This window comes from Nocardia sp. NPDC057663, from assembly GCF_042799895.1.
Classification (GTDB): domain Bacteria; phylum Actinomycetota; class Actinomycetes; order Mycobacteriales; family Mycobacteriaceae; genus Nocardia.
Map to the genome: position 1 here is coordinate 167,953 of NZ_JBHVHX010000002.1, position 57,671 is coordinate 225,623.

The following is a 57,671-nucleotide window of genomic DNA, read 5'->3' on the forward strand; positions in this document are numbered from 1 at the left end:
GCGCTCACCCGGCTGCTCACGGCAGGCCCGCGCACCAGCGCAGCGGCAGCCGCCGGGGTGGTCATCCTGTTCGTCGTCCTCGCGCGTCCCGACCCCAGTGTGCTGCGCGCGGCAGCCATGGGCTCGGTGACGGTGCTCGCGCTGCTCACCGGTCGGCGCAAACAGGCGCTGCCTGCGCTCGGTGCCGCGGTCATCGGATTGCTCGGTGTGGCACCGCAATTGGCGGTGAGTGCGGGATTCGCGTTGTCGGTCCTCGCCACCGCGGGGCTGATCCTGCTCGCTCCCAGCTGGGCGGATTGGCTGCGGGCGCGCGGATGGTGGCGTGCGCCCGCGGAGATCGTCGCGGTGTCCGCCGGGGCCTTCGTCGTGACGCTGCCACTCATGGTCGCCCTGTCCGGGCGGGTGAGTCTGGTGGCGATCATCGCGAACGCACTGGTCGCGCCAGTGGTCGGGCTCATCACGGTGATCGGGGCGGTGGGCGCGGTCCTCGCGTGCGTGTGGGACGACGCGGCGGTGTGGGTGCTGTGGTGCGCACGCCCACCGATGTGGTGGTTGCTCTCGGTGGCCGACCGCACGGCCGCGGTTCCCGGCGCCACCGTCACGGTGCAGTCGGGCCTGACCGGAGGGCTGGTCGCAGCGGCGATCGTCGTCATCATCGTGGCGGCCTTGCGCTGGTCGAAGACCCGTCGGCTGCTCGCTGCCGGAGCCCTGGGTGTCTCCGTGGTGCTCGTCCCGGTGCGGCTCTGGCAGCCCGGTTGGCCGCCCGACGGCTGGGTACTGGCCATGTGCGACGTGGGCCAGGGAGACGGGCTCGCTCTCTCGGTCGGACCCGGCGCGGCGGTGGTCATCGACACAGGCCCCGACCCTCGCCCGATCCGCCGCTGCCTCGACCGGCTGCGCATCACCCACATCCGGCTCCTGGTACTCACCCATCCGCACGCCGACCACATCGACGGCCTGTCCGGCGCACTCCGCGGCCGCACCGTCGACGCCATCCCAACGGCCCCGGGCGAGATCCGCGGCGGCACCGTCGACGCCATAGCCATGGCCACAGGAGCACTCCGTGGCGGCACCGTTGACGGCACAGCCGCCGCGCAGCGACATTCGCCTGGGCACGGCACCGATTCCGGTGGTGTCGAGCGGGTCGTCGAGATCGCGAAGTCTGCCCGAATCCCGCTGATGGAACTCCATGCGGGGCATGTGCTGACCTTCGGGGCAGTGGAATTGGCGGTGTTCGCACCGAGCCGGGAGGTTCCGTCCTCAGTGGGGTTGGACGAAGCCAACGATCGGTCCCTCGTGCTGAAGGCACACACCGCAGTGGGCACGATCCTGTTCACCGGCGACATCGAGACCGCCGCACAGTCCCGCGTCCTGCGCGACAACGACATCCGCGCCGACATCCTCAAAGTGCCACATCACGGATCCCGCACCACCACACCGGAATTCCTCCGCGCAGTCCGGCCCCGCCTGGCCTTGATCAGTGCCGGAACCGACAACACGTTCGGCCATCCACACCCCACGATCACTGCCGCCTTGGACACACTCGGCGCCACCATCGCCCGGACCGATCGCCACGGTGATGTCATCGTCCTCGGCACCAGCGCCGACCTGCGGACGGTGACCTCCCGCCGCCAGACCGGCGCAGGTCCATAAGGCTCGCCGAATGGCACCAGTGCGCAGGCGCGGTGACCTCCGGCCGAGGGGCCCCGCGGCGGTCCCGTACGACCGGAGGACCGCGGGCGATCCGCCTGTCGGTGCCCGAACGTAGGATCGCCTGGTGAGCGAACGCCCTGCCGCGGTACATCTGGTTCTCGGTGACGAGGAGCTGCTGGTCGAACGCGCCGTGGCGCAGGTGACCGGCCAGGTGCGGGCGGGTGCGCCCGATCCGGAATCGGTGCCGGTCGACCGGTTGCGGGCCGGCGACGCGAGTACCGCCGAACTGGCGGAACTGCTGAGCCCGTCGCTGTTCGCCGAGGATCGCGTGATCGTGCTCGAGTCGGCGGCCGAGGCGGGCAAGGACGCGGTCGCGGTGATCACCGACGCCGCGGCCGACCCGCCCGCCGGCGTGGTGCTGATGGTGTTGCACTCGGGCGGTGGCCGTGCCAAAGCGCTGGCGCCCGCGCTCCAGAAGCAGGGCGCGGTGGTGCACGAATGCGCCAAGCTCACCAAGGCCTCCGAGCGGATGGAGTTCGTGCGCGGCGAGTTCCGGGCGGCCGGTGTCCGGGTGGCCGCCGACGTGGTGCAGGTGCTGATCGAGTCCGTCGGCTCCGAACTGCGCGAACTCGCCGCCGCCTGTTCACAATTGGTTGCCGACACCGGCGGCAAGGTCGACGTGAACGCGGTCCGCCGCTACTATTCCGGGCGCGCCGAAGTGACCGGCTTCGACGTCGCCGAACTCGCCGTCGCGGGCGATCGTCCCGCCGCGATGGAAGCCCTGCGCTGGGCCACCGACCGCGGCGTCCCGCACGTCCTGCTGGCCGACGCCCTCGCCGACTCCGTGCACACCATCGCCCGCGTCGGCTCCGCGGGCCGCGGCGACCCGTTCAAACTCGCCCAGCAACTCGGCATGCCCCCGTGGAAGGTCAAGAAGGCCCAAGCCCAGTCCCGCGGCTGGAACCCTGCCACTATCGGCACCGCACTCCAGGTGGTCGCCACCCTCAACGCCGACGTCAAGGGCGGTGCCGCCGACGCCACCTACGCCCTCGAACACGCCCTCTCCCGCATCCTCGACCTCCGCGCCGCAGGCTGAGGCGGCTCGGTACTCTCGCTCGCTGAGCCGACACGCCGGGCCGCCGGGTAATCGGGACCGAATCGCGATGTCTGTGCGCTATCAGAGCTGGCACAGTTGATCATGACATGGATGACCCGACGGTTGACCGGACCGGGGAGCGCGGGCTAGGTCGACGCGCTCTGGGTTCGGCGGGTTGGTGGGCCAGGGGCGTGGTCAAGGGGATGGCGGCGGCTCTGTCGGCGGTGGTGGTCGCGGTCACCGCGTACGGGTGGTCCACCGCCGGCAGCTTCGATGCGGGGTTTCTGCGGTCGCAGGCCATCGAAGAGGACGCGCCGCATTCGCTCGGTGGGGATCTCAACATACTGTTGATCGGGCTGGATACCCGGCGTGATCAGAACGGCAACGAGCTGCCGCGCGAGGTGCTCGACCAGCTGCATGCGGGTGATGGGGACGAGGGCGGGTACAACGCCAATACGCTGATCCTGGTGCATATTCCGGCCGCGATGGACAAGATCGTCGCGGTGTCCATCCCGCGCGACAACTACGTGCCGGTCAGCGGCATCCCCGGCTACACCCACGCCAAGATCAAGGAGGCGTACGGGTTGAAGAAGGCCGCGGTGCAGGACCAGCTGATCGCGCGGGGCGTCACCGATCAGCGGCGGCTGGAACAGGCGGGACGGGAGGCGGGGCGGGCCTCGATCGTCAAGGCCGTGCGTGATCTGACCGGTGTGCCGATCGACCGGTTCGCCGAGGTCACCCTCGCCGGCTTCTACGATCTGGCCGCCGCGCTCGGTGGGGTGGAGGTGTGCCTGAATCACCCGGTGCGCGACCTCGAGTTCTCGGGCGCCGACTTCCCGGCAGGCCGCCAGCATCTCGATCCGGCGCAGGCGCTGGCCTTCGTGCGGCAGCGGCACGGTCTGGAGAACGGCGACCTGGACCGGACGCACCGCCAGCAGGCCTTCCTCACCTCGGTGGCCCGGCAGTTGCACCGCACGGGCACCCTCACCGATCCGGGCAAGCTGGGGCAGCTGATGGAGGTGGCGCACCGCAATATCGTCCTGTCGGACGGCTGGAGCATGACCGAGTTCGTACGCACCCTCGGCACCGCGGAGAACCCGCAGGTCGAATTCCGCACGCTGCCGGTCCTGCGCTACGACGTCATCAACGGCCAGGACGTGAACATCGTGGACAGGCAGGCGATCCGCCGCGAGATCGCCGCCGCGTTCGGGATCGCCGTCCCGACCGCGACGACGACCCGGCGCACGGTGGCGCGGACGGAACCGCCCGCCGCGTGGCCGGCTGAAACGTCCACGCGCGCCAGGCGGACCAGCACGACCACGCCGGTGTCGGGGACACCCGACGCGGGCAAGCCGGTCCGCAGCGACATCACCTCGGGACGGATCCCCTGTGTGAACTGAGCCCGATCAGTCGCCGACGACGGCGAGCTGCTCCTCGTCGTCCTCGAGGTCCTCGTAGCGACCCTCCCACTCGTCGTAGAGCGGGACCTCGTCCTCCCTGGTGACGATCCACGCGGCCGCGAAGCCGCCGTCCTCGTCGGGCACCATCACATTCTCGATCTTGAGACCGATCCCCAGGATCTCCGCGGCGCGGATCACCTCGGCCAGGTCGTCGCCTCGTACCACCGTCTGATTCGCGTACACCGTCAACATGCGCGGAATGGTAGCCGACGACAAAAGCCGCCGTGGTCATCGAGGCCACGGCGGCTGCGTCTTGCGAAGTATTGCTGAGCGGGTACCAGGCCCGCTCCGATCAGATCTTGTTCAGAGCCAGCGCGAGCGCGGACTTCTTGTTGGCCGCCTGGTTGGCGTGGATGACGCCCTTGGAAGCGGCCTTGTCGAGCTTGCGGCTCGCGAACTGCAGCTGCTCGGCAGCCTTATCCTTGTCACCGCTCGCGGCAGCTTCACGGAAGTTGCGGATCGCGGTGCGCAGCGCGGACTTGACCGACTGGTTGCGCTTGCGCGCCGCCTCGTTGGTACGGATCCGCTTCATCTGGGACTTGATGTTGGCCACGCCTGTATCCTCTGGTTTCCTGTCGCTGGGTGGTATGCCTTGAAAGCTCGTCGGGCGCGCGCCCACGATGCAGCAGATGGTGCTGAACTACGGGTAACACCGCGCCGAAGATCGAGGTTACCAGCTCGGCACCGCCCGGCGAAATCGGGCATCGAGCGCGCGGTCGTGCGCCCTACCGGATTTCACCCATTTCAGGTGATGCAAGAAATTTACCTGTGTCTCACACGGCCTCGCTGCCGGGTGATGCACAGTTTTTCTCATGACCTCCACCACAGCGCCGAGTACCGCTCGATCCGCATCACCGGCGTTGGTGCGAGCGAACGGGCATCCGGTATCACCGCACACCGGTTTGTTCGAGGGGTACGGTCCGGGCCGCTTCGCCGATGCCTTCGACGAGATGTTCGACGCGGCGGGGCGGGTGCGGGCGCCGTACAAGGGCATCCACGCCGCGATGGCGGCCAACGACGTCGACGATCTGGCCAAACGCTCCGACGCGCTGGACCGGGCGTTCATCGATCAGGGCATCACCTTCTCGCTGTCCGGGCAGGAGCGGCCGTTCCCGCTGGATCTGGTGCCGCGGGTGATCGCGGCCGCGGAGTGGGCCAAGCTCGAACGCGGCATCAAGCAGCGGGTCACCGCGCTGGAGTTGTTCCTGGCCGACGTCTACGGCGAGCAGAACATCCTGCGCGATCAGGTGATCCCCAGGCGGCTGGTCACCTCATGCGAGCACTTCCATCGCGAGGCCGCGGGCCTGGTCCCGCCGAACGGGGTGCGCATCCACGTCTCCGGGATCGACCTGGTGCGCGACGAGCGCGGCGACTTCCGCGTGCTGGAGGACAACCTGCGCTCGCCGTCGGGGGTGTCCTATGTGATGGAGAACCGGCGCACGATGGCCAGGGTCTTCCCCGATCTGTTCTCCTCGCACCGGGTGCGGGCGGTCGGCGACTATCCCGCCCACCTACTACGGGCGCTGCGGGCCTCCGCGGCGCCGAACGAGGCCGACCCGACCGTGGTCGTGCTCACCCCCGGTGTGCACAACTCCGCCTATTTCGAGCATTCGCTGCTGGCCAGGCAGATGGGCGTGGAACTGGTCGAGGGCCGCGATCTGTTCTGCCGCGACAACGTCGTCTACATGCGGACGACGGCGGGCGAGCGTCAGGTCGACGTGATCTACCGGCGCATCGACGACACCTTCCTCGACCCCATGCACTTCCGGCCGGACTCGGTGCTCGGCGTCGCGGGCGTCCTCAATGCCGCCCGCGCGGGCAATGTGGTGATCTCCAGCGCGGTCGGCAACGGGGTCGGCGACGACAAACTCATCTACACCTACGTGCCGACGATCATCGAGTACTACCTCGGCGAGAAGCCGATCCTGCCCAACGTCGACACCTTCCGCTGCTGGCTCGACGGCGAACGCGAGGAGGTGCTCGACCGGGTCGGCGAGCTGGTGGTCAAGCCGGTCGAGGGGTCGGGCGGCTACGGCATCGTCATCGGGCCGGACGCGACGCCGCGCGAGCTGGAGGCGATCAAGCGCAAGATCAAGGCCGATCCCCGCGGCTGGATCGCCCAGCCGGTGGTGCAGCTGTCCACGGTGCCGACCAAGATCGGAAACGACCTGGCGCCCCGGCACGTGGACCTGCGCCCGTTCGCGGTCAACGACGGCGAGGACATCTGGGTGCTGCCCGGCGGGCTCACCCGGGTCGCGCTGCCCGCGGGCTCGCTGGTGGTGAATTCGAGCCAGGGCGGCGGCAGCAAGGACACCTGGGTGCTGGCGGGCCGCTCCGGCCCGGTCGACCGGGAGCTGGCGGGCCCGGAACTGGTGAGTGATCCGCCGCAGGCCGATTCGTTCGAGATCGGCCGCGAGCTCAGCGCGCCGCAGGCCAATCAGCAACAGCAGCAACAACAACAGACGCAGCGGCTGATCGGGGAATAACACACATGCTTGCTCGCAACGCCGAATCCCTGTACTGGATCGGCCGATACGTCGAGCGCGCCGACGACACCGCGCGCATCCTCGACGTCGCCGTGCACCAACTGCTCGAAGACGCCACCGTCGACGCCGACCGCACCTCCCGCGTGCTGCTGAAGGTGCTCGGCATCGAACCGCCCGACGGACTGCGCCTGGACGTGTGGTCGGTCACCGACCTCGTCGCGTTCAGCCACGACCACGGCGTCTCGATCAGCGACTCGATCGGCAAGGCTCGCGAAAACGCCCGTGGCGCACGCGAAGTCACCTCCAGCGAGATGTGGGAATGCCTCAACGCCACCTACAACGGGCTGGCCGCGGCGGAGAAGGCGGCGCGCGGTCTCGGCCCGCACGAGTTCTTCTCCTACATCAAGGACCGGGCCGCGATGTTCACCGGACTGACCGACTCGACGCTCTCGCGCGACGACGGCTACCGGTTCCTGCTCCTGGGCCGGTCCGTCGAACGGGTGGACATGATGGTGCGTCTACTGCTCTCGCGCGCGGGCGACCGGACCTCCTCGCCCGCCTGGGTGACGGTGCTGCGCTCGGCGGGCGCCCACGACACCTATCTGCGCACCCATCGCGGCGCGCTCGACGCGGCCAGGGTCGCCGAATTCATCCTGATCGACCGGCTCTTCCCGCGCTCGGTGTTCCACACGCTGCGCGTCGCCGAGGCCTGCCTGACCGAGCTCGACCAGCGGCCGGGCAGTCGCGTCGGCGCGCGGCACGAGGCGCAGCGCGTCCTCGGCCGGGCCCGCAGCGAACTCGAATTCCTGCCGCCCGGTGTGCTGCTGGAGGACTTGCAGAGCAGGCTGCTCGCGCTGCAGAAATCGTGCCGCGAGGTGAGCGAGGCCGTGTCACGCCAGTACTTCCATGCCGCACCGTGGGTGGCCTGGACCGATGTGCGCAGCAGCTCCGACGGGCGCGTGCAGGTGGAGGGGGAGCTGTGAACGAGCGTCAGCGAGTGAACCGACAGCACAGCGCGCAGCAGCGCACGACGGAGCCGAGCGCCAGCGAGGTGGAGTCGTGAGCTGGCGGATCAGGGTGGTGCACACCACCGGTTATGTCTACGCCGCGCCGGTGACGCGGTCGTTCAACGAGGCCAGGCTGACCCCGCGCGCGGACAGCAGGCAGAACGTGATCCTCAATCGCGTCGAAACCGTGCCCGCCACCAGGTCGTATCGCTACACCGACTACTGGGGCACCGCGGTCACCGCGTTCGATCTGCACGCGCCGCACACCGAACTGGAGGTGACCGGGTCGTCGGTGGTGGAGACCGAGCCGTTCGCCGAACCGACCGAGGAACTGACCTGGGATGAACTGCGCGGCGGGCGGATCGTCGATCGCTTCGACGAAATGCTCAGTCCCACCGCCTATGTGCCGCGTGACCGCAAGCTCGCGACCGTCGCCCGCCAGCTCTCCCGCGGGGAGGAACCCGCCAAGGCGGTGGTGCGCGCCGCCGAGTGGGTGCACAAGGAGATGGACTACATCGCGGGCACGACCTCGGTGCACACCTCGGCGGTGGAGGCCTTCGCCGAGCGGCGTGGTGTCTGCCAGGACTACGCGCATCTGACGCTGGTGTTGTTGCGCAGCATGGGAATTCCCAGCCGGTACGTCTCCGGCTATCTGCATCCCAAGCCGGGCGCCGGGATCGGCGCGACGGTGGCGGGTCAGTCCCATGCCTGGGTGGAGGCATGGACCGGACAGTGGTGGGGCTACGACCCGACCAACAACCTGGCCGTCAACGAGCAGCACGTATCGGTCGGCGTCGGACGGGATTACGCGGATGTGCCGCCGCTGAAAGGGGTTTTCTCCGGCGGCGGCTCGACCGATCTCGAGGTCGTTGTGGAGGTCACCCGCCTGGCGTAATGTCCACTTCGCTCGTGCGGACCCCGCTCGCCGCGGGGATGATTCCTCCCGGAGAGGTGGTGGCCGATGCCCACTGCACAGGAACTCGTCGAACCCGAGGTCGTATCCGAGCCGAAGAAGTGGGCCGCCGAAGGACTCGGCACCTTCATCCTGGTGATCTGCGGTGTCGGCACCCTGGTGCTGGCCGGCGACCGGGTCGGTTCACTCGGCGTCGCCTTCGCGTTCGGCCTGTCGCTGATGTTCCTGGTCTACGCGATCGGGCCCATCTCGGGATGCCACGTCAACCCGGCGGTCACGCTCGGACAGCTGCTGCTCGGCCGGATCTCGGCCGTCGGCGCCGCCGGGTATGTGATCGCCCAGTTGATCGGCGGCTTCCTGGCCGGGCTCGTGCTGTTCGCCCTGGCCAAGAACCTGCCCGCCTACGACCGCTCGGTCGACGGGCTCGGCGCCAACGGCTGGGGCCCGCACAGCCCCTCGGCGGTCCGCGGTCCGCTCGGTGAGGTCGTCGTCCAGAACGGCTACGGCCTCGCGGCGACCATCATCATCGAGGTGATGCTGACCGCGCTGCTGGTGTTCGTGGTGCTGGCCTCCACCGACCAGATCTCCGATGTCCCGCTGGCCGGTCTGTCGATCGGTGTCACGCTCACGGTGATCTATCTGGTCTCGCTGCCGATCGACAACACCTCGGTGAACCCGGTGCGCAGTCTGGCCGTGGCGCCCTATCAGGACGGGGCGATGGGCCAGGTGTGGGCGTTCGTCGTGTTCCCGCTGGCCGGTGGCGCGCTGGGCGCGCTGATCTACGGCTTGATCTTCGGGCGGTCCAGGGACGTGCTGAGCTAGCTCGAGCCGTGTCGGATTCAGCTCCAGCTGTATTCGGCGACCAGCCGGTGTGCGACCAGGTCGAAGGTCTTGCGCTCGACGATCGCGCCCTCCCGGCGGATACCGTCCTCGGGCACGTCGAGCACCCGGTCCAACCGCACCCAGCTGGGGCGTCCGTCGTGGTCCCACGGGCCGGAGCCGATCCCGACCCAGTTGCGGTCGTGCGCGCGTTCGGCTTTGGACGACAGCATCAGCCCGAGCAGGGTCTTGCGATCGCGCCCGACGACCAGCACCGGCCGGTCCTTGCCGTTCGTGGGGTCCTCCTCGTAGGGCACCCAGGTCCACACGATCTCACCCGGATCGGCGCGCCCGTCGAGCTGCGGGCAGTAGACGATCTGCCGGGCGCGGTGGGCGGTGGGTACCGGAGTGGATGCGGTCGGGCGCACCGCGACGGCGGGTCCCGGCTTGCTCGCCAGCGCCCCCATCAGCTTCTCGAGCAGCCGCGGGCCCTGTTTGCGCACGATCTTCGGCCCCTGCTCCTTGGCGATGACGCCGAGTTGCTTGCCGAGTGTGTTCCAACTGCTGGCCATCCCTGAAATATAACGGTGACTCGCGCTTCGGTGCACCGGTGACAGGGGCGAGATTCGGCGCATGGGACGATAGACCCAGTTCGCCGATACCCCTCGAGGAGTGGAGTGGCTTCCAGTTTTGCCGATACGACGTTCACCGATCCGTCCCGGATCCGGAACTTCTGCATCATCGCGCACATCGACCACGGCAAGTCGACCCTGGCCGATCGGATGCTGCAGCTCACCGGTGTGGTCGAGGAGCGGGCGATGCGCGCCCAGTACCTCGACCGGATGGACATCGAGCGTGAGCGCGGCATCACGATCAAGGCGCAGAACGTGCGCCTGCCGTGGCAGGTCGACGGCGAGGACTATGTCCTGCACATGATCGACACCCCGGGCCACGTCGACTTCACCTACGAGGTGTCGCGCGCGCTCGAGGCCTGTGAGGGCGCGATCCTGCTGGTCGACGCCGCCCAGGGCATCGAGGCGCAGACGCTGGCGAATCTGTACCTGGCGCTGGAGAAGGATCTGACGATCATCCCGGTGCTCAACAAGATCGACCTGCCCGCCGCCGACCCGGACCGCTACGCCGCCGAGATCGCCCACATCGTGGGGTGCGAGCCCGACGACGTGCTGCGGGTGTCGGGCAAGACCGGCGTCGGTGTGGCCGAGCTGCTGAACAAGGTGATCGCCGAGGTGCCGCCACCGGTCGGTGACGCCGACGCCCCGGCCCGCGCGCTGATCTTCGACTCGGTCTACGACACCTACCGCGGCGTGGTGACCTACGTGCGTGTGGTCGACGGCAAGCTCACCCCGCGCCAGAAGATCAAGATGATGTCCACCGGCGCGCAGCACGAGCTGCTCGAGATCGGCATCGTCTCGCCCGAGCCCAAGGCGACCCAGGGCCTCGGTGTCGGCGAGGTGGGTTACCTGATCACCGGTGTGAAGGACGTGCGTCAGTCCAAAGTCGGTGACACCGTGACCACCGCGCGCGACGGCGCCGCCTCGGCACTGGCCGGCTACCAGGAACCGCGCCCGATGGTCTACTCGGGCCTGTACCCGGTCGACGGCTCCGACTACCCGGATCTGCGTGATGCGCTGGACAAGCTGCAGCTCAACGACGCGGCGCTGACCTACGTGCCGGAGACCTCGGTGGCGCTGGGCTTCGGTTTCCGCTGCGGCTTCCTCGGTCTGCTGCACATGGAGATCACCCGCGAGCGCCTGCAGCGCGAGTTCGGCCTCGACCTGATCTCCACCGCGCCCAACGTGATCTACCGGGTCGAGATGGAAGACAGCACCGAGCACATCGTCACCAACCCGTCGTACTGGCCCGAGGGCAAGGTGCGCAATACGTTCGAGCCGGTCACCAAGTGCACCGTGATCGCACCGAGCGAGTTCGTCGGCACCATCATGGAGCTGTGCCAGAGCCGCCGCGGCGAGCTGCTCGGCATGGACTACCTGTCGGAGACGCGCGTGGAAATGCGCTACACGCTGCCGATGGCCGAGATCATCTTCGACTTCTTCGACTCGCTCAAGTCGCGTACTCGCGGTTACGCGTCCCTCGATTACGAGGAGTCGGGCGAGCAGTCGTCGGATCTGGTGAAGGTCGACATCCTGCTGCAAGGCGAGGCTGTCGACGCGTTCAGCGCCATCGTGCACAAGGACGCCGCTCAGGCCTACGGCAACAAGATGACCACCAAGCTGCGCGAACTCATCCCGCGTCAGCAGTTCGAGGTGCCCATCCAGGCCGCGATCGGCTCGCGGATCATCGCGCGCGAGAACATCCGCGCGATCCGCAAGGACGTGCTCGCCAAGTGCTACGGCGGTGACATCAGCCGTAAGCGCAAGCTGCTCGAGAAGCAGAAGGAAGGCAAGAAGCGCATGAAGACCATCGGCCGGGTCGACGTGCCGCAGGAGGCCTTCGTGGCCGCGCTGTCCTCGGACGCGGCCTCGGACAAGCCCAAGGGCAAGTAACCCTCACCCCGGCTCGGCGGTGACGCGCACCAGCAGGCGCGTCCCGCCGAGCGGGCTGTGGGTGAGTTCGGCGGTGCCGCCGTGTAATTCGGCCTGTTGCCGGACCAGGGCCAGGCCCAGACCCGAACCGGGGGAGCCGGGGCGCTTGGCGAAGCGGTCGAAGGCGGTGCGGGACAGGTGTTCCGGTATCCCCGCGCCGTTGTCGTCGATGGTGATCTCGATCCCGTCGGCGCCCGTGCTTGCCGCCACCGCGATCTCGGTGGCGTTCCCGTGCGCGACCGCGTTGGCGACCGCATTGGTGACGATCAGCATGATGCCGCCGGGCAGGCCGGTCAGCGGGACCGGTTCGCAGGCGGTCAGCGTGATGTCGACGCCGGGTTGCGCGCGCCGGGCGTTCTGCACGGCGCGATCGAGGGTTTCGCACAGTTCGAACGGTTCGAACGCGTCCGCGTCGGTCAGCTCGCCGACGGCGAGACGTTCGAGATCGGTGAGCGTGCGCTCGATCTGGCGTTCGGCGGCCAGCACGTCGGCGAGAACGGCGCCGCGCTGGTCGGCGGGTAGTTCGTCACCGGCGAGGACCTGCAGGTCGGTACGCATCGCCGTGAGCGGGGTGCGCAGTTCGTGCGCGCAGACCGCGGCGAAATCGCGGGCGCCTGCCAGCGCCTGCCTGGTCTCGCCGTGCGCGGTCTCGAGCCGCGCCAGCATCCGGGTGATCGCGTCGGAGAGTTCCTCGGCTTCCCTGGCGCCGCGACCGGACAGCGGTGGCAGTTCGTCCAGGGTGTCGATCTCGTGGGTGGCGGTGGCCAGCCTGCGCAACGGTCGCGCGGCGAAACCGGCCAGCACCCAACCCAATCCGGCGGCCACGAGCACACCGGCGACACCGATGCCGAGGCCGATCAGCTGGCTGCGGGTGATCGCGGCGTCGACCAGTTCGCGATCGGGATTCAGCCGGACCAGCAGACCGGGCGCGCCCTGCACCTGAGCCAGCGCGGGGTCGGGCGGCGTGCCGGGCGCCACGACCATCGGCGGGCCGGGCAGCGCGGTGGCATCGGGGAACGGGCGCACGTCCGTCGGCACCGGAATCGGCAGGGCGGGAACACCGTCGAGCCGCTCGGCGACCTGGACGTGCATCGTCGACACCGTCTGATCCAGCTGCCGGGTGCCCGCCACCTTCAACAGCGCCGCGTAGGTGAGCCCGAGGGTGATCGCCACCAGCGCGGCCACCACCGCCGACACCACGGCCACCCGCATCCGCAGCGACCACGACCCGGTCCTCACGGGCGCTCGCGCAGGACGAATCCGACGCCGCGCACCGTGTGCACGACCCGCGCGACGCCGTCGGTCTCGAGCTTGCGCCGCAGATACGAGACGAACACGTCGACCACGTTCGTATCGGTGGCGAAGTCGTAACCCCAGACGGCGGACAGGATCTGCTCGCGCCCGAGCACGATGCCGACGTTGTCGGCGAGCATCGCCAGCAGCTCGAACTCGCGTTTGGTGAGCTCGACCTGCTGCCCGCCCGCGTGCACCCGGTGGCCTGCCAGATCGATCACCACCTCGCCCACCCGCACCGTCTTGCCCTGCGGCACAGCGGTTGCGGCACTGCGCCGCAGCAGCGCGCGCAGCCGGGCGACCAGCTCGCCCAGGTCGAACGGCTTGGTGAGGTAGTCGTCGGCGCCGCGCTCGAGCGCCGCGATCCGATCGCTCACCGCGCTACGGGCACTGAGCACGCAGATGGGGATGTCGTTGCCCATCGCCCGCAGGGCGGTGACCACGCCGACGCCGTCGAGTTCGGGCATGTTCACGTCGAGGACCATGGCGTCGGGTGCGGCGGAGCGCACCAGGGTGAGCGCTCGCGCGCCGTCACCGGCGGTGACGACGTCGAAGCCCGAGAGTTCGAGGCCACGGCGCAGCGACGCCAGCACCCTGACCTCGTCGTCGACGACCAAGATCTGCTGTCCGGTCATCTGCCCACCCTAGTGCGATCCATTGTTTCTGCTGGTCAGCGCACATGCGGCGGGCGGATCACCACGACGCCGCCCGGAGCATCGCCGGGGACGGCGTGCCGGCAGTCGCCCGGCATCTCGACGTTCGGTTCGCCCGGCCGCGCGGGCAGTGCGGGCAGCGGTGTGGCGGGCTCGCCCTCGAAGTGCTCGAGGTGGATGCGCGGTCCCGGCGCTGCCCCGTTCGGCAGCAGCGGCAGGGCGGGTGCGCCGGGCGCGGAGCAGATGATCAGCGTCTGCTCGGGCCCGATCTCCCTGGTCACGGCGGGATCGGCGGTCGCGGCGCCGGCGACGCCCGCGATGGTGCCGGTCAGCAGCGCGAAGCCGCCGACGAGGGCGACGGCGCGGGCACGGCGGCGTGGGGTGATGACGGTCATGGTCGGGACTCCTCCGGTGGGGGTTCGGCCGATCGGCTCGACCGGCGAAACCGACGCTAAGCAGCCGATCTTCACGCTCCGTTGAGCAATCGTTAGAGTTCTCTTGGGATCGTGACCCCCCGATTCCACTGGGTCGCCGAAATACGTTGCTCGCCATAAGGTGGTACCAACCGTTCTGGTCGAAACGACAGTTCGGTGTTCCGGTAATAGTGTTGGATGATCTTCACTTCGCCTCGACCGTGGTGGGGGGCTGACAGTGATGCGAGTGTTGGAGCATTGATGACGCGTGATCAGGGTTTCGATGACGGCGCCGTGCGCGCAGAAGGGGCCGATACCGCCTACCGCGTCGCCAACGGCGTCGCCCGGGTAGCCCGAGCAGGCGCCTACGTCACCGGTGGCGCCCTGGTCGCCGCGAACGGCACCGACACCAGCAACGCCGACAGCAATGCCGACAGCCGCTACGCCGGCTGGTCTTCGCAGGTCTCTTCCGATCCCAGCCCGGACGCGCCGAGCCCGGTGATGACCTTCCCCGACCTCGCGGATCTGCCCGCGCCCGCGCCCGTGGCGCCGCACACCCCGTTCGCCGCGCACCCGCCTGCCGGGCCCGACGTCTCGATGGTCGCGCGATCCACCGAATCCGAGTGGCGCCCTGAGATTCCCGGCTCCGAGGGCGACAACGACATCCGCATCCCCGGTGCAGGCGACAACTCCTCCGGCTTCGGCCTCCCTGGCTACGCGCCCGCACCGTCCAGCCCTGGCCTCGGCTTCGGCGACGACGAGGACAACCAGTTCGGCCTGCCGACCTCGCCCGGCTTCGGCCTGCCCGGCCATGGCATCGGCATCCCCGGCTTCGACGGCCTGCCCGGCAACGGTGTCGGTATCCCCGGCTTCGACGGCATCGGCCTGCCCGGCGCGGCAGGCCCGGCCGGATCGCTGCCCGCCGACGGACCGTTCGACGGCATCGGCGACATGTTCGACGGTTTCGGCGCCATGGTGAACACCGAATGGCAGGTCGACGCGCACGTCGGCCTCGACGGTGTGTGGTTCACCTCGCAGATGAAGGTCACCGGTCAGGTCGGCCAGGTCGGCGATCAGCTCGACGACTACGGCAAGTGGCTCGGCGACGGCCTGAAGGTCCCCGGCGACACCACCGGCGGCGCCACGGGCGGCGGCATGACCTCGCCCACCGGACCCACCCTGCCCGGTTCCTCGTCCTCCGGTGTCGGCCTGCCCGGCACGACCACCGCGCCGTCGGGCGTGGCACCCGCGCCCGCCCCGGCGGCCCCGCTGGCCCACACCCCCGTGAGTGCACCGGCTCCCGCGCCCGCACCCGCGCCGATCGCGCCCGCCCCGGCTCCGGTCGCGCCCGCCGCACCCGCGCCGGTCGCCACCAGCCCGGTGGTCAGCACGCCGCTGCAGACGACCATCCAGCCCGATGCCGCGTCGACTCCGATCGCCAACGTCTTCGGCGGTGCGGGCGCCGCGTCGCCGCTGACCGCGCCCGCCGCCTCGGTGCCCGCGCTGTTCGCGCCCACCAAACCCGTTGTGGTGCCGGATGTCACCGGTGGCAGCACCCCGTCGACGGTCCCGGTGACGGTGCCGTCCAAGCAGCCGACGGTCGACCTCGACACCCCGACGACGGTGAAGCTGCCCGATCTGCCCAAGCCGACGACGGCACCCACGATGCCGGAGATCACCAAGCAGCCCCAGGTCACCGTGCCGCCGACGGCGGGGACCGGTGGCACCAAGCCGACCGTCCCGGACGACGGCATCGGCACCACGCCGGGCACCACCGGCGGCGTCACGGCGCCCTCGACCAACCCGAGCACGCCGACCGTCGACGTGCCCGACCCCACCGCCTCGCAGCCGACCGCGACGGTGCCCACCCAGCAGCCGACCGCGCCGACCCAGCAGCCGACGATGCCGACCAAGCAGCCGACCGTCGACATCGATCCGCCGAGTGTCGTCACCCCGCCGCCGGTGGTGACCGTGCAGCCGACCGTGGCTCCGGTGAAGCCGCCGGTGATCGACACCAAGCCGATCGCCGCCGAGTTCGATCATCAGCCGGACAGCTACCATGGCGTGTCGGCCGGACTGTTCGATTCCGGGGTGGGCGGCGCCGATCTTTCGGGTGCCGTGTTTCCCGTCGAACACCATGGGTATGACTTCGTCATCTGACGACCAGGTCGTCTGACCAAATGACGTAGTCCCAGCGCCTCGGCCGGGCTCCTGCAACGAGAGTGAGGAACAGGTTGTCTGCCGCTGCCGGACTGCAGGCCGCGACGGTGAAACATCCGGATGTGATGGCTCCGGTCGTGTCCCTTGTCGACGAACTGCGGGAACTGGTCCGCACCGGCGGCCGGGACGACCTCGACGCGCGGCTCGGAATGGTACGAGCCAGGCTCAGCGACACCAGGGTCCGCCTGGTCGTCGTCGGTGAACCGCAGGCCGGGATGAGCACGCTGGTCAACAGCATGGTCGGCACCCCGGTCAGCGCGACCGACGGCAAGCCGAGCGTCCCGGTGATCGTCGAGTACGGACCCGCGCCGGCCGCGACGCTGGTGAAGTCGGCCCAGCGTGGCCGCGTCGAGCGGGTGCCCGTCGATCCGCTGAACCCCGGTCCCGCGCTGACCGCGCTCGGCGTGCTGCGCGCGGAATTCGCCGAGCCCAGCCCGCTGCTGGCCGACGGCCTGGTCGTGATGGACGCCCCTGGCGCCGCCACCCACGAGAGCGCGGCCTGGTCGATGATCGCCGCCGCCGATGTGGTGCTCTACGCCACCGATGCCGCCGCCGAACTGACCGAGGCGCAACTGGACTACCTGCGCCGGGTCGAGCAGGTGTGCCCGTCGGTGGTGTGCGTGCTCACCAAGATCGACCGCAACCCGCACTGGTCGCTGACCCAGCGGCGCAACCGCGCGCTGCTCGACGGCGCCGGACTGAACTTCGCGGTCGCCCCGGTCTCGGCGCTGCTGCACCGGCAGGCCGGGGAGATCGGCGACCAGCAGCGCGACATCGAGTCCGGGGTGCCCCAGCTCATCGATCACCTGCACGATTACGTCGTCGCCCAGGCTGATTCGGTCGCCGTGGCCGCCGCGGTGCGCGATATCGGCCTGGTCACCGAGCAGCTCGGCGTCACTTTGCGTGCCGAGGCCGACACCCTGCGCGATCCGCGCAGGCGGGCCGAGATCACCCAGCGACTCGCGGCCGCCCGCGCCGAGGCCGATCAGCTGCGTCAGCGCACGGCCAGCTGGCAGGTCACCCTCGTCGACGGCAGCTCCGAGCTGAGCGCCGACATCGAACACGATCTGCGGCACCGGCTGCGCACCCTGGTCCGGGAGGCCGAGGCCGAGATCGCCCGCACCGATCCGGCGCGCAAGTGGTCCGATTTCGCGACCGAGCTCGACGCGCGGATCTGCGAGGCCGTCGAGGAGAACTTCGTGATGGCGCACTACCGCGCCGTCGAACTCGCCGAGCAGGTGGCCGCGAAGTTCCCGCCGGACAACCGCACCCCGCCGCTGCCCGAGCTGCGCCTGACCAACCCCGGCGACGTGCTCGATCCGGTGCAGCCGCTGGAGACCCTCGAAAGCGCGAAATCCAGTGTCGGACAGCAGGCGCTCTCGGCGCTGCGCGGTTCCTACGGTGGCATCCTGATGGTCGGTCTGGCCACCAGCCTGCTCGGGATGTCGCTGGTCAACTGGTATTCCGCGGGCGCAGGCGTGCTGCTGGGCGTGAACGCGCTGTGGGACGACCGCCGCAACCGCAAGCAGCGCAGGCAGTCCGAGGCCAAGGTGGCCGTCGCCCGGCTGGCCGACGACGTGATCTTCCAGGTGGGCAAGGAATCCCGCAACCGCCTGCGCACCCTGCAGCGGGTGCTGCGCGATCACTACACCGAGATCGCCGCCGAGGTGGGCCGCACCGCCGACGAGGCGCTGCGCGCCGCCGAGGAGACCGGCCTGCGCTACGGCGATCACCGCGAACTGCGCATCACCGAGATCGACGTGGGCCTGCGCACGCTGGCCGGGCTCAGGGAACGCGCCGAGCGCCTCGCGTACTGACGCTCAGTTCGGCCGGTGCGACGGCGTGTGCGCCGGCTGGAACTGACCAGCCTGGCGGGAGTCCTCCGCCCTGATCACGTGGGTCACCGCGTTGATCAGCGCCAGGTGGGTGAACGCCTGCGGGAAGTTGCCCAGGTGCCTGCCGGTGTGCGGGTCGATCTCCTCGGCGTAGAGGCGCAGCGGGCTGGCCAGGCCGAGCAGCCGCTCGCACAGCTGGGTGGCGCGTTCGAGTTCGCCGATCTCCACCAGCGCCGACACCAGCCAGAACGAGCAGATGGTGAAGGTGCCCTCCTCGCCGGTGAGCCCGTCGTCGGTGGTGTCGGTGTCGTAGCGCAGCACCAGGCCGTGCACGGTGAGCCGGTCGGCGATGGCGAGCACGGTCGCCTTCACCCGGTGATCGTCCGGCGGCAGGAACCGGGTCAGCACCACCAGCAGCAGCGACGCGTCGAGGGTGCGGCTGCCGTAGGTCTGGGTGAACACGCCGTCCTCGTCGACGCCGTTGGCGAGGACGTCCTCGCGGATCTCCTCGGCGATGTCGAACCACTCGTAGGCCCGTTCGAACTGGCCGTGTAGCTGGGCCAGCCGGGCGCCGCGGTCGAGGGCGACCCAGCACATCACCTTCGACGAGGTGAACTGCTGTGGCTCGCCGCGCACCTCCCAGATGCCGCGATCGGGTTCGCGCCAGCGCGAGATCGCGGCGTTCACGGTACGTTCCAGCATCGGCCAGAGTGATTCCGGCACCTGCTGACGGGATTTCACGTGCAGGTACACCGCATCGAGCATGGTGCCCCAGATGTCGTGCTGGTCCTGGTTGTAGGCGGCATTGCCGATACGCACCGGTCGCGAGTTGTCGTAGCCGGACAGGTCGGGCAGGATCTCCTCGGTGATCCGGCGTTCGCCGCCGATGCCGTAGAGCACCTGCAGGGGCAGCGCGTCACCGTTGTCGTCGGTGGTCACGTCGTTGAGGAAGTTGAAGAAGTCGTTGGCCTCGCGGTCGAGGCCAAGGGTGTACAGACCCCACAGCGCGAAACTGGAGTCGCGCACCCAGGTGTAGCGGTAGTCCCAGTTACGTTCTCCGCCGGGGGTTTCCGGCAGCGAGGTGGTGGCGGCGGCCAGCAGCGCGCCGGTCGGCGCGTAGGTGAGGCCCTTCAGTGTCAGCGCGCTGCGCTGCAGATAGCTGCGCCACGGATGGTCGGGGAAATCGCCGAGAGTGATCCAGCGGCGCCAGCATTCGGCGGTCGTCCACATCTTCTTGGCCGCCTCGTCGAAGGTGGCGGGGGCGGGCAGGTCCGACCAGGACAGCGCGACGAACACCGAATCGCCCTCGCTCATCCGCGTGCGCGCCCGCGCTTCCCGTCCCTCCAGACCGAGTCGCAGGTCGGTGGTGAGCATCAGCGACGGTCCGGCGTCGGGATTGTTCACGGCGACCGCGGTCGCCTCCTCATAGACGTTGCCGGTGTACTCCCAGCGCGCGCCGCGGCGGTGATAGTCGAACGAGGGCTGGCAGCTCATCTCCAATTCGACTGTGCCGCTGACACATTTCACCGTCCGCAACAGCATGTGCTCGGCGTCCCAGTCCATCGGGGTGCGGCGATGGGTCCTGGAGCGGGCCATATTGTTGTGCCAGGGGCCGAGTACCAGCGCATCGCGCACGATCAGCCAGCCGGTCTCGGTCTGCCAGGTCGTCTCGAGGATCATCCCGCCCGGCAGGTACCGCCGCGCGGCGGGCACGTGCTTGCCGTAGGGCCCGATCCGGAAGTGCCCGGCGCTGCGGTCCAGGATGGCGCCGAACACGCTGGGGGAGTCGGGCCGGGGAACGCACATCCACTCGACCGAGCCGCTGCTGGCGATCAGGCAGCTCGTCTCGCAATCGGACAGGAAGGCGTAGTCGTCGATCGGCGGGAAGGCGCCGCGACGGCCGCTGGAGGAGACCGGACTCAGAATCGGCAGGCTGTCGGCGCTGGAAGACTCCATACCCCATCATCAGCGCGTTGCCCGCTATCGTCCACCGACGCCCCACGGACACTGCTGTTCCGCCGGTCACGGCGACGGAAATTCGCCCGTTCACGGTCACCGACTAGGCTGGTCGGCGTGCAACGCATCGCAGGTTGGTGGGACGGCTTCGAACTCTGGGTAGCCGGGCTGCCCTTCATCCCCCAGTTCCTCGTCGTGCTGGTCGGCATGGTCCCGATCAGCTTCGCCATCGCCTTCCTGCTCGACCGCGCCCTGCGCGCGATCTTCCGCCTTCTCGGCCGTGAGGATCGCATCGAGCCGTCGATTCCGGCTGCCGTGCCGGTCGCGGCGGTACCCGTCGCCGCCGCGCCCGCGCGCCCGACCGTCGGCAGCGGTGCCCGCTGATGCCACGTTCCCGCGTTCAGCTCGCCCTGGTTGCCCTGCTCGTCCTCGTCGTCATCGCCTGGTTCTTCACGCGGTGATATCGGAGCGGCCGGGGGGGGCCCGGCCCCCCCCCGCCCCCCCCCGGCCCCCCCCCCCCCGGGACACAAGGGGCAGCGAACTCGAGCGCGCCGGCGCTCCGATATCTACTGCTGTGCGGTCTGGCCCTTGTTGATCTGCGGTGCCTGGGCGGGCTGCTGCTTGGCCGAATCGATCGCCTGTGCGTTGTTGCCGGTGGGCAGCGCCTCACCGCGCATCGAGGCGCGGATCTGCTCGAGCTTGCTGTGCCCCGCCATCTGGATGCTGGCCTGCTGGACCTCCATCATGCGACCCTGCACCGTGTTCTGCGCCAGCTCGGCGGCACCGAGCGCGTTGGCGTAGCGACGCTCGATCTTGTCGCGCACCGCGTCGAGGCTGGGGGTGGAACCGGGTGCCGACAGCGTGGAGTCCATCTGCTGGAGCGAGGCCGAGACCTGCTCCTGCATCTTGGCCTGCTCGAGCTGGCTGAGCAGCTTGGTGCGCTCGGCCACCTTCTGCTGCAACATCATCGCGTTCTGCTCGACCGCCTTCTTGGCCTGCGCGGCGGCCTGCAGGGACTGGTCGTGCAGCACCTTGAGGTCTTCCACCGACTGCTCGGCGGTGACCAGCTGGGCGGCGAACGCCTCGGCGGCGTTGGTGTACTGGATCGCCTTCTCGGTGTCGCCCGCGGCGGCCGCCTGGTCGGCCAGCGTGACAGCCTGACGGGCATTGGCGTTGAGCTTCTCGACCTCGTCGAGCTGGCGGTTCAGCTTCATCTCCAGCTGACGCTGGTTGCCGATCACCGACGCCGCCTGCTGCGACAGCGCCTGGTGCTGACGCTGCGCCTCCTCGATAGCCTGCTGAATCTGGACCTTCGGATCCGCATGCTCTTCGATCTTGGAGTCGAAGAGGGCCATCATGTACTTCCAGGCCTTCACGAACGGATTAGCCATCGATTGATCCCGCCTCCATCTGTGCGTCGCTCGTGCGACTGGTGGTGCGCGACCGTCACGCACCAGATATGTGCTTATCCTTCACCATGCGGCACCCGGGCCGGAGTGACCGGCCCAATCGACGCCTGATGAGAATCTATCCGTTCTCACCAGCGGTGTGCAGCGTCTCGCGCGTCCGGCACGTGGTTCGCCGCGTCACATTCCCTTCACCAGTACCAGCATCTCGGCCCTCGGCGCCGGGATGACGATGCGAGTGTCCTCGGCGATGCCGATCCGGGGGCCCTGGTCGGCCGACATGCTCGCGGCGGCCGACTCGGGCGCGGCGGCAGGTTCGGCGGCGGGCTCGGCCGCGACGGTCTCGCGCTCCGCGGCGGGGCCGGTCAGCGCGGGCTCGCGCGGCGCGGAACCGTCCGCGCCCGCCATGATGGTGCTCACGTCCCACAGCACCCGCGACAGCGGCACGTCCAGTGCCTCGCAGATGGCGGCGAGCAGTTCACTGGAGGCTTCCTTGCGGCCGCGCTCCACTTCCGACAGATAGCCGAGGCTCACGCGCGCCGAGGTCGACACCTCGCGCAGCGTTCGATGCTGGGCGAGACGCGCACGCCGCAGACTGTCCCCGATTGCCTCCCGCAGCAGCGTCATCTCGTTCTCCTCCACCTCGTGTCACCGCCGTAGCGGTGCTCACCTCTTTCTGGCACAACGTCGAGCATCGGCCGGTGGTTCCCGGACGTGGCTAGTTCGTCGTCACACAGCGCAGCAACTCCCGCACCGCGCTGTGCACCGCACCGATTCTGATCGTCCACCGGTCGCCGTGCAGTTTCAACCGGACCACTTCGCTGTGACTCGGACCGGCCAATCCGAGGTATACCGTCCCGACCGGGTGCCCGTCCTGGGAATCGGGTCCAGCGACCCCGGTCAGGCCCACACCCCAGTCGGCGCCGCAGCGTTCCCGGGCGCCCACCGCGAGCTGCTCGGCCGTCGACGCGGCGACCGGCCCGTCGACCCGGAGGATGTCGTCGTCGACGCAGGCCAGGTGGTTCTTCAGGTCGGTGGCGTACACGATCAGGCCACCCCGCAGCACCGCGCTGGCGCCCGGCACACCGGCCACGGTGGCGGCCAGCAGGCCTGCGGTCAGCGATTCGGCGGTGGCGACGGTCTGACCGGCCGCGGCCAGCGCCCGGACCAGTTCGGCGACCGGCGCGCCGACGACGAGCGGATCGCTCACGAGCGGGACTCGCCGCGTCCGCGTCCCCCTGCCAGCCACAGCCGGGCCGCCTGGCCGACGTAGTCCAGGCCGGTGATCACGGTCAGCGCCACCGCCGCGTACATCAGCGCCATGCCCGCGGTCGCGAAGGCACCCGACAGCGGCAACAGCAGCAGCGCGATGGCGATCGACTGCACCAGTGTCTTGAGCTTGCCGCCACGGCCGGCCGGGATCACCCCGCGCCGGACCACCACCAGCCGCAGCAGTGTGATGCCGATCTCACGTCCGACGATGACCACGGTGATCCACCAGGGCAGATCACCCAGGATCGAGAGCCCGATCAGGGCCGAACCGATCAGCGCCTTGTCCGCGATGGGGTCGGCCAGCTTGCCGAAATCGGTGACCAGACCGTATTTGCGGGCCAGTTGCCCGTCGAAGCGATCGGTGATCGCCGCCAGCCCGAACACCGCGGCCGCGATGATCCGCCAGCGCGTGTCGTGCCCGCCGTCGGCGAACAGCGCCAGCACGAACAACGGGACCAGCACGATGCGCGCGACGGTCAGCACGTTCGCGATGTTGAGCAGGGGAACCTGCGCGTCGGCGCGGTCGGGCACCGCCCGCGGCGGCGCGGGCGCCTCCCACCCGCGGTCGATCTCTTCGGGTCGCACGCTCATGCCCCGCCCTCTCGGCACTCACCGGCACTGCGCCGAAATCCACACGTTTCGCGCGCGGTTTGCTCGCGCGAGCAGCGCCGCTGGGGCCGGTCGTCGAGCCCCGCGCGATGCGGTGAGCGGAACGACAGGATGTGCGGCACACGTTCAGACTATCGGTAAGCGGGCCGACTACTGTGCACCCCATGACCTCACGGGGACCACTGGGTGGTTCGACCAGCGACGCGCATCCTGTCGCGCCCTCTGCGGCGCCTGTTTCCGGCGTGGTCGTGCGACGAGCCCGAACCTCGGACGTCCCCGAGATCAAGCGTCTGGTCGACGAGTACGCGGGCCGCATCCTGCTGGAGAAGAACCTGGTCACCCTGTACGAGTCCGTCCAGGAATTCTGGGTGGCCGAGCTCGACGGACAGGTCGTCGGCTGTGGTGCGCTGCACGTGCTGTGGGCCGATCTGGGCGAGGTGCGCACCGTTGCCGTCGATCCGGTGGTGAAGGGCCGCGGCGTCGGTGGCGCCGTCGTCGAGCGGCTGGTCGCGGTCGCGCGTGAGCTGCAGTTGCAGCGACTGTTCGTGCTGACCTTCGAGGTGGACTTCTTCGGCAGGCACGGTTTCGTGGAGATCGACGGCACGCCCGTCACCGCCGAGGTGTACGCCGAGATGTGCCGGTCCTACGACACCGGTGTCGCCGAGTTCCTCGACCTGAGCTACGTCAAGCCGAACACCCTCGGCAACACCCGCATGCTGCTGACTCTCTGAATATCCGCAAGTCCACCGCGAGAAAGTGATCGACCGTGCCGATCTTCGCCGTCCACTACACCTATTCCGAGGCCACCGCGGCCGACCGGGCGACCAACCGCCCCGAGCACCGTGGGTGGCTCAACGCGCTCGTCGACGTGGGCACCGTGCTCACCAGCGGCCCGTACCCGGACGGTACGGGCGCGCTGCTGATCTTCCGCGCCGAGGACGCGCCCTCGCTGACCACGCTGCTGGCCGACGACCCGTTCGCGAAGCTGGGCCTGATCGAGGCCGTGCGCGTCGTCGAATGGCTGCCGGTGATGGGCGCCTTCGCCGAGTGACCGTCCGCTGACACAGCACTGCCCGGAACCACGGTGGTTCCGGGCAGTGCGCGGTCAGGAGGAGGTGGTGCGGCGGGTCTTCAGCAGGCTCGCCACCGTGGCGACGATCAGGATGCCGATGATCACGCTCAGCGACATCGGGGTGGAGATCTCCGGCACGCTCACGTGCTCACCACCGTTGATGAACGGCAGCGTGTTCTCGTGCAGGGCGTGCAGTACCAGCTTCACGCCGATGAACGCCAGGATCGCGGCCAGGCCGTAGGACAGGTACACCAGGCGGTCGAGCAGGCCGCCGATGAGGAAGTACAGCTGCCGCAGGCCCATCAGTGCGAAGGCGTTGGCGGTGAACACCAGGTAGGGCTGCTCGGTGAGGCCGTAGATGGCCGGAATCGAGTCCAGGGCGAAGAGCAGGTCGGCGAAGCCGATGGCCAGCAGCGCCAGCAGCAGCGGGGTCACCACACGTTTGCCATCGATCCGGGTGACGAGTTTGTCGCCGTCGTACTGATCGGTGGTGGGCAGGATCCGCTTGGCCAGCGCGACGATCCGGCTGTCGCGTTGCTGCTCGTGCTCGACCTCGTGTCCGCTCTCGCGCAGCAGGTTGATCGCGGTGTAGATCAGGAACGCGCCGAACAGGTAGAACACCCAGCTGAACGCGCTGATCGCGGCCGCGCCGACGGCGATGAAGGCACCGCGCATCACCAGCGCCAGCACGATGCCGATCAGCAGCACCTTCTGCTGGTAGATCCGCGGCACGGCGAAGGTGCTCATGATGATCAGGAAGATGAACAGGTTGTCCACCGAGAGGGCCTTCTCGGTGACGAAGCCCGCGTAGTACTCCCCCGCGAAGGTCCCGCCCCATTTCCAGGCGACGAACAGGCCGAACAGCAGCGCCAGGCCGATGTAGACGGCCGACCAGAAGCCGGATTCCTTGAACGTGGGTTCGTGCGGTGTCCGCACATGGGCGAAGAAGTCGAAGACGAACAAGCCGAGGATCACCAGACAGGTGATCACCCACTCGAGCGCGGTCACCTGCATGTGGTGGTCCGATCGATGAAGTTCATGCGGTCCATCATGCCCGAAATGTCCGTTTCAGTCGGCTTTGCGGAACGATTGCCCGCCATGATTTCACACACACGCGGCCTGACCTGCGCAAGGGCCCGGTCGGCGCGGCGGATAAATCCGTTTCGCGGCACATCCCACGCTGCTACCGTCGACGCATCGTCGCAAGACCCCGGCACCACGAGAGGAGCTAGCCGTGAACGGATCCACCGCGCAGTACGAACGCCGTGTCGATATGCACCGGCTGCCCCTGGGTGCCGTGCTGCCGCACCGCCTTTCGTGCGTGCGCATCGCCTTCTGACCGGATTCTCACCGGCCTGACCCAGGCTCCTCCCCCACACCCGTACGCCACCGCGCCTCCGGTCCCTCCTCGTTCGTCGCCGACTGCTTCCGGCACGGTCAGAGCAAACCAGCAACGCGCGCCGACCTAGTCGTCCTCGGCCCCACCGGGGTCGCCGCCACGGATCGACCACAGCAGCCCGTCGAGCTCGTCGGGCTTGATCAGCACATCGCGCGCCTTGGACCCCTCGCTGGGGCCCACGACGCCGCGCGTCTCCATCAGGTCCATCAACCGGCCCGCCTTGGCGAAGCCGACGCGCAGCTTGCGCTGCAGCATGGAGGTGGAGCCGAACTGCGAGGTCACCACGAGTTCCACGGCCTGCAGCAGCACGTCCATGTCGTCGCCGATATCGGGGTCGACATCCTTGACCTCGCCTGCCTTGGCGGCGGTGACGCCCTCCTGGTACTCGGGCTCGGCCTGGGTCTTGCTGAACTCGACGACCGCGTGGATCTCCTCGTCGGAGATGAACGCGCCCTGCAGCCGGGTCGGCTTGCCCGCGCCCATCGGCAGGAACAGGCCGTCGCCCATGCCGATCAGCTTCTCCGCGCCCGGCTGGTCCAGGATGACGCGCGAGTCGGTGAGCGAGGAGGTCGCGAAGGCCAGGCGGGAGGGCACATTGGTCTTGATCAGGCCGGTGACCACGTCCACCGATGGGCGCTGGGTGGCCAGCACCAGGTGGATACCTGCCGCACGCGCCTTCTGGGTGATCCGCACGATCGCGTCCTCGACATCGCGCGGCGCGGTCATCATCAGGTCGGCGAGCTCGTCGACGATGGCCAGGATGTACGGGTAGGGCCGGTATACGCGCTCGCTGCCCAGCGGCGCGGTGATCTGGCCCGACTTCACCTTCTTGTTGAAGTCGTCGATGTGGCGGACCTTGTTGGCCTGCATGTCCTGATAGCGCTGCTCCATCTCCTCGACCAGCCAGGCCAGCGCGGCGGCGGCCTTCTTCGGCTGGGTGATGATGGGCGTGATCAGGTGCGGAATGCCTTCATACGGCGTGAGCTCCACCATTTTCGGGTCGATCAGGATCATCCTGACCTCTTCCGGAGTGGCCCGGTGCAGCAGCGAGATCAGCATCGAGTTGACGAAGCTCGACTTACCGGAACCGGTGGAGCCCGCCACCAGCAGGTGCGGCATCTTGGCCAGGTTCGCCGAGACGAACTCGCCCTCGATGTTCTTGCCGAGGCCGATCACCAGCGGATGGTGGTCATTGCGGGTGTGCGGCGACTTGAGCACGTCGGCCAGGCGCACCAATTCGCGGTCGGCGTTGGGCACTTCGATACCGACGGCCGACTTGCCGGGGATCGGCGCGAGCAGGCGCACGTTCTCGGTGGCGACCGCGTAGGCGAGGTTGCGGGCCAGCGCGGTGATCTTCTCGACCTTGACGCCGGGGCCGAGCTCCACCTCGTAGCGGGTGACGGTCGGGCCGCGCACGAAACCGGTGACGGCGGCGTCGATCTTGAACTGCACCAGCACCTCGGTGATCGCCTCGATCATCGATTCGTTGGCGGCCGAACGCTTCTTGGGCGGATCACCGTCGAGCAGCAGGGTCAGCGGCGGCAGCGTGTAGTCGCCGTCGACGACCCGGTCGGTGACGAACTCCGGCTCCGGCGGCGCGGGCGGGGTCTGGTCGACGACCTTGGCGGGCGGGCGTTTCCGCGCCGGTTTCGGTGCGGGCGCGGGTGCGGGCGGTTCGTCGACGATCGGTTTGGCGTCACGCAGCGGCGGTTCGCCGAGCGATTCGGTGAGCGCGTCGTCGCCGCCGAACTCGTCGGGCGGGTAGTTGTCGTCGGGGGTCTGACCACGGCGGCGGGTCCGGTTGCGGTGCACCGGGAATCCGTCGGCGTCGTAGTTGGCCGGATCGTACGGGTCGTCGTCGGCGGCATGCTCGCCGAGACCGAAGTATTCGCGCAGGACCGCGGGCACCTCGCGCACCGTGGTCCCGGTGAGCAGCAGCACACCGAACACCATGGCCAGCAGCAGGATCGGCAACGCCAGCCACGGCGTGAGCCCCTGCCCGAGCGGACCACCGACGGCGTAGCCGAGCGCGCCCGCCGCCCGCGAACGTCCCTGCGCGTCGGTGGGTGACCCGGCGGCCAGATGCCACACACCCAGCGCGGGCAGCACGACGAGCAGACCGCCCAGCACCAGCCGCGGCCGGATCTCCGGCTGCGGCTCGGTGCGCATGAGCAGCACGGCGAGGGCGATGAACAGCAGCGGGGCCAGCCCGCCCGCCGTTCCCGCGATCGCGCGCACGACGTCTTCGAGGAACCGCCCGACCGGACCGCCGGCCGACAACCACATGGCGGCGGCGATGATCGCGCTGACCGCGATGAGCGCCAAGCCGATTCCGTCGCGCCGGTGCCCGTGCTCGATCTCGCCGGCCCGGCTCAGCGTGCGGGTGGTGGCGCCGACGCCACGCGCCAGCATGGTCCAGCCGCTGCCGACACCGCGCCCGATCACCGCCAGGGGCGCGGTATCCGAGGCGCGTTTGACCGGCCTGCGCGCGGGCGCGGTGCGTCCCCGCGGCGCCGCCGACGCTCGCGGAGTCGCCGAACGAGATCGCGCCGACGGCGTCTGCCCCCTGCTCGATCCCGCCCGCGCCCGAGAGGTCGTGGTGCTGCGGGACTTACCTGCCATGACCATCAGGCTAGCCGCTCAGGCACCGCCTGGACCATCCGCAACACTGGTCCCACCCCGGTTGCGGCCGTGATCTCACCCGGATGCGCAGGTCGCAGGGCCCCGGTCAGCGCGGGGAAAACTCGCCCGCGACCGCGTTTCGCGGGCCCCGGCCGATCGAATCGGTGCCGAACGACCGCGGTTTCGGCGCTCGCGGCCTGAGCAAAACCTTTCAGATCCCTTGTGATCGGCGCGAATCCGGGCGCCGCAGGTGGCGCCGAACACGCAACGGTCGGTACGTTGTCACCCGGTCCACCAGGTTGCGGACCAGGAATACGAGGGGAATCACGTGAAAAGAGCTTTCACCGGCGCGGTGGTCATGACCGCGACCATCGGCGCGTTGCTGGGCGGCCACATCGCGCCGGCCCAGGCGCAGGCCGACAACTACGGCGCGCTCGCGCTGTCGCGCAACGGTGCATCCAGCATCACCGCCAATTACGGCAGCTACGCCGCGGCCGAGTCGGCTGCGATGGCAGGCTGCCAGCGTAGCGGGGGCGGCGCCGGCTGCGACGTGAAGATTTCGTGGCGCAACGGGTGCGGCGCCCTCGCCGAGTCGAGCCGCTCCTACAGCTGGGCTTCGGGGCCCTCGCTGCGGGCGGCCAAGCGCAGCGCGCTCAACGCCAACCGCGGCGCGGCCACCATCATCAACTGGAACTGCACTTCGGGCTACGAGCTCTAAGTCGCGCACGACCCGCCGGAAAGTCACTCCGGCGCCATATCTCAATTGGGGAGATCAGTGAACAACCGCATGTTCAAGACGGCGGTCGCCGTGACGGCGGCCGCCGCCGCGCTCGGCTTGACCGCGTGCAGCAGCAGCGAGCCCTCCGCCGGGGCCCCGACGACCACCGCGGGCGCCGCGTTCGAGGACGGCAAGAAGGTGGAGGGCACCCAGGAGGGTGACGCGCCGATGACCACCGCCGTGCCGGTGCTGCCCGCGCCGACGGTGGACGAGCTCAACGCCCGCCTGGACAAGGCCATGGCGGGTCAGCTGACCGCCGAGGAGAAGGCCACCTTCATCGAGGACGCCGAGCGCGACCCGAACCTGGTCGACAAGTTCGTCGAGGCAGCGAAGAAGAACAACGTCAAGGCCAAGATCACCAGCGTCGGCACGCCGGCCGACGGCAAGGTGAAGGCACCCGCCGACGTCACCATCGACGGCACGCCGGTCCAGGGCGCGACCGTGGAATTCGTGGCCTCCGAGGGCGGCTGGCGCGTGTCGCACGTGTTCACCTGCAACATCGTGAAGTCGGCCAAGCTCGACTCCGCGGCCTGCCAGGCCTGACGCGAGCAACGAAAACCGCCGGGCGACACTGTCACCCGGCGGTTTCGTGTTTCGTCTGGATCAGACGCCGATGACCGTGGGCACGATCATCGGGCGGCGGCGGTAGGTGTCGGCGACCCAGCGGCCGACCACGCGCCGCACGCCCTGGGCGATGCGGTGGGTGTCGGTGATGCCCTCACCGGCCAGCCGCAGCAGCTCGGCCTCCACCAGCTCGTTCGCGCCGCTGAGCGCGGCCGGGTCGTCGGAGAAGCCGCGCCCGTTGATCTCGGTGCTGACCGCCTTGCCGGTGGTCGCGTCGATGACGACGGTGATCGAGATGAAGCCACCCTCGCCGAGGACCAGGCGGTCCGACAGGGTCGACTCGCCGACGTCACCGACCGAGAGGCCGTCGACGTAGACGTGCCCGACCGGCACGCGGCCGACGATGGAGGCGATGCCGTCGACCAGGTCGACCACGACGCCGTCCTCGGCCAGCACGACCCGCTCCTCCGGCACGCCGGTGGCCACCGCGAGCGCGGCGTTGGCGCGCAGGTGCCGCCATTCGCCGTGCACCGGCATGGCATTGGTCGGGCGCACCGCGTTGTACAGGTACAGCAGCTCACCGGCCGAGGCGTGGCCGGAGACGTGGACCTTCGCGTTCTGCTGGGTGATGACCGTCGCGCCCAGCCGGGCCAGCCCGTTGACCACCGCGAACACCGAGTTCTCGTTGCCGGGGATCAGCGAGGACGCCAGCACGATCAGATCGTCGGCGCGGATGTTGATCTGGCGGTGGTCGCCCCTGGCCATCCGGGCCAGCGCCGAGAGCGGCTCGCCCTGGGAGCCGGTGGAGATCAGCACCAGGCGGTTGCCGGGCAGGTTGGCGGCTTGGTCCAGGTCGACGACCACATTGTCGGGCACCGTCAGGTAGCCCAGGTCCTGCGCGATCTGCATGTTGCGCACCATCGAGCGGCCGACGAAGCAGATCTTGCGGTTGTACTTCTGCGCCACGTCGACGACCTGCTGGATGCGGTGCACGTGGCTGGCGAACGACGCGACGATGACGCGGTTGCGCGCCTTGCCGATCACATTGTCGAGCACACCGCCGATCTCGCGCTCGGGGGTGACGAAGCCGGGGACCTCGGCATTGGTGGAGTCGACCAGGAACAGGTCGACACCCTCGTCGCCGAGCCGGGAGAAGCCTGCCAGGTCGGTGAGGCGGCCGTCGAGCGGCAGCTGGTCGAGCTTGATGTCACCGGTGTGCAGCACCACGCCCGCCGGGGTGCGGATGGCGACCGCGATGGCGTCGGGGATCGAGTGGTTGACCGCGAAGTACTCGCACTCGAACGGGCCGTGCACGGTGGTCTCGCCCTCGGCGACCTCCATGAGCTTGGGCTGCAGCCGGTGCTCACGGCACTTGGCGGCGACCAGCGCGAGGGTGAACTTCGCGCCGATCACGGGGATGTCGGGGCGGTTGCGCAGCAGGAACGGCACCGCGCCGATGTGGTCCTCGTGACCGTGGGTGAGCACGATGGCGACGATGTCGTCCATCCGGTCCTCGATGGGCCGGAAGTCGGGCAGGATCAGGTCGACACCGGGCTGCTGGTCCTCGGGGAACAGCACACCGCAGTCGACGATCAGCAGCTTGCCGTTGTACTCGAAAACGGTCATGTTGCGGCCGATTTCGCCGATGCCGCCGAGCGCGAACACGCGCAGGCCGTTCTTCGGCAGCTTCGGCGGGGTGCCGAGCCGGTCCTGAGCGGCCTTCTCGCGGGATTCGGCTGCCGGTGCGGCGCCACGACCGCGGCCACCACCCTGGCGGCCACGGCCGCCACCGCCGCGGGACTGCTGCTGCGGTGCCTGCTCGGCGGCCGGCTTGGACTTGGCGCGGCGCGAACCGGCCTTCTTCGGCACCGTGACCTGCTCCTCGGCGACGCTGATCAGGTCGGTGCCCAGCTCGGCCTCGCCGACCAGGTTCGCCTCGGCGATGATCTCGGCGACCGGCGTGGCGACCTCCTTCGGCGCGGCGGGGGCGGCCTGCGGCGGTGCGACCGGAGTGGGTTCGGGCGCGCCGGCGGCACGGCTGGCGGCGCGGCGACGAGGCTTACGAGCGGCAGGTTCGGTCATGCCGACACCCCCGCGGCCTGCAGATCCAGCGCCAGCGCGTCGAGCTGCGCCTGCGTGGGCATCAGCTGGGGCAACCGCGGTTCACCCACCTCGACACCGAGCAATCGAAGAGCTCCCTTGCACATCGCCACACCTCCCAGGCGGGTCATGGCCGCGAACAGCGGCAACAGTGTCGCGTTGATCTCCCTGGCGCGGACCACGTCACCGGCGGTGTAGGCCTGGTGGATCTCGCGCAGGCGTTCGGGCACCAGATGCCCGATCACGCTGATGAATCCGGTGGCGCCGACCGAGAGCCAGGGCAGGTTGAGCCCGTCGTCACCGGAGTAGAAGTCCAGGCCGGTGGTCGCGATGAGATCGGCGCCGGAGACCAGATCGCCCTTGGCGTCCTTCACCGCGACGATGTTCGGGTGATCGGCGAGCCTGCGGATCGTGTCGATGGCGATCGGCACCACCGACCGCGGCGGAATGTCGTAGAGGGTCACGGGCAGCGAGGTGGCATCGGCGACCGCGGTGAAGTGCGCGATCAGGCCTTCCTGCGTGGGCCGCGAGTAGTACGGGGTCACGACCAGCAGGCCGTGCGCGCCCGCGTCCTCGGCGGCGCGCGCCAGCTCGAGCGAGTGCGCGGTGTCGTAGGTGCCCGCGCCCGCGATCACGGTGGCGCGGTCGCCGACGGCGTCGACGACGGCGCGCAGCAGGTCGGACTTCTCCGATTCGGTGGTGGTCGGCGACTCACCGGTGGTGCCCGAGATGGCCAGCAGATCGACGCCGCGGTCGACCAGGCGCGCCGCCAGGGCCACACCGGCGTCGATGTCGACCTTGCCCGCAGCGCTGAAGGGGGTCACCATCGCGACACCCACCGTGCCGGACGCGTGCAGCTCCGTTGGCGTCGATTCACCGTTCGTCATGGTCAGAAAGGCTACCCGGTCGCCGGATGAGCCTCGACACCCTAGCGCCCGATCCGGCTGCCGGTGGGTGTTTTTCGCCGCCTGCCAGCCCCGATGGTGACATCATCGCGACCCTTGCGTGATGTCATTTGTGACAGCACACTGGTGTCATGGATCTGAACGCTCATACCGCGCGGCTGCGCGAGGAACTGATCGCCGCCGCTGCTCTCGGCGACGAGAAAACGCAGGCCACCGCCGCCGCCCTGGCCGCGGCGGTGGAGAGTTCGAGCCGGCTCGTACTGCTGTCGGCGCTGTCGGAACTGGCCGCCGAGATCAGCACCGAGCTCGGCGACCGGACCGTACACGTCCGCCTGGACGGCACCACGGCGGTGGCCGACGTGCGCAAGAACACGCCGTCGGGCGCCGAGGAACCGCCGACCTTCGAGGAGATGACCGGCGACATCAGCCGCGTCACCCTGCGCCTGGTCGAACAGCTCAAGTCCAAGGCCGAGGAGGCGGCGGCGCAGAACGGGCAGTCGCTCAACTCCTGGCTCTCGGGCGCGGTCACCGGCGCGCTGCGCGATCAGATGCGCGGCCAGGGTCCGAAGGGCTGGTGAGCGGACCCGGTCACAGCAGCGGGGCGAGGTCGCCGCGCTCGCCGATGACGACGTCGTCGAGTTCGAGCCAGTCCGCCATCTCCCGGAGCGCGCCGCGCAGGGCGTGCGCGGTCTCGGCGGTGGCGTAACCGGGTTCGGCGAACGCGCCGGGCGCGAGCAGTCTGCCGCTGCCGCGCTCGGCGCGCAGGTCGACCCGGCCGACCAACCGGCCGTCGAGCAGGAACGGGAAGACGTAATAGCCGTGCACCCGTTTGGGTTCGGGCGTGTAGATCTCGATGCGGTAGTGGAAGTCGAAGATCCGCTGGGTGCGCGGCCGGAAGAAGATCAGCGGATCGAACGGGCACAGCAGGGCGGCGCCGGTGATCTTGCGCGGCGTGCTCGCCTCGGGGTGCAGGTAGGCCGGTGCGTCCCAGCCGTCGACGTCGACCGGGACGAGTTCGCCCGCGTCGACCAGGTCGGCGATCGCGGGGGCGCTCTGGCGGCGGTTCAGGCGGTAGTAGTCGCGCAGGTCGGTCTCGGTGCCGATGCCCAGTGCTCGACTGGAGCGGCGCAGCAGTTCGCGGACGGCGTCGCTCTCGGGGATCTCGCGGTCGCGGACGTCGGCCGGGACGACGCGTTCGGTGAGGTCGTAGTGGCGGGTGAAGCCGGCCCGGCGCGCGATGGACAACTCCCCCGCGGCGAACAGCTGCTCGCACACCAGCTTGGTGTCGCTGAGATTCCACCAGGTGCCCTTGGGGCGCGGCTTGTCGAGCTCGAGGTGCCGTTCGATCTCCCCCGCGCTGGCGGCGCCGACCTCGGTGACGACATCGAGGATGTCCTTGCCCAGCGTCGGATTGCGTTCGACGACTGCGCGCATGCCCGACCAGCGCCCGTGCCGGTACTCGGCCATCCGCCAGCGCAGCAGCGGCCAGTCCGCGACCGGGATGAGCGCGGCCTCGTGCGCCCAGTACTCGACCAGACCGCGCCGGGCCCGCGGGCTGTCGCTCCACGCCGCGCGCTCGAGCAGGCTGCGATCGTAGGGGCCGATCCGGCTGAACACCGGCGCGTAGTGCGCGCGCACCACCGCCGACACCGAATCCAATTGCAGCAGGCGGGTTCTGGCTACGACATCGAGCACCGCCCGCCGATTCGGATTGGCCGGTCGGCGCCTACCGAAACCCTGCGCGGCCAGCGCGATCCGCCGGGCCGTCGCCGCATTCATCAGCTGCATTCCCTCAGCCTGGCACAGGGGTACGACAGGTGATCGCGGCTCAGGTGGAGACCCGGACGACCCCCGCGGTGTCGATCTCGGTGCGCCGGTCCCCGGTCGGCGCCGCGGCCAGCACGGTCGCCACCCAGCGCCGCCCGATCGGCAGGACGCGCACGGTGACGGTGCCCGCCTCGGCGGTGTCGAGTTCGTCGATCGCGGCGTCGATCACGTTGTGGCGCACCCAGGTCGGGACACCGCGGAACCCGCCGTCGTCGAGCAGGGTCACCTCGACACCGCGGGATCGAGCGCCGCGGGCAGCGGCGCTGAGCCGTTCGGTCACCAGTTCCGGGGCACGCAGTCCGTCGCGCAGTTCGGCTTCGAGCAGCCTGCACTGTTCGCGTTCGTCGTCGGTGAGCTGGGCGCCCTCGGCGATGCGCGCGAGGATCGGCCGGGCGACCTGGTCGAGCCTGGTCAGTTGCCGGTCGCGTTCGGCGGTGGCCGCCGACAGCGCCGCCTCGGTCGCCGCGCGCCGGTTGGCCTGGCTGCGCAGTTCGCGCAGCGAGCGCTGGGTGGGCCGCACGATCGCCATGAACACCGTCACCGCGCCGACCGTGGCGACCGGTGTCAGCGCCCGCACCACGGTTTCCGGATGCCAGGTGGTGAACACGCCCATCGTGACGAGCACCGTCGCGGCGGCGGCGACACCGAGCCAGGCCGACAGGATCCGCCCGCGCAGCACGAGCATCGCCAGCAGATACGAGGTCGGGTAAGCGGTCCACAGCTGATGCGAGAACCCGGTGGGGTTCTCGACCCAGGGCACGGTCAGCGCCATCGCGACGGGACCGGCGCAGGCGACATAGACGGTGGCGGGCCAGGGCAGCGGATCCACCGGGAAGACCAGGACCACCAGCGCCGCGACGGCCATCAGCACCAGCGCGGCGGCGGCCGGGATCGCCGGCGCGATATCGAAGTTCACGCGCAGGTACATGATGATGGTGGCTTCGAAGATCACCACGAACAGCCAGGCCATGCCGTCGCTGAGGCCGAGCAGGTCGCGCATACCGAACCGCACCTCCCGGTCAGCCATGACTGCCCCACACCAGGGTCACCACGGTGCCCGCCCCCGGCGCGGACTCCACGAAGGCCGCGCCGCCCGCCAGGGTGCGCATCCGGCCCAGGATGCTGCCCGCGATGCCCATCCGGTCGGCCGGTACCCGGGCGGGGTCGAAGCCGGCGCCGTCGTCGGAGAGCACCACCCGGAGGCCGCCGGTGGCGATGGTGACGGCGACCTCGCGCCGCACCTGCCTGCCCGCGACCTCGGCGTGGCGCAGGCTGTTGCGCACCGCTTCGCTGAGGGCGGCGCCGAGCACCTGGGCCGCTTCGAGCGGCAGGCACAGATCCGCGCCGCGCCGCGCGGCCTGTACCGGGAGCTCGGGATCGACGTCGCGCACGGCGGCACGCAGGAACTCCACGGCGGCGGCCGCGTCGAGATGGTCGAGCTCCGGTGCGCTGCGGGCCTGTTCGAGCTGTTCCAGGGTGCGCGCGGCCTGGTTGCGCAGGACCTGGGAGGGTTCCTGTTCGCGGGAGGCCTCCAGCAGTGTCGACAGGACCGCGTCGTGGATCAGCGCGGCGAACCGGGCACCCTCACGCTCGCGGGCCGCGGTCGCCGCGACCGCCGCCGCCCGCGACCGCTGACCGACCGCTTCCCGGTCGACGCGTTCGGCGGCCGTCCGCGCGTAGATCACACACCACAGGAACAGCGCGGCCACGCCGAGCGCCCTGGTGATGTCACCGAACAGCGCCCACGCCGAACTATCGGGAACGACAGCGGCATTGGAGGCGCTGGTCGCCACGGAGAGCACCGCAGCGAAGCACACCGCCACCCGGCCCGACCAGGCGAGGCCACCCGCCATCACCCCGAGCACCAGCCCGCGATACGGCCACGACGCGAACGAACCGATCGTCACCACCGAGTACACCAGCGGGGTCGTCACCGTCGCGGCGAGATAGCAGACCGCGGCCGCGCCGGCGACCCGGCGGATCGCGGTGACCGGCCCGCGCGCCGAGACGATCGCCAGCGGCGCGAACAACAGGTACGCCGCCACCAGATGCACTTCGGGCCACACCGAGCGGTTGGCCGGCTGGATCAGCACCGCGGGCAGTTCGAGGGTCATCACGATCATCGCGCCGACGCCGATCACGACCCCGAGCCTGCGCAGGATCTGATCGGTCGCCGCCCGCGAGAGCTCGCTGTCCACCGCGGCGGGCACCGGCGCCTGCGCGCGGACCGCGGCGGTGGTCACGTGCGCTGCTGCCGTTCCGGCACGGGCAGCCATCCGTCCTCGACGGCCCGTTTGTACAGATCGGTCTTGGTGGGGGCGGGCCGTCCCGCGTCGGCGTATTTCTGCCGGATGCGGCCCAGGTAGTCGTTGACGGTCTGTTCGGACAGGCCGGTCAGCCGGGCCACCCGCGACGCCTTCTCCCCCGAGGCGTACAGCATGAGCACTTCCTCCTGGCGCGGGCTGAGCCCGACGTCGGAGAGCTGCGGGTCACCGTCGATGGCCGCGGCCCAATCGGTGGTGACGACCTGTTCCCCGGAGGCGGCCCGGCGGACCGCGGCGACCACCGTCGCCACGCTCTCGGATTTCCGCAGCACCCCGAGCACACCGGCCTTGGCGGCTGAGCGGACCAGGAACGCGTTGTCGGCGCCGGTGAACACCAGCACCTCGATGCCGCGTTCGCGCAGCACGGTGACATTGTCCTCGGGGGTCGAGCCGTCGGGCAGGCGCAGGTCGAGCACCACCAGATCCAGGGCGGCGTCGGTGGCGAGCAGACCGGCCACGGTGTCGGCGGTCGCGACGAGATCCAGGTCGGGTTCGGGCCCGAGCATGGCCGCCAGCCCGATCGCCACGGACTCGTGGTCCTCGACCAGACCGATCCGCCGCACCGCCGGAGTCTGCTGCAACTCGCTCACCGACCACTCCCCATCCTCGAACACCCATCCGCGGCCAGCCCGCAACACCTCGGAGTCGAGTTCTACCGCATCGGGCACCCGCGTGTCAGCCCACCAGAATTCGGGGCCACAGCGATCCGCCCACGTCGAGCGTGCTCGCCGCCTCAGCCGATCCGGCCACGGCGCGACCACCGGCGCGGCGTCGGCGCCGCGACGATGCCGTGGGCGAGCAGACTTTCCGCGGTGTCGAGCACCGATTGCCGGACCGGCAGAAAAGTGAGGCCGAGCTCTGACTTCGCTTTCTCCGCGCTGACTCGCTCCTGCTTGCCCAAGGCGGGCACGACACGTTTGACGGCGTCGTCGGTCGTCGCGGCGAGTTTGACCAGCCAGTCGGGCAGCGTCCGCGACGGCACCGCGAAGCCTCGCGGGCCGAACTCTGCGGCGAGGACGGCCGCCATCTCACGCATCCACACGTGTTCTCCCCCACAGATATAGCGCTGCCCGCCGGCCTCGGGGGTTTCCATGGCGAGGCGATGGGCGCGCGCCAGGTCTCGGACATCCACGGTGGACCACCCCACATCGAGCGATCCCGGAACTTTCCGGCCGAGCAGCCTGATCACCGGCTCGTGGGACATGTTGGTCTGTGGGTGCAGCACCGGTCCCAGAATCATCGGCGGGTGCAGAGTCACCAGATCGAACCCGAGCGCCGTCGGCGGCTGGTCGACGAAGTCCCGAGCGGCGCGCTCGGCGAGAACCTTGCTCCGGTCGTAGCCGGTGAGCCGGTCCGGATTCGACCAGTCCTGTTCGGTGAAGACCTTGTCCACGTCGTGGCCCTGGTTGACGGTCACGATCGACGAGGTGAGTACGACCCGTCGCACGGTCGGGCTCGCGGCGGCCGCGCGCAGCACCCGCAGGGTGCCCTCGACAGCGGCCTCGACCATGGCCTGCTCGGATTCCTTGCCGACATCGGGTATCGGCGAGGCCACGTGCAGGATGTAGTCGCAGCCCTTCACCGCGATATCCCAGCCGTCGTCGGAGGTCAGATCCGCCTGCACGAACTCCACCGCACCACCGAGCCGTTCGGCGAGCTCCACCAGATGCGCACGCCTACCGGCCGCGCGGAGCTCCCGGACGGTCGCCCTGACCTGATAACCGTGCTCGAGCAACTCCCGAACGCAGTGCCCGGCCACGAATCCGGTGGCACCGGTCACCAAGACGATCCCCATAGTCGATTCCCTTGTAGCTCACAGGGATTCGCTCCCCACCCCGATCGATTCGAGGCGGAGTCTACTGTTCACGACCGAGGTGTGCGCGGCAGCTCATTCCATCAGCTGTGCGGCGAGCGTCGCGCCGAGATTCCAGCACGCTTCGAGATCGGTCTTGGACGGCGGGCCGGACACCACCACATAGTCGGCCGCCTTCACCCAACCGAGCCCGGTCGTGATGGAGGTGACACCCTTCTCCGCGCCCTCGGTGCCCTCGTTGCCGTGGACGTAGAGGCCGAACGGACGCGCCCGCGTCGAATCGAGGCACGGGTAGTAGACGGTGTCGAAGGCGTGCTTGAGCGCGCCACTCATGTAGCCGAGGTTGGCCGGGGTACCGAGCAGGTAACCGTCGGCTTCGAGCACGTCGACGGCGGTGACGGCCAACGCGGCCCGGCGCACCACCTCCACGCCCTCGATCTCGGGGTCGGTGGCCCCGGCGAGCACCGCTTCGAACATCGCCTGCGTGTGCGGCGACGGCGTGTGGTGGACGAGGAGCAACCGGGCCACTACGCCTCCCGCTCCAGCTTCTCCAGAGCCACCGCGCGGCGCATGGCCTCGCGGGCGCGGGTGCGGTCGCCCGCGTAGTCGTAGGCGCGGGCCAGCCGGTAGGAGGACCGCCAGTTGTCCGGGTCGGCTTCCCATTCGGTCTTGATCTGCGCGAACAGCGCGTCGGCCGCCGGGCGTTCGATGCGGCCGGAGGGTCGGCGCGGCAGCGCCGAGGTGTCGACCTCGAGTCCCTCCTCGTCGATGCGGCGGGCCAGGTGCTGATGGGCCAGTGCCGCCTGCAGCGTCGTCCACACGATCCACACGCCGACGACCGGTAGCAGCAGCATGCCGATGCCGATCGCGATGCCGGCGAAGCCGCCGTCGGCGATGTAGGCGATGGCCAGCCCGCCGAGGCGGATGAAATAGTAGATCAGCGCCAGCACCAGGAACGCCACCAGCGCAACGATTTTCACGACCTGACGGTCAGGTCGCCGCGCGGCGGGTTCGGGTGCGCTCACAGATCCAGGAAGGGGTCGAGCCCGACGGTCAGGCCAGGTCGACCGGCGATCTCGCGCACGCCGAGCAACACGCCCGGTGCGAAGGAGTTCCGGTCGATGGAGTCGTGGCGGATGGTCAGGGTCTCGCCCTGGGTGCCGAACAGCACCTCCTGGTGGGCGACGAGCCCGGCCAGGCGCACGGAGTGCACCCGCACACCGTCGACGTCGGCGCCGCGGGCGCCCTCGAGTTCGGTGGTGGTGGCATCGGGGCTGAGGCCGACACCGGCCTCGGCGCGGGCCGCGGCGATCAGCGCGGCGGTGCGGTAGGCGGTGCCCGAGGGCGCGTCGGCCTTGTTCGGGTGGTGCAGCTCGATGACCTCGACCGATTCGAAGAACCGCGCCGCCTGCTCGGCGAACCGCATCGACAGCACCGCGCCGATGGCGAAGTTCGGCGCGATCAGCACGCCGACCTCGGGGCGCTGCGCCAGCCAGGACCGGACTTCCGCCAGGCGGGCCTCGTCGAAGCCGGTGGTGCCGACGACCGCGTGGATCCCGTTCTCGACCAGGAACTTCAGGTTCCCCATCACCACATCGGGGTGGGTGAAGTCGACGACCACCTGGGTGCCGGTCTCGGTGAACGTCTCCAGCGCGTCGCCCTTGTCGACCTGGGCGACCAGCTCCAGATCGGCCGCCGCCTCCACGGCCGCGCAGATCGCCTGTCCGACCTTGCCGCGTGCTCCGAGCACTCCGACCCGAATGGTCACCCGCATCTCCTCGTCTCGCTGCTGCCTTGCCGGCAAGCCTATCGAGCAGCGGCGGGCGAGGTGGCGCCGAGGTCAGTCGAAGACGATCACCTGCCGCAGCGCCGCGCCCGCCGCGAGCTCGTCCATCGCCTGGTTGACCTGGTCGAGGCCGATCCGGGACGAGACGAGCCGCTCCAGCGGCAGCGTGCCCGCGCGCCACCGGCGCACATATTCGGGGATGTCGCGCTCGGGCACGGCCGAGCCGAGATAGCTGCCGATGATGGTGCGGCCCTGCGCGACCAGCGCCAGCGGGGAGATCGTGGCGGTGGCGGTCGGAGCGGGCAGGCCCACCGTCACGGTGACACCACCGGGCGCCGTGGCGGCGACGGCGGTCTCGAAGGCGCGCACATTGCCCGCGGCCTCGATCACCACGTCGGCCTGCACGCCCTGCTCGGCGATCTCGCCCGGCGTGAACACGGCGGTGGCGCCGAATTCTCGTGCCAGCGAGAGCTTTTCGCCGACGGTGTCGACGGCGACGACCTCACCGAGTCCGAGTGAGACCGCGACGAGCACCGCGGCCATGCCGACACCACCGAGCCCGACGACCATGATCCGGTCACCCTTCGCCGGTTTCGCCGCATTGAGCAGCGCGCCGCCACCGGTGAGCACCGCGCAGCCGAGCACCGCGGCGACCTCCGGCGGTACGTCGTCGTCGACGGGAACCACCGAACGCCGGTCGACGACGGCATGGGTGGCGAAGCCGGAGACGCCCAGGTGATGGTGCACGTCCTCGCCGTCACGGCGCAGCCGACGCCCGCCGCCGAGGAGTTCGCCGGCATTGTTGGCGACGCTGCCCGGCCCGCACGGAGTACGCCCGTTGCTCGCACAGCCCGCGCAGTCACCGCAGCGGGGCAGGAACGTCATCACGACCCGCTGCCCCACCGTCACATCGTCGACGCCCGGCCCGGCGGACTCGACGATGCCCGCCGCTTCGTGACCGAGCAGCATGGGCACCGGGCGCACCCGATTGCCGTCGACCACCGACAGATCCGAATGGCACAGTCCCGCCGCCTCGATCCGGACCAGCAGCTCGCCCGCACCCGGCTCGGCCAATTCCAGTTCACACACGGTGATCGGCTGCGACGCGGCGAACGGCGCCGGGTCGGCGATGCGTTCCAGGACGGCTCCACGAATCCTCATGGCGCGAACCTACCGCGAAACGACCGTTGCGGGACCGCGGATTCGGGGCTAAATTCGTTCGCGGTGATGGTGCTCCTGTCGGCCGCCTCGTACCGTGCCCAGGGTCGGCGCCATCACGAACCTAGGAGAAATCCCCTGTCAGTACAGTTCAATCACACCATTGTCGGTTGCCGCGATAATAGGGAAACCGCCGAATTCTGGGCGGACATCCTCGGGTTGGACATAGGAAAGGAGTGGGGTCCGTTCATTCCGATCCCGCTCGACAACGGCGTCACCTTCGATTTCGCCCGGGTGCCGCCGCATGCTTCCGAAATCCAGCCGCAGCATTACGCATTCCTCGTCTCGGAGGCCGAGTTCGACGCGGCCTACGCCAAGATCCAGCGCTACAAGCTGGACCATTGGGCTGATCCGCAGCAGCACGGGGTGAACGAGATCAACCACAACGACGGCGGTCGCGGGGTCTATTTCCTCGACCCCAACGGTCATTTCATGGAGCTCATCACCGTCCCGTACGGTGGCTGGCCCACGTAATACGCCCTGACACCGGCCGGTCCGCGACCCCGCGGACCGGCCGGTGTCGTCGTTATCGCGCGGTCGCGCCCACCCGGCTGCCGCGCAGCCCGAGCACCGCGGCCAGTACACACGCCACCGAGACGATCACGATGAACCAGGGAAACACGGTCGCGAGGCCCCAGGTGGTCGCCGCCCAGCCCGCCGCCAGCGTCGGCAACGCCATCGCGGAATAGGCGAGCAGGTAGTAGGCCGACATGGTCTCCCCGCGCCGGTGCGGCGGCACGACTTCGGACAGGTGGCGCAGCGAACCGCCGAAACCGAGCCCGAAGGTGGCGCCGAGCACGAGCCCGGCGATCAGGACCGCGACCGGTTGTCTGGTCGCCAGTGCGGGCACCGTGGCCAGCAGTGCGGCCGCCATCCCGAGGTCGCCGATGATCGCGGCCCGCCGCGCCGGAATCCGGGTGGCGAAGAGCTGGACCATGGCGGCGGCGAACGCGGTGCTAGCCACCACGACCCCGCCGAACAGCAGATTGTGCACCCCGGTCTCGGCCGCGGCCAGCGACGGATACAGCGACAGCAGCACGCCCAGCACCGACCAGGCCGCCATCACACCGATCGCGGAGAACCAGAAATCGGCCCTGATCTCCTGCGGCACAGCTGGTTTCGCAATGGTGATGCGCCCCTGCACCCGGGCCGTGTGCGGTTCACGCAGCGCGAGCATCCCCGCGGCGACGGCCAGGCAGACCACCGCGATCACCACATACGGCGTGCGCAACGGCGAGGGCGCGTACTGAGCCAGCGCGGCGGAGCCGAGCACGGCGACCGCCATGCCGACATTGAACGCGACACCGCTGAGCTGCCCGGAGCGCGCACCACGTTCAGGCCGCAGATCGAGCAGGGCCGCGGCGCCCGCCACGACGGTGGCGCCGACCGCCGCGCCGTGCAGCGCCCTGGCCAGCAGCAGCATCGGCACCGAATCGGCGAGCAGGAACGCGATCAGTCCGAGGATCATGGTGGCGAACGCGCCGACGATCACCGGCTTACGCCCCACCACATCCGACACCCGGCCCGAGACCAGCACCGCGCCGAGGGCGGCCACCGCGTACACGGCGAACACCATGGTCGTGGTGAGTGGCGAGAGATGCCACTCGGTCTCGTAGATGCCGTAGAGCGGGGCGGGCGCCCCCGAGACGCCGAGCGCGACCCCGGTCGCAGCGAGCACGAGCCCGTACGCCCAGCGCTGCCCGGGCTCGGGCGGTGCCATCGTTGTCGCTGCCATAGCGGCCCCCATCAGGTGAGTTTGATAACCATCGAACGGCTTCGACACTACGCCGAGTATGATGGCCATCAAACCCCGGAGTGAGGTAGATCATGACTCAGGCTAATGGCCACTCCGCGGCGCCGACCCTACCGGTCGCGGCGCTGCCCGCGGTCCTGGGTGCGCTGCACGATCCGGTACGGCTGGAGATGGTGCGCCGCCTCAGCAATGCGGCCGAGCCGCTGCGCTGCGCGGCGCTCTACGACGCGATCAACAAATCCACGGCGACCCACCACTTCAAGATCCTTCGCGAGGCGGGCCTGATCGAGCGCCTGATCATCGACGGCCAGACCTACCAGCGCCTGCGCACCGCCGAAGTGGACGCCGCCGTCCCCGGTCTGCTCACCTCGATCGTCGAGGCCGCCAACCGCGCGCATCGCGAGGAGTAGGGCCGATCGCTCAGCGGTCGGTGGTCGACGGCGGCGCGACGGTAGTACTCGGCCGCTTCGGCGGTGTCGGCAACAGCCGGCTCGGAATCGTCGGGAGCGGTCGACGCGAGGTCGTCGGCGCAGGCACATCGACCAGCTCACGCCCGCGCACCTCGCCCTCGACGATCTCGCCGCCACCCCACCACACGGCGGCACCCGATCCCGCCAGCAGCACCAGGATGCACAGCGCGGCCACCGCGATCCCCCAGATCCGGCGGAACGCGCGCCGGTCGAGCCACACCGTGATCCCGGCCTCGACCAAGAGAGTGGCGACAACGACGCCGACTACCGCGAGCAGCGCACCGAACACCGCGGGCTGACGCGCCCACCCCCGCACGAACCCGGCGACGACCACCAACGGCACCACACACACGCCGAGCACGACGACCTGGAACCCCGCGAAGTCGAAGCCGTCGTCGGGATCCGGGTCATCGGGACCGCGCCGCAGCCACGCCGTGAACAGCAGCATGTGGCCGAATGCCGCGCCGAGTGCCCCGAGCACCAACAGCCAGCATCCCAACCGGACCAGCCCGGCGAACTCCGACCGCATCGCGGCGGCGCCGACGACGACGATCAACCCGGATACCGCGACCGCGGCGAGGGCGAGCAGCACCCGTGGCCGCCGTGCCGTCCTGGCTCGCAAATATCCAGGGGGAAGTTGCTTGCGCAGCTTGCGGAACACCCCGACCCACGCGAGCAAGAGCGTCCAGAAGATGATCGACGACAGCACGCGCAGGACCAGCTGAGGAGCCCACATAGCCACGGCCGCATAGCAACCCGCGAAGGCCCACACCCATGCCGCCAGCCGCATCAACGCCCGCCAGTACATTTCGGCGAGCAAGCGCCGGGCCTTGGTATCGGTCGGCGAGTTCGCGAGCAGCCCGCGCAAGGTCGCGATGGCGGCCTTTCTGCCGCCTTCGATACCGCCGACTTCGAACTCGGCTCGTGCCTGCATCCGGAGCAGATCGACATGCAACGGATCGATCGCCAGCCCCGCGGCGATATGGCGCCGTACGCCGTCGGTATCGATGAGCCGCTGATAGGTCTCGGCTGCCGAACTATGGACGTCGGCGTCGTTCGGCGCCAGCGCGACCGCTTCGACCACCGCCGCGCGCGCACGGTCCGGGTCCTTGCGGGGGCCGTTGGTGTGCAGCCACGCCAGCATCAGCAGCGTCCCCGCGTGGTGGGGTCGCAGCCGGACGGCCGTAGCCCCGTGCTCGAGTGCACGGTCCCACTCGTCGCGCATCGCAGCGGCCAACGCGACCAACTCGTGCGCGCGAGCCGAATCAGGATGGGCGAGGAGAGCCTGCCCCGCGAAGCGGACGGTGTCGTCGTACTCGTCGAGGTCGTAGGCGATGTCGGCCAGCGCGATCAGCACGCGCGGATCGTCCGGGGCGTCCAGCAACGCCGTCCCGAGAATGCGCCGCGCTTCCTCGATCCGCCCGATCTGTTGTGCTATGCGAGCCCGCTCGATGGCGACCTGCACCGGCATGACTGTTCCCCTCCCCCACTGTGCACTGTCCGAGTGCACAGTACAGGCGAGTCACCTAGCGCTCGACGAGCTTTCGCACCGAGGCGGGCAGGTCGCGGGTGCGCTGGTACGGGCCCGCCACGGCCGCGCCGTAGGGCCGGGCGAGCAGAGTGCGGGCGATCGCGCTGACCTCGTCGGTGGTGACGGCGTCGATGCGGGCCAGGGTGGCCGAGACGCTGCGATGGTTGCCGTAGCTGAGTTCGCTGCGCCCGATGCGGTTCATCCGGGACGCGGAATCCTCGAGCCCGAGGACCAGACCGCCGCGCAACGAGCCTTTGGCGCGGGCACATTCGGCGTCGGTGACCCCGTTGGTCGCCACGTCGACGAGCACGTCGCGCGCCAATGTCGCGACCTGGGCGAGGTTTTCGGGCTGGCAGCCGAGGTAGACCGAGAACGCGCCGGTGTCGGCGAAGGTGTCCACGCTCGAGTACACCGAGTACGCCAGGCCGCGTTCTTCCCGGATGCGCTGGAACAGCCGGGAACTCAGGCCGCCGCCGACGATGGTGTTGAGCACCGACAGCGGCCAGCGCTGCTGCCCTTCGTGCCTGCCGAACGCGCGCACACCGAAGACCAGGTGGGTCTGTTCGCTGTCGCGGTTGATCCGGACCAGGCTGGGCGCGGTCTGCGCGCGGAACTTGCCCTCGCGGCGCGGCGCCGGTTCGACCGCGGCGTCCAGGTGCGCGGCGAACGCGCGATGCACGAGTTCGACCGTGTGGTCGTGGTCGACGTTGCCCGCCACGGCGACGACCATCCGGTCGGGCCGGTAGCGGCGCTGGTGGAACCCGCGCAGCTGCGCGGCCTGCATGCCTTCGATGGATTCGACGGTGCCGATCACGGGCCGCCCGATCGGGTGGTCGCCGAACAGGGCGGTGAGGAAGGAGTCGGCGACCAGGTCTTCGGGGTCGTCGTCGCGCATGGCGATCTCCTCGAGCACCACCTGGCGTTCGACGTCGACGTCGACGGCCCGGCACAGCCCGTTGAGCACCACGTCGGCGACCAGTTCGACCGCCAGCGGCAGGTCCTCGTCGATGACGTGGGCGTAGTAGCAGGTCTGTTCCTTGGCGGTGAACGCGTTGAGTTCGCCGCCGACGGCATCCATCGTCTGGGCGATGTCGAGCGCCGAGCGGGTCGGTGTCGCCTTGAACAGCAGGTGTTCGAGGAAATGCGCCGCGCCCGCGACGGTCGGGCCTTCGTCGCGTGACCCCACGCCGACCCACACGCCGATGGACGCCGAGCGCACGCCGGGAACGTGTTCGGTCACCACGCGCAGCCCGCCGGGGAGCACGGTGCGCCGCACACCACCGTCGGTGGAGACGTCGTCAGCGGTTTCGGTACTCGACTCGGTCAACTGTGGCTTCGTCACCCGATCCCACCGGACGGCTGTACTGACATGGGTTCTCAACCTCTCGAAAACAGGTGCCTGGCGACGTGCGCGGATGCCTGGGGCGAGCAGGCAGCAGGCTCGACGGCCGGCTCCGCGATTCTATGCGCCCGGCACCCCCGCCCGCGCATCGGGCCTCGCGGCGTCGATGCGGCCGTGCGCCGGTCCGGCCACGTCGAGCACGGCGGCGATCCGGGCCAGCGCGGCTTCGCCCGCCATCGCCCAGTGCGTCGCATCGATCCCGTAGCGGTGCACGTCGCCGCCGATCGCCGCCGCCCAGCTCGCGGCGCCGCGCGCGCCGGTGGGGTCGTCGACGGTGGCCGCGAAGTAGACGAGATCGCCGTCGAACCGGTCGGGCCGGTAGGCGTCGACCATGCTCATCGACGCGGTGGCGGCGTCGATGATGCGGGCGATGCGGGTCCGGTCGAGCGCGGCCAGCGGGCCGCCGATCTCCGCCGCGGCGGCGGCGAGCCCATCGGCGTCGAAGTCCACGTCGAGCGCGGCACCGGCCAGGCCGCCGAGGAGGTCGCCGACGGTCGGCATCGGGGTCTGTTCCGGTCCGTCGCCGAGCCAGCTGTCCATCATCGCCAGCTGTGCCACTTCCGCGCCCGCTGCTTGCAGCCGGGTCGCGACGGCGTGCGCGAGCAGACCGCCCAGCGACCAGCCGAGCAGGTGGTACGGGCCTTCCGGCTGCACTTCGCGAATGGCCGTGACGTAGCGCTGCGCCCAGGCGTCGACGGTGGCGGGCAGCGGTTCGTCCGCGGTGAGGGCGGGCGACTGCAGACCGTAGATCGGACGCTGCGGGTCGAGGTGGCGGGTGAGGCCGGCGAACGACCAGGACACGCCACCCATGGGATGGATGCAGAACAGGGGTGCGCCGGTACCGCTCGCGCGCAGCGGCAGCAGCACGGCGAACGCGTCGTCGGCCGAATCGTCCTGGGCGCGCAGCCGTTCCACCACCACGGCGGGTGTCGGGTCGGTGAAGAACCACGCGACCGGCACCGCCATGCCCAGTGCCGCGCCGAGCCGCGAGGACAACTGGACCGCGGTCAGCGAGTTGCCGCCGAGGTCGAAGAAGTTGTCGTCCATGCCGATCCGGTCCAGCTCGAGCACCCGGGCGAATTCGCCGGCGACGAGTCGTTCGGTCTCGGTGACCGGGCCGCGGTAGGCGGCCTGGCGCAGTTCCGGACGCGGCAGGGCGGCGCGGTCGAGCTTGCCGGAGGTGTTGACCGGGAACTCGTCGATCACGAGGACCACGGCGGGCACCAGGTACGCGGGTAGTTCCGCGGCCAGCGCGGTGCGCACAGTGGCCGGATCATCGTGCGCTCCAGCCGAATCCGCGACGATATACGCGACGAGGCGATCCGCGCCCGCGCCCGGCACCACCGCGGCTGCCGCCTGGGCGACGCCGGCCTGCCGCAGCAGCGCGGCTTCCACCTCACCGAGTTCGATGCGCTGACCGTTCAGCTTGACCTGCAGGTCACCGCGCCCGACGTAATCGAGTGCGGCGGAGCCGTTTCCGGTCGCGCGCAGCCGGACGAGGTCACCGGTCCGGTACATCCGGGCACCGGGACCGGCGAACGGATCGGGCACGAATCGCTCGGCGGTGAGTTCGGGCGCGCCGACATAGCCGTGCGCGAGTTGCGCACCGCCGACATACAGTTCACCGGTCACGCCCGGCGGCACCGGCCGCAGCCGTGCGTCCAGCACATAGAGCCCGGTGTTCCACACGGGCGCGCCGATCGGCACCGACACCGTGTCGGCATCGCGCACCACGTGAGCGCTCACCTGCACGGCGGTCTCGGTGGGCCCGTACAGGTTGATCACCTCGGCGCCGGTCAGCGCCCGAGCCCGCTGCGCCAGGGCGGCAGGCAGCGCCTCGCCACCGGCGAACACACGCCGCAAGCTGGTCGGCACCGACGCGAGCTGCCCCGTCTCGGCAGCCGCTGGTTCGGCGGCCGCGGCCGACTGCGGCCGACCGGCGACCCCGGAATCCATGGCATCGGCCATCTGCCACCGACCCGGGACAACCCCGGAATCCGTGGCATCGGCGGACTGCCGCTCGGCCTGGGCAACCATGGACTCGGCAACATAGGCCGCGAGCAGCGTCGGCGCGAACTGCACTGTGTCGATGCCGTGTTCGGCGATCAGGGCCGCCAGGTAGGCAGGGTCACCGTGCCCGCCGGGGCGGGCGAGGACGGTGCGGGCGCCGACGCGCGGCGGCAGCAGCAGTTCCCAGATCGACGCGTCGAAGGTGACCGGCGTCTTGTGCAGCACGGTGTCGCCCGCGGCGAACCCGAATTCGGCTGCCATCCAGTCCAGCTGGTTGACGATGGCGCGGTGCGGCACCCCGACGCCCTTGGGCAGACCGGTGGATCCGGAGGTGAAGATCACGTACGCGGTGTGCTCGGGCAGCAGCGGCTGCACCCGTTCGGCGTCGGAGAGCGGCCCGGATGGATACGCGGTGAGGTCGACGGTGTCGGCCACGACCACATCGACCCCGTCCAGCGGAGTACCGATGACCGGCAGGTCCGCCCGGTCGCCGGACGTGGTGACCAGGCACACCGGCTGCGCGATCCGCAGGACGCGGCTGATCCGCTCGGCCGGATGATCCGGGTCGATCGGCACGTAGATGCCACCGGCGGCCAGCACGGCATGCACCGCGACCAGCAGCTCGGGTGAGCGGCGCGCGGCGACGGCCACCGCCGTGTCCGGTCCGACGCCCTGCTCGACGAGATGCCGCGCGAGCCGGTTCACCCGCGCCGCGAAGTCGGCATAGGTGAGCGAGGTGTCGCCGTCGGTGAGCGCGATCGCCGCCGGAGTCGCCGCGGCCTGCCGGTCGAACGCGACAGGCAGAACCTCGGCGGGCACCGGATACGCGGTCTCGCACCAGGTTTCGAGCAACGCCCGGTCGGTGCCGGTCAGCAGGTCGACATCGCCGATCGCAGCGGCCGGGTTCGCGGTGACGGCATCGAGCACGCGCACGTAGCCGTCGGCGATCCTGGCCGCGGTGGCGGCGTCGAACAGGTCCGTGGCGTAGGTCAGGCTCACCGCGCAGCCGCCGTCGGCGGTGTCGGCGAGCACCAGGTCCAGGTCGAACTTGGCGACGGCGGTGTCGGTGTCGAGCCCGGTGACGGTGAGATCGGGCAGGCTGACCTCGGCCGGCACCGCGTCCAGGTTCTGGAAGGCGAGCATCACCTGGAACAGCGGGCTGTGCGCCGTCGAGCGGACCGGGTCGAGCACGTCGACGAGCCGCTCGAACGGCACGTCCGCGTTCTCGAACGCGTCGAGGTCGACGCGCCGGGCCTGGCGCAGCAGGTCGGTGAAGGACGCGGCCGGGTCGACGGCGGTGCGCAGCACCAAGGTGTTGACGAACATGCCGACCAGGTCGTCCAGCGCCGCCGCACCACGACCCGCGACGGGGGTGCCGACGGCGATATCGCCGGTGCCGCCGAGCCGGGCCAGCAGCGCGGCCAGCGCGGCGTGGGCGACCATGAACGCACTGGCATCCGCGTGCCGGGCCAGCTGCCCCACCCGCTGCCAGATCTCCTGCGGCACCACGGTTTCCACACTCGCGCCCCGCTGCGAGGCGACCGCGGGACGCGGCCGGTCGGCGGGCAGTTCGAGCAGACCGGGCAACCCGGCCAGCTCGTCGCGCCAGAACCGCACCTGCCGGGCGGCGACCGACTCGGCGTCGTCCTCGCTGCCCAGTACCGCGCGCTGCCACAGCGTGTAGTCGGCGTACTGGACTTCCAGTGGCGCCCAACCGGGTTCGGCCCCGGCCCGCCGGGCCAGATAGGCGGCGGTCGTATCGCGCAGCAGCGGGCCCGCGGAGAAGCCGTCGGCGCTGATGTGGTGGATCACCACGACCAGCACCACCTCGTCGGGCGCCGAGCGCAGCACCCGTACCCGCACGGGCGGTGCGACGGTGACGTCGAAGCCGCGGCCGATCTCGGCGGCCACCATGGCGGGCACCGCGATCGGGTCGACGGTCTCGACGACCGGGGTCGGCACGAACTGCCACACCGTCTGGTGGCCGATGCCGTCGATCGCCGGGTACGCGGTGCGCAGCACCTCGTGGCGGTCGAGCACATCGGTGACGGCGGCGGCCAGCGCTGCGGCGTCCACGTCGCCGCGCAGGCGTACCGCGATCGGGATGTTGTAGGCCGCCGAGGCCGGATCGAGGCGGTTGAGCAGCCACATCCGCTGCTGGGCCGCCGACAGCGGAATCCGGTGTGGCCGGTGGGCGGCGGTCAGCGCGACCCCGGCACCGCTGCCCACGTGCGCGGCGAGCGCGGCGGCCAGGTCGACGACGGTGGTCGCCTCGAACAGGGTGCGCACCGGCACCCGGGTCGACAGTGCCGCACCGAGGCGGGCCGCGACGCGGGTCGCGATGAGCGAGTTGCCGCCGAGGGAGAAGAAGTCGTCGTCGAGACCGACCTGCTCGCGCCCGAGCACCGCACCGAAGACCTCGGCGACCGCCCGCTGGGCCGGGGTGACCGGGGCGCGGAACGGCCTGGCCACGAATTCCGGTGCGGGCAGCGCCTTGCGGTCGAGCTTGCCGGAGGTGTTGAGCGGGAACGCGTCGAGCACGACGATCACCGACGGCACCATGTAGGACGGCAGCACCGCGCCCACGGCCGAACGCAGCTGCGCCGGATCGAGTTCGGCGCCGGGGACCGGCACCGCGTAGCCGACGAGCCGGTCACCGGTCGGACTCGCCGACACCACCGCCGCGGCCTGGCTGACCATCGGCAGGCCGCCCAGCGCGGTCTCGATCTCACCGAGTTCGATGCGCTGGCCGCGGAACTTCACCTGGAAGTCGATGCGGGCCAGGTAGATCAGGACACCGTCGCGGGTCCAGCGCACGAGGTCACCGGTCCGGTACATGCGCTCGCCCACCGCGCCGAAGGGGTCGGCGACGAACCGGTCGGCCGACAGATCGGGACGACCGAGGTACCCGCGGGCCAGCTGCTCGCCCGCCAGATACAACTCACCGGCGACACCCGGCGCGACCGGCCGCAGCCGCTCGTCGAGGACATAGACCCTGGTGTTCCACTCGGGCACACCGATCGGCACGGTCTGCCCGGTCGCACCGTCGGCGGGCCAGGCGGTGACCGACACGGCGGCCTCGGTCGGCCCGTACAGGTTGTGCACGGCCGCAGCCGATGTCGCCCGCAGCGCGGCCACGGTGTCCGGGGTGAGCGCCTCACCGATCGCGAACACCAGGCGCAGACTCGTCAGCTGGTCCGCCTCGGCGTGCGCGGCGAACATCGCCAGCATGGACGGCACGAAGTCGGCGATGGTGATCCGCTGCGCGGCAACGAGTTCAGCCAGGTACAGCGGATCACGGTGCCCGTCGGCAGTGGCCAGTACCAGCGTCGCGCCTGCGGCCAGCGGCGCGAAGAAGCCCCACACCGACAGGTCGAAGCCGGCGGCGGACTTCTGCAGATACGCGTCGCCTGCCCCGATCCGGTACTGCTCGATCAGCCACGCGAGCTGATTCCGGATTCCCGCATGACTCATCGCCACACCCTTGGGCCTGCCGGTGGAGCCGGAGGTGAACAGGACATAGGCGAGGTTCGACTCTCGCAGGGGCGCACGGAGTTCGGCGTCGATCACGGAGTGGTCCGGGTGGGCGGCCGTGTCGATGGTGTCGAGCACGACGATCCTGGGCGCCGATGATCCAGCGGAGAGAGGACCAGCGCCTGTCGAGCTCTGACCTGCTGTGGCCGTCGGCACAGCGAAATCGTCACCGGCGGTCGTGAGAACCAGGTGTGGCCGGGCGGTGTCGAGCACCTGGGCGATGCGGTCGGCCGGATGATCCGGGTCGACGGGGACGTACGCGCCGCCCGCGGTGAGTACGGCGTACATGGCGACGACGAGGTCGATGGATCGCCGGATGGCGAGCGCGACCAGCACATCGGGGCCGACGCCGTCGGCGATCAGGTACCGGGCGAGGCGGTTGATCTGCGCATCGAGCTCGGCGTACGTCAGCGCCGTGCCCTCGAATACGAGCGCCGTCGCCGCGGGGTTCGCGCGCACCTGCGCGCGGAACGGGGTGAGCAGCGTTGCGGTGCGGTCGATCTCGTGCGTGGTGGCGTTCCACTCGGTGAGAATGCGGGACCGCTCGGCGGGCTCGAGCACGTCCACGGTGTCCAGCGGCGTGTGCGGCGCCGCGGCGACGGCGGTGAGCAGTCGTTCCAGGCGGCCCGCAATCGCCACCGCGGTCTCGGTGTCGAACACGTCATGGGCGTAGGTGAGCACCCCGGTGACACCCGCGGCGGCACCGTCGGCGTACTCGTCGCTGACGATCAGGTGCAGGTCGAACTGGGACAGCTCGTTGTCGGTGTCCAGGCCGGACACGGTGATCCCGGGCAGTGCCAGTTCGGCGCGCTCGAAGTTCTGGAAGGAGAAGCCCACCTGGAACAGTGGGTGCCGGGCGGTGGAACGAGCCGGGTCGAGCACCTCGACGAGTCGTTCGAACGGCACGTCGGCATGGGCGTAGACCGCGAGGTCGGTGGCGCGCTGCCGGGCCAGCAACTGTGTGAACGTCTCCCCCGGTACCAGGCGGGTGCGGAACACCAGTGTGTTGACGAACATGCCGATCAGGTCTTCCAGCGCGGCCTCACCGCGCCCGGCGACCGGGGTACCGACGGTGATGTCGGCGCTGCCCGAGAGCCGTCCGAGCAGCACGGCGAACGCGGTGTGCACCACCATGAACAGCGTGGCGCCCGAGGCCCTGGCCAGCTCGTTCAGCCGGGCATGGGTGGCGGCGTCGAGCATGACCGGCACCGTGCCACCCGCGAGGGTGCGCACGTTCGGACGGGGCCGATCCAGCGGCAGGGCGAGTTCGTCCGGAAGGCCGGCGAGTTCGCCACGCCAGAAGTCGAGCTGGCGTGCGGCCACCGAGGTGGGGTCGGCTTCGTCGCCGAGCACCGCGCGCTGCCACAGCGCGTAGTCGGCGTACTGCACCGGCAGCGGCGCCCACTCCGGCGCGGCGCCGTCCCGACGAGCCAGGTAGGCGGTCATCAGGTCGCGCACCAGCGGTGGCACGGACGAACCGTCGGCGCTGATGTGGTGCACGACCATGGCCAGCACCGCCTCGTCGGCGGTGATCCGGTACAGCACGACCTGCCACGGCACCTCGGCGGTGACATCGAACGTGGCGGCGGCCAGCGCGGTCACGGCGGCGACGACCTGATCGGCCGAGGTCCCGTGAACCTGAAGGGCGACACCGGCTTCGGCGGCGGACAGGATCTCCTGCACCGGACCGTCGGCGGTCTCGGGGTAGTACGTCCGCAGCACTTCGTGACGCTCGACGAGATCGCCGACCGCCGCCGCGAGGGAGTCGATATCGAGCGCACCGCTGAGGCGGACGGCGATCGGCACGTTGTACCCGGCCGAGTCGGGATCGAACCGGTTGAGGAACCACATGCGCTGTTGCGCGGGCGAGAGCGGGATGGCCGCGGGCCGCTCCCCCGCCATGAGCGCCAGCCGGGCGACGCCGTCGGCGCTGTCGAGCGCGGCGGCCAGCTCGGCCACCACGGGCGCCGCGAAGATCCGCGCGACCGGGACCTGCCGGTCCAGCGCGGCCCCGAGCCGGGCGGCGACGCGGGTCGCGATCAGCGAATTGCCGCCGAGATCGAAGAAGTCGTCGTCGGCACCGACCAACTCGAGTCCGAGCACCTCGGCAACCACACCGGCCACCAACTGCTCCGACGCCGTTGCCGGAGACCGGAATTCGCGAACGGCCAGCTCCGGTGCAGGCAGCGCGCGCCGATCGAGCTTGCCGGAGGCATTCACCGGCAGCACATCGAGGACCACGTAGGCGCTCGGCACCATGTACGCCGGAAGTGCCTGCTGCAGCGCGGCTTTCACGGCATCGAGGTCGACAACGCGGCGACCGACGGTGGCGGTCGCCCCCGCACGCGTCGGAGCGTCACCGGGGATATCGTGGCCGAAGCCCGCGGTCACCACCGCAGCGGCGGGCGAGGGGTGGGTGCCGCCCGTGCTCGCGGGGACGAGGTAGGCGGTGAGGTAGTCGCCGGTGCCGTCGTCGCGGACAGTGACGACCGCGCGGTCGATGGCGTCGAGGACGGCGAGGACGGCTTCGATCTCGCCGAGTTCGATGCGCAGGCCGCGCAGTTTCACCTGGAAGTCGGTGCGGCCCAGGTATTCCAGTTCGCCGGTGCGGGTGCGCACGACGAGGTCGCCGGTGCGGTACATGCGTGCGCCGGGCGTGCCGTAGGGGTTGGCGACGAAGCGGTCCGCGGACAGGTCGGGGCGGGCCAGGTAGCCGCGGGCCAGCTGCACACCGGCCAGGTAGAGCTCGCCGGGTGTGCCGACCGGCACGGGCCCCAAGCGAGCGTCGAGCACGTGCAGGGCGGTGTTGGCGACCGGGGCGCCGATCGGCACGGTGACGGTGTCGTCGTCGGTGACCTCGTGGAAGGTGACGTCGACCGCGGCCTCGGTCGGCCCGTACAGGTTGTGCACGGCTACTCCGGGCACGAGCACGCGCAACCGTTGCGCATCGGCGGCGGGCAGCGCCTCACCGGAGGCGAACACCTGCCGCAGCGACACGCATTCGGCAGCACGGGGTTCGGCGAGGAACGCCGCCAACATCGACGGCACGAAGTGCGCGACACCGACTCCGGTGCGGGTGATCACCTCGGCCAGGTAGGCGGGATCGCGGTGACCGTCGGGGCGGGCGATCACCAGGGTGGCGCCGATCTGCAAGGGCCAGAACAGTTCCCACACCGACACATCGAAGGTGATCGGGGTCTTCTGCAGCACCGTGTCGGCGGCGTCGAGCCGGTACGCGTCCTGCATCCAGACCAGGCGGTTGACGATCGCGGTGTGACTGACCGCGACGCCCTTCGGCTTGCCGGTCGAACCCGAGGTGAACAGGACGTAGGCCAGGTCGGCAGCACGCAGCGGGCGGATCCGGTCGGCGTCGGTGACCGGATCGGCGCCGAACCCGGAGAGCTCCAGACCGGCCGGATCGACAGTTCGGGTATCGATGGCCGGGAAATCGTCCGCGGCCAGCACACACACCGGCTCGGCGGTGGCGAGTACGTCGGCGATCCGGTCGGCCGGATGGTCGGGGTCCAGCGGCAGATAGGCCGCACCCGCGGCCTGCACGGCGTAGACGGCGACCAGCAGGTCGATGCTGCGGCGCAGTCCGACACCGACGATGGCACCGGGGCCGACCCCTTCGGCGATCAGCATCCGTGCCAGCCGGGCGACCCGAACAGCGAACTCGCCGTAGGTGATCCGCTCACCCTCGAATTCGAGAGCGACGGCGCCGGGTGTGCGGCGGGCCTGCGCGGCGAACATCGAGACGAGCGTCGCGTCGGTGTCCAGCGGCGCCGCGGTGTCGTTCCACGCCGCCAGCTGGGCGGTCTCGGCGGCATCGAGCAGGTCTATCTCGCCGACCGGCGTGGTGTCGTCGGCGACGACCGCAGCGAGGACACGCACGAAGCGGTCACCGAAGGCGGTGACCGTGTCCGCGTCGAACAGATCGGTGGCATAGCGCAGCCAGCCCCGCAGACCGGGTTCGCCTGCCGCACCGGCGATCTCGTTGATCGCCAGCGACAGATCGAACTGGGTCGTGGCGGCGGGCAGGGCGAACTCGCCGATCCGCAGTCCGGGCAGCTCGATGGTGGTGTCGTCGCGGTGCTCGAACGCCAGCATCACCTGCACGATCGGCGAATACGCCGTCGACCGCACCGGATTCAGTTCGTCGACCAGCCGTTCGAACGGCAGATCGGCATGCGCGAAGGCCCGCAGATCGGCGGCCCGCACCTGCGCGAGCAGATCGGCGAACCCGGCGCCACCGTCGACCGTCGTCCGCAGGACCAAGGTGTTGACGAACATGCCGACAAGATCATCCAGCGCGGCATCGGCCCGTCCAGCGACCGGCGTACCCACCGCGATGTCGGCACCCGCACCCTGCCGCGACAGCAGCACCGCGAACGCCGCGTGCACCACCATGAACGTGGACACACCGTACCTGCGCGCCAACTCCTCGATCCCGGCCACCACGTCGGCAGGCACGTCGAATCCGACCGACCCACCCGCACCCGTCCGCACGGCGGGCCGAGGCCGATCGGTAGCGAGCTCCAGAGCCGGTGCAAGACCGGCCAATTCGTCCCGCCAGTGCGCCAGCTGCCGCGCCAGCCGCGACGCCGGATCGGCGGCATCACCGAGCACCGCGTGCTGCCACAGCGTGAAGTCGGGGTACTGCACCGGCAACGGCTCCCACACCGGCGCGCTGCCGGCACTCCGAGCGGCATACGCGGTGATCAGATCCCGGGCCAACGGCGTCGTCGATACACCATCGGCGGCAATGTGATGCACCGCGAGCACCAGCACATGCTCCGCATCATGCACCACTTCGCCGGACGACAACGAGTCGCCGAGAACGTCACGCATCACTACGTTTTCGACCACCGCGCCGGCGGCATCCGCACCGTTGCGCGCAACGCCATC

At 70.1% G+C, this 57,671-nt stretch carries 45 protein-coding genes and 1 pseudogene (2 of these 46 only partly in view); 18 read left to right on the forward strand and 28 right to left on the reverse strand.

Going from position 1 to position 57,671, the window contains the following annotated elements; genetic code table 11:
* The 3 genes from ACFVAV_RS05520 to ACFVAV_RS05530 form a co-directional block, all read left to right on the forward strand.
* Positions 1-1,653: the 3' portion of a ComEC/Rec2 family competence protein gene (locus ACFVAV_RS05520; RefSeq protein WP_379030453.1), read on the forward strand. 819 nt of this gene lie to the left of the window's left edge; the window shows 1,653 of its 2,472 coding nt (coding positions 820-2,472); the start codon falls outside the window, past its left edge; the stop codon is at positions 1,651-1,653.
* 124 nt (positions 1,654-1,777) lie between these two features.
* Positions 1,778-2,749, forward strand: a complete 972-nt coding sequence (gene holA / locus ACFVAV_RS05525; RefSeq protein WP_378848286.1) for a DNA polymerase III subunit delta — start codon at positions 1,778-1,780, stop codon at positions 2,747-2,749.
* Between the two features lie 203 nt (positions 2,750-2,952).
* The gene (locus ACFVAV_RS05530) at positions 2,953-4,149 is read left to right on the forward strand and encodes an LCP family protein (protein ID WP_379030456.1); all 1,197 of its coding nucleotides are present in this window, start codon (positions 2,953-2,955) and stop codon (positions 4,147-4,149) included.
* A gap of 6 nt (positions 4,150-4,155) precedes the next feature.
* Here ACFVAV_RS05530 and ACFVAV_RS05535 read toward each other — a convergent pair whose 3' ends face one another.
* Both ACFVAV_RS05535 and rpsT read right to left on the reverse strand, forming a co-directional pair.
* Positions 4,156-4,401, reverse strand: a complete 246-nt coding sequence (locus ACFVAV_RS05535) for a hypothetical protein (protein WP_379030459.1) — start codon at positions 4,399-4,401, stop codon at positions 4,156-4,158.
* A 100-nt stretch (positions 4,402-4,501) separates the two neighbouring features.
* Entirely contained in the window at positions 4,502-4,762 is a 261-nt protein-coding gene (gene rpsT / locus ACFVAV_RS05540; protein ID WP_379030462.1) for a 30S ribosomal protein S20, read from the reverse strand.
* Between the two features lie 397 nt (positions 4,763-5,159).
* Between rpsT and ACFVAV_RS05545 the strand changes: the two genes are divergently transcribed.
* From ACFVAV_RS05545 to ACFVAV_RS05560, 4 genes are all read left to right on the forward strand, one after another.
* Complete coding sequence (locus tag ACFVAV_RS05545; RefSeq protein ID WP_379031783.1) at positions 5,160-6,695, forward strand: circularly permuted type 2 ATP-grasp protein; 1,536 nt, start codon at positions 5,160-5,162, stop codon at positions 6,693-6,695.
* Positions 6,696-6,700: 5 nt separating this feature from the next.
* Entirely contained in the window at positions 6,701-7,678 is a 978-nt protein-coding gene (locus ACFVAV_RS05550; RefSeq protein WP_379030465.1) for an alpha-E domain-containing protein, read from the forward strand.
* 76 nt (positions 7,679-7,754) lie between these two features.
* The gene (locus tag ACFVAV_RS05555) at positions 7,755-8,597 is read left to right on the forward strand and encodes a transglutaminase domain-containing protein (RefSeq protein WP_379030467.1); all 843 of its coding nucleotides are present in this window, start codon (positions 7,755-7,757) and stop codon (positions 8,595-8,597) included.
* Between the two features lie 66 nt (positions 8,598-8,663).
* The gene (locus tag ACFVAV_RS05560) at positions 8,664-9,437 is read left to right on the forward strand and encodes an aquaporin (RefSeq protein WP_379030470.1); all 774 of its coding nucleotides are present in this window, start codon (positions 8,664-8,666) and stop codon (positions 9,435-9,437) included.
* Positions 9,438-9,454: 17 nt separating this feature from the next.
* On the opposite strand, the gene ACFVAV_RS05565 is transcribed toward ACFVAV_RS05560, so the two are convergent.
* The gene (locus ACFVAV_RS05565; protein ID WP_379030476.1) at positions 9,455-10,006 is read right to left on the reverse strand and encodes a type II toxin-antitoxin system PemK/MazF family toxin; all 552 of its coding nucleotides are present in this window, start codon (positions 10,004-10,006) and stop codon (positions 9,455-9,457) included.
* Positions 10,007-10,111: 105 nt separating this feature from the next.
* On the opposite strand from ACFVAV_RS05565, the gene lepA reads away from it, so the two are divergent.
* Positions 10,112-11,959: a translation elongation factor 4 gene (lepA, locus tag ACFVAV_RS05570; RefSeq protein WP_379030479.1), complete on the forward strand. Its 1,848-nt coding sequence runs from the start codon at positions 10,112-10,114 to the stop codon at positions 11,957-11,959.
* A 3-nt stretch (positions 11,960-11,962) separates the two neighbouring features.
* On the opposite strand, the gene ACFVAV_RS05575 is transcribed toward lepA, so the two are convergent.
* From ACFVAV_RS05575 to ACFVAV_RS05585, 3 genes are read right to left on the reverse strand one after another with little or no spacing between them, the layout of a single operon-like run.
* On the reverse strand, positions 11,963-13,237 hold the full coding sequence (locus ACFVAV_RS05575; RefSeq protein WP_379030482.1) for a sensor histidine kinase: 1,275 nt from the start codon (positions 13,235-13,237) through the stop codon (positions 11,963-11,965).
* A complete protein-coding gene (locus tag ACFVAV_RS05580; protein ID WP_379030485.1) occupies positions 13,234-13,926 on the reverse strand; it encodes a response regulator transcription factor in 693 nt (230 codons plus the stop codon). Before ACFVAV_RS05580 ends, ACFVAV_RS05575 begins: the two co-directional genes overlap by 4 nt.
* Before the next feature lie 35 nt (positions 13,927-13,961).
* Positions 13,962-14,339 carry a hypothetical protein gene (locus tag ACFVAV_RS05585; RefSeq protein ID WP_379030488.1) on the reverse strand — a complete coding sequence of 126 codons (378 nt, stop codon included), beginning with the start codon at positions 14,337-14,339 and terminating at the stop codon, positions 13,962-13,964.
* Between the two features lie 279 nt (positions 14,340-14,618).
* On the opposite strand from ACFVAV_RS05585, the gene ACFVAV_RS05590 reads away from it, so the two are divergent.
* Entirely contained in the window at positions 14,619-16,517 is a 1,899-nt protein-coding gene (locus tag ACFVAV_RS05590; RefSeq protein WP_379030491.1) for a hypothetical protein, read from the forward strand.
* 74 nt (positions 16,518-16,591) lie between these two features.
* Positions 16,592-18,394: a hypothetical protein gene (locus ACFVAV_RS05595; RefSeq protein ID WP_379030493.1), complete on the forward strand. Its 1,803-nt coding sequence runs from the start codon at positions 16,592-16,594 to the stop codon at positions 18,392-18,394.
* A gap of 3 nt (positions 18,395-18,397) precedes the next feature.
* Here the strand turns inward: ACFVAV_RS05595 and ACFVAV_RS05600 are convergent, their stop codons facing one another.
* Entirely contained in the window at positions 18,398-20,368 is a 1,971-nt protein-coding gene (locus ACFVAV_RS05600) for a glycoside hydrolase family 15 protein (protein ID WP_379030496.1), read from the reverse strand.
* A 117-nt stretch (positions 20,369-20,485) separates the two neighbouring features.
* Here ACFVAV_RS05600 and ACFVAV_RS05605 point away from each other — a divergent pair, with 117 nt between their 5' ends.
* Positions 20,486-20,752, forward strand: a complete 267-nt coding sequence (locus ACFVAV_RS05605; RefSeq protein ID WP_379030499.1) for a hypothetical protein — start codon at positions 20,486-20,488, stop codon at positions 20,750-20,752.
* Between the two features lie 182 nt (positions 20,753-20,934).
* On the opposite strand, the gene ACFVAV_RS05610 is transcribed toward ACFVAV_RS05605, so the two are convergent.
* The 4 genes from ACFVAV_RS05610 to pgsA all read right to left on the reverse strand — a co-directional run bounded on the left by ACFVAV_RS05610 (position 20,935) and on the right by pgsA (position 23,637).
* Entirely contained in the window at positions 20,935-21,759 is an 825-nt protein-coding gene (locus tag ACFVAV_RS05610; RefSeq protein WP_379030501.1) for a PspA/IM30 family protein, read from the reverse strand.
* A gap of 195 nt (positions 21,760-21,954) precedes the next feature.
* Entirely contained in the window at positions 21,955-22,401 is a 447-nt protein-coding gene (locus ACFVAV_RS05615) for a helix-turn-helix domain-containing protein (protein WP_379030504.1), read from the reverse strand.
* Between the two features lie 91 nt (positions 22,402-22,492).
* Positions 22,493-22,984: a CinA family protein gene (locus tag ACFVAV_RS05620; RefSeq protein ID WP_379030507.1), complete on the reverse strand. Its 492-nt coding sequence runs from the start codon at positions 22,982-22,984 to the stop codon at positions 22,493-22,495.
* Positions 22,981-23,637 carry a CDP-diacylglycerol--glycerol-3-phosphate 3-phosphatidyltransferase gene (gene pgsA / locus ACFVAV_RS05625; RefSeq protein ID WP_379030510.1) on the reverse strand — a complete coding sequence of 219 codons (657 nt, stop codon included), beginning with the start codon at positions 23,635-23,637 and terminating at the stop codon, positions 22,981-22,983. Before pgsA ends, ACFVAV_RS05620 begins: the two co-directional genes overlap by 4 nt.
* 182 nt (positions 23,638-23,819) lie before the next feature.
* On the opposite strand from pgsA, the gene ACFVAV_RS05630 reads away from it, so the two are divergent.
* A complete protein-coding gene (locus tag ACFVAV_RS05630) occupies positions 23,820-24,386 on the forward strand; it encodes an amino-acid N-acetyltransferase (protein ID WP_189024153.1) in 567 nt (188 codons plus the stop codon).
* 35 nt (positions 24,387-24,421) lie between these two features.
* Entirely contained in the window at positions 24,422-24,706 is a 285-nt protein-coding gene (locus ACFVAV_RS05635; RefSeq protein WP_379030514.1) for a YciI family protein, read from the forward strand.
* A gap of 54 nt (positions 24,707-24,760) precedes the next feature.
* Here ACFVAV_RS05635 and ACFVAV_RS05640 read toward each other — a convergent pair whose 3' ends face one another.
* Positions 24,761-25,741 (reverse strand): TerC family protein, encoded by a 981-nt coding sequence (locus ACFVAV_RS05640; RefSeq protein ID WP_379030517.1) that lies wholly within the window; start codon positions 25,739-25,741, stop codon positions 24,761-24,763.
* A 451-nt stretch (positions 25,742-26,192) separates the two neighbouring features.
* Entirely contained in the window at positions 26,193-28,748 is a 2,556-nt protein-coding gene (locus ACFVAV_RS05645; protein ID WP_379030520.1) for a DNA translocase FtsK, read from the reverse strand.
* Positions 28,749-29,076: 328 nt separating this feature from the next.
* Between ACFVAV_RS05645 and ACFVAV_RS05650 the strand changes: the two genes are divergently transcribed.
* Entirely contained in the window at positions 29,077-29,466 is a 390-nt protein-coding gene (locus ACFVAV_RS05650) for a DUF4189 domain-containing protein (RefSeq protein WP_379030523.1), read from the forward strand.
* A 57-nt stretch (positions 29,467-29,523) separates the two neighbouring features.
* Positions 29,524-30,069 (forward strand): hypothetical protein, encoded by a 546-nt coding sequence (locus ACFVAV_RS05655; RefSeq protein WP_379030526.1) that lies wholly within the window; start codon positions 29,524-29,526, stop codon positions 30,067-30,069.
* Between the two features lie 60 nt (positions 30,070-30,129).
* Here the strand turns inward: ACFVAV_RS05655 and ACFVAV_RS05660 are convergent, their stop codons facing one another.
* Together ACFVAV_RS05660 and dapA are read right to left on the reverse strand one after the other, a co-directional pair.
* Entirely contained in the window at positions 30,130-32,172 is a 2,043-nt protein-coding gene (locus ACFVAV_RS05660) for a ribonuclease J (protein WP_379030529.1), read from the reverse strand.
* A complete protein-coding gene (gene dapA / locus ACFVAV_RS05665; protein ID WP_379030532.1) occupies positions 32,169-33,077 on the reverse strand; it encodes a 4-hydroxy-tetrahydrodipicolinate synthase in 909 nt (302 codons plus the stop codon). The genes ACFVAV_RS05660 and dapA overlap by 4 nt, the downstream gene beginning before the upstream one ends.
* A 149-nt stretch (positions 33,078-33,226) precedes the next feature.
* Between dapA and ACFVAV_RS05670 the strand changes: the two genes are divergently transcribed.
* A complete protein-coding gene (locus ACFVAV_RS05670; RefSeq protein ID WP_379030535.1) occupies positions 33,227-33,673 on the forward strand; it encodes a hypothetical protein in 447 nt (148 codons plus the stop codon).
* A 10-nt stretch (positions 33,674-33,683) separates the two neighbouring features.
* Here ACFVAV_RS05670 and ACFVAV_RS05675 read toward each other — a convergent pair whose 3' ends face one another.
* The 9 genes from ACFVAV_RS05675 to ACFVAV_RS05715 all read right to left on the reverse strand — a co-directional run bounded on the left by ACFVAV_RS05675 (position 33,684) and on the right by ACFVAV_RS05715 (position 42,006).
* Positions 33,684-34,883: a winged helix-turn-helix domain-containing protein gene (locus ACFVAV_RS05675; RefSeq protein ID WP_379030537.1), complete on the reverse strand. Its 1,200-nt coding sequence runs from the start codon at positions 34,881-34,883 to the stop codon at positions 33,684-33,686.
* A gap of 40 nt (positions 34,884-34,923) precedes the next feature.
* The gene (locus ACFVAV_RS05680; protein ID WP_379030540.1) at positions 34,924-35,949 is read right to left on the reverse strand and encodes a hypothetical protein; all 1,026 of its coding nucleotides are present in this window, start codon (positions 35,947-35,949) and stop codon (positions 34,924-34,926) included.
* Positions 35,942-37,198, reverse strand: a complete 1,257-nt coding sequence (locus ACFVAV_RS05685; RefSeq protein WP_379030543.1) for a sensor histidine kinase — start codon at positions 37,196-37,198, stop codon at positions 35,942-35,944. Before ACFVAV_RS05685 ends, ACFVAV_RS05680 begins: the two co-directional genes overlap by 8 nt.
* Positions 37,162-37,836 carry a response regulator gene (locus ACFVAV_RS05690; RefSeq protein WP_379030547.1) on the reverse strand — a complete coding sequence of 225 codons (675 nt, stop codon included), beginning with the start codon at positions 37,834-37,836 and terminating at the stop codon, positions 37,162-37,164. The genes ACFVAV_RS05685 and ACFVAV_RS05690 overlap by 37 nt, the downstream gene beginning before the upstream one ends.
* 143 nt (positions 37,837-37,979) lie before the next feature.
* A complete protein-coding gene (locus ACFVAV_RS05695) occupies positions 37,980-39,041 on the reverse strand; it encodes an SDR family oxidoreductase (protein WP_379030550.1) in 1,062 nt (353 codons plus the stop codon).
* 93 nt (positions 39,042-39,134) lie between these two features.
* Positions 39,135-39,587, reverse strand: coding sequence for a flavodoxin family protein (locus ACFVAV_RS05700; protein WP_379030553.1), 453 nt, complete (start codon positions 39,585-39,587; stop codon positions 39,135-39,137).
* A complete protein-coding gene (locus tag ACFVAV_RS05705; RefSeq protein ID WP_379030556.1) occupies positions 39,587-40,084 on the reverse strand; it encodes a hypothetical protein in 498 nt (165 codons plus the stop codon). Before ACFVAV_RS05705 ends, ACFVAV_RS05700 begins: the two co-directional genes overlap by 1 nt.
* Entirely contained in the window at positions 40,081-40,827 is a 747-nt protein-coding gene (dapB, locus tag ACFVAV_RS05710; RefSeq protein WP_379030560.1) for a 4-hydroxy-tetrahydrodipicolinate reductase, read from the reverse strand. Before dapB ends, ACFVAV_RS05705 begins: the two co-directional genes overlap by 4 nt.
* A gap of 72 nt (positions 40,828-40,899) precedes the next feature.
* Positions 40,900-42,006 carry an alcohol dehydrogenase catalytic domain-containing protein gene (locus ACFVAV_RS05715; RefSeq protein WP_379030563.1) on the reverse strand — a complete coding sequence of 369 codons (1,107 nt, stop codon included), beginning with the start codon at positions 42,004-42,006 and terminating at the stop codon, positions 40,900-40,902.
* 135 nt (positions 42,007-42,141) lie between these two features.
* Here ACFVAV_RS05715 and ACFVAV_RS05720 point away from each other — a divergent pair, with 135 nt between their 5' ends.
* Positions 42,142-42,537 (forward strand): VOC family protein, encoded by a 396-nt coding sequence (locus ACFVAV_RS05720; RefSeq protein ID WP_379031786.1) that lies wholly within the window; start codon positions 42,142-42,144, stop codon positions 42,535-42,537.
* Positions 42,538-42,589: 52 nt separating this feature from the next.
* Here the strand turns inward: ACFVAV_RS05720 and ACFVAV_RS05725 are convergent, their stop codons facing one another.
* Complete coding sequence (locus ACFVAV_RS05725; RefSeq protein ID WP_379030566.1) at positions 42,590-43,798, reverse strand: MFS transporter; 1,209 nt, start codon at positions 43,796-43,798, stop codon at positions 42,590-42,592.
* A 92-nt stretch (positions 43,799-43,890) separates the two neighbouring features.
* On the opposite strand from ACFVAV_RS05725, the gene ACFVAV_RS05730 reads away from it, so the two are divergent.
* The gene (locus ACFVAV_RS05730) at positions 43,891-44,226 is read left to right on the forward strand and encodes an ArsR/SmtB family transcription factor (RefSeq protein ID WP_379030569.1); all 336 of its coding nucleotides are present in this window, start codon (positions 43,891-43,893) and stop codon (positions 44,224-44,226) included.
* 10 nt (positions 44,227-44,236) lie between these two features.
* On the opposite strand, the gene ACFVAV_RS05735 is transcribed toward ACFVAV_RS05730, so the two are convergent.
* From ACFVAV_RS05735 to ACFVAV_RS05745, 3 genes and pseudogenes are all read right to left on the reverse strand, one after another.
* Complete coding sequence (locus ACFVAV_RS05735) at positions 44,237-45,757, reverse strand: tetratricopeptide repeat protein (RefSeq protein WP_379030572.1); 1,521 nt, start codon at positions 45,755-45,757, stop codon at positions 44,237-44,239.
* Between the two features lie 55 nt (positions 45,758-45,812).
* Positions 45,813-47,144: a M16 family metallopeptidase gene (locus ACFVAV_RS05740; RefSeq protein WP_379031789.1), complete on the reverse strand. Its 1,332-nt coding sequence runs from the start codon at positions 47,142-47,144 to the stop codon at positions 45,813-45,815.
* 255 nt (positions 47,145-47,399) lie between these two features.
* Positions 47,400-57,671: pseudogene (locus ACFVAV_RS05745) on the reverse strand (non-ribosomal peptide synthase/polyketide synthase); its annotated part runs 13,452 nt beyond the window's last position; the annotation flags it as partial.

Excerpts from the sequence above, each read along its gene's own strand:
- ACFVAV_RS05585 (WP_379030488.1), bottom strand. The coding sequence starts at position 14,339 with ATGACCGTCATCACCCCACGCCGCCGTGCCCGCGCCGTCGCCCTCGTC.
- ACFVAV_RS05535 (WP_379030459.1), bottom strand. The coding sequence starts at position 4,401 with ATGTTGACGGTGTACGCGAATCAGACGGTGGTACGAGGCGACGACCTG.
- ACFVAV_RS05600 (WP_379030496.1), bottom strand. The coding sequence starts at position 20,368 with ATGGAGTCTTCCAGCGCCGACAGCCTGCCGATTCTGAGTCCGGTCTCC.
- dapA (WP_379030532.1), bottom strand. The coding sequence starts at position 33,077 with ATGACGAACGGTGAATCGACGCCAACGGAGCTGCACGCGTCCGGCACG.
- ACFVAV_RS05580 (WP_379030485.1), bottom strand. The coding sequence starts at position 13,926 with ATGACCGGACAGCAGATCTTGGTCGTCGACGACGAGGTCAGGGTGCTG.
- ACFVAV_RS05630 (WP_189024153.1), top strand. The coding sequence starts at position 23,820 with ATGACCTCACGGGGACCACTGGGTGGTTCGACCAGCGACGCGCATCCT.
- ACFVAV_RS05590 (WP_379030491.1), top strand. The coding sequence starts at position 14,619 with ATGACGCGTGATCAGGGTTTCGATGACGGCGCCGTGCGCGCAGAAGGG.
- ACFVAV_RS05530 (WP_379030456.1), top strand. The coding sequence starts at position 2,953 with ATGGCGGCGGCTCTGTCGGCGGTGGTGGTCGCGGTCACCGCGTACGGG.
- ACFVAV_RS05560 (WP_379030470.1), top strand. The coding sequence starts at position 8,664 with ATGCCCACTGCACAGGAACTCGTCGAACCCGAGGTCGTATCCGAGCCG.
- ACFVAV_RS05645 (WP_379030520.1), bottom strand. The coding sequence starts at position 28,748 with ATGGCAGGTAAGTCCCGCAGCACCACGACCTCTCGGGCGCGGGCGGGA.
- ACFVAV_RS05610 (WP_379030501.1), bottom strand. The coding sequence starts at position 21,759 with ATGGCTAATCCGTTCGTGAAGGCCTGGAAGTACATGATGGCCCTCTTC.
- ACFVAV_RS05680 (WP_379030540.1), bottom strand. The coding sequence starts at position 35,949 with ATGGCTGACCGGGAGGTGCGGTTCGGTATGCGCGACCTGCTCGGCCTC.
- ACFVAV_RS05695 (WP_379030550.1), bottom strand. The coding sequence starts at position 39,041 with ATGGGGATCGTCTTGGTGACCGGTGCCACCGGATTCGTGGCCGGGCAC.
- ACFVAV_RS05660 (WP_379030529.1), bottom strand. The coding sequence starts at position 32,172 with ATGACCGAACCTGCCGCTCGTAAGCCTCGTCGCCGCGCCGCCAGCCGT.
- pgsA (WP_379030510.1), bottom strand. The coding sequence starts at position 23,637 with ATGAGCGTGCGACCCGAAGAGATCGACCGCGGGTGGGAGGCGCCCGCG.
- ACFVAV_RS05685 (WP_379030543.1), bottom strand. The coding sequence starts at position 37,198 with ATGGCTGCCCGTGCCGGAACGGCAGCAGCGCACGTGACCACCGCCGCG.
- ACFVAV_RS05670 (WP_379030535.1), top strand. The coding sequence starts at position 33,227 with ATGGATCTGAACGCTCATACCGCGCGGCTGCGCGAGGAACTGATCGCC.
- ACFVAV_RS05730 (WP_379030569.1), top strand. The coding sequence starts at position 43,891 with ATGACTCAGGCTAATGGCCACTCCGCGGCGCCGACCCTACCGGTCGCG.
- ACFVAV_RS05640 (WP_379030517.1), bottom strand. The coding sequence starts at position 25,741 with ATGCAGGTGACCGCGCTCGAGTGGGTGATCACCTGTCTGGTGATCCTC.
- ACFVAV_RS05725 (WP_379030566.1), bottom strand. The coding sequence starts at position 43,798 with ATGGCAGCGACAACGATGGCACCGCCCGAGCCCGGGCAGCGCTGGGCG.
- ACFVAV_RS05545 (WP_379031783.1), top strand. The coding sequence starts at position 5,160 with ATGTTCGACGCGGCGGGGCGGGTGCGGGCGCCGTACAAGGGCATCCAC.
- ACFVAV_RS05735 (WP_379030572.1), bottom strand. The coding sequence starts at position 45,757 with ATGCCGGTGCAGGTCGCCATCGAGCGGGCTCGCATAGCACAACAGATC.
- ACFVAV_RS05715 (WP_379030563.1), bottom strand. The coding sequence starts at position 42,006 with ATGAGGATTCGTGGAGCCGTCCTGGAACGCATCGCCGACCCGGCGCCG.
- ACFVAV_RS05615 (WP_379030504.1), bottom strand. The coding sequence starts at position 22,401 with ATGACGCTGCTGCGGGAGGCAATCGGGGACAGTCTGCGGCGTGCGCGT.
- ACFVAV_RS05565 (WP_379030476.1), bottom strand. The coding sequence starts at position 10,006 with ATGGCCAGCAGTTGGAACACACTCGGCAAGCAACTCGGCGTCATCGCC.
- ACFVAV_RS05550 (WP_379030465.1), top strand. The coding sequence starts at position 6,701 with ATGCTTGCTCGCAACGCCGAATCCCTGTACTGGATCGGCCGATACGTC.
- ACFVAV_RS05675 (WP_379030537.1), bottom strand. The coding sequence starts at position 34,883 with ATGCAGCTGATGAATGCGGCGACGGCCCGGCGGATCGCGCTGGCCGCG.